General features: G+C 69.6%; 49 protein-coding genes (1 of these 49 running past the window's edge). 33 read left to right on the top strand and 16 right to left on the bottom strand.

Going from position 1 to position 57,671, the window contains the following annotated elements:
- Both ACFRMN_RS31905 and ACFRMN_RS31900 read left to right on the top strand, forming a co-directional pair.
- Positions 1-836: the 3' end of an acyl-CoA dehydrogenase family protein gene (locus ACFRMN_RS31905; protein ID WP_383026155.1), read on the top strand. It extends 1,138 nt beyond the left edge of the window; the window shows 836 of its 1,974 coding nt (coding positions 1,139-1,974); the start codon falls outside the window, past its left edge; its stop codon occupies positions 834-836.
- A 128-nt stretch (positions 837-964) separates the two neighbouring features.
- Positions 965-1,147, top strand: coding sequence for a hypothetical protein (locus tag ACFRMN_RS31900; protein ID WP_383026152.1), 183 nt, complete (start codon positions 965-967; stop codon positions 1,145-1,147).
- A 106-nt stretch (positions 1,148-1,253) separates the two neighbouring features.
- On the opposite strand, the gene ACFRMN_RS31895 is transcribed toward ACFRMN_RS31900, so the two are convergent.
- The gene (locus ACFRMN_RS31895) at positions 1,254-2,459 is read right to left on the bottom strand and encodes a glycoside hydrolase family 64 protein (protein ID WP_383026149.1); all 1,206 of its coding nucleotides are present in this window, start codon (positions 2,457-2,459) and stop codon (positions 1,254-1,256) included.
- 164 nt (positions 2,460-2,623) lie between these two features.
- Here ACFRMN_RS31895 and ACFRMN_RS31890 point away from each other — a divergent pair, with 164 nt between their 5' ends.
- The 7 genes from ACFRMN_RS31890 to ACFRMN_RS31860 all read left to right on the top strand — a co-directional run bounded on the left by ACFRMN_RS31890 (position 2,624) and on the right by ACFRMN_RS31860 (position 10,540).
- A complete protein-coding gene (locus ACFRMN_RS31890; protein ID WP_383026232.1) occupies positions 2,624-3,115 on the top strand; it encodes a nucleotidyltransferase domain-containing protein in 492 nt (163 codons plus the stop codon).
- Positions 3,116-3,259: 144 nt separating this feature from the next.
- Positions 3,260-4,525 (top strand): 1-deoxy-D-xylulose-5-phosphate reductoisomerase, encoded by a 1,266-nt coding sequence (gene dxr, locus ACFRMN_RS31885; RefSeq protein ID WP_383026147.1) that lies wholly within the window; start codon positions 3,260-3,262, stop codon positions 4,523-4,525.
- Complete coding sequence (locus tag ACFRMN_RS31880; RefSeq protein ID WP_383026144.1) at positions 4,522-5,823, top strand: M50 family metallopeptidase; 1,302 nt, start codon at positions 4,522-4,524, stop codon at positions 5,821-5,823. Before dxr ends, ACFRMN_RS31880 begins: the two co-directional genes overlap by 4 nt.
- Positions 5,824-5,986: 163 nt before the next feature.
- A complete protein-coding gene (gene ispG / locus ACFRMN_RS31875; RefSeq protein WP_383026141.1) occupies positions 5,987-7,141 on the top strand; it encodes a flavodoxin-dependent (E)-4-hydroxy-3-methylbut-2-enyl-diphosphate synthase in 1,155 nt (384 codons plus the stop codon).
- A 199-nt stretch (positions 7,142-7,340) separates the two neighbouring features.
- Positions 7,341-8,183 (top strand): GNAT family N-acetyltransferase, encoded by an 843-nt coding sequence (locus tag ACFRMN_RS31870; protein ID WP_383026229.1) that lies wholly within the window; start codon positions 7,341-7,343, stop codon positions 8,181-8,183.
- A gap of 16 nt (positions 8,184-8,199) precedes the next feature.
- Positions 8,200-8,781 (top strand): GNAT family N-acetyltransferase, encoded by a 582-nt coding sequence (locus ACFRMN_RS31865; protein WP_383026139.1) that lies wholly within the window; start codon positions 8,200-8,202, stop codon positions 8,779-8,781.
- A 67-nt stretch (positions 8,782-8,848) separates the two neighbouring features.
- Complete coding sequence (locus tag ACFRMN_RS31860; protein ID WP_383026136.1) at positions 8,849-10,540, top strand: proline--tRNA ligase; 1,692 nt, start codon at positions 8,849-8,851, stop codon at positions 10,538-10,540.
- 59 nt (positions 10,541-10,599) lie between these two features.
- On the opposite strand, the gene ACFRMN_RS31855 is transcribed toward ACFRMN_RS31860, so the two are convergent.
- The 3 genes from ACFRMN_RS31855 to ACFRMN_RS31845 are packed head-to-tail and all read right to left on the bottom strand — an operon-like array spanning position 10,600 to position 12,547.
- Positions 10,600-11,526 (bottom strand): aminoglycoside phosphotransferase family protein, encoded by a 927-nt coding sequence (locus ACFRMN_RS31855; RefSeq protein ID WP_383026133.1) that lies wholly within the window; start codon positions 11,524-11,526, stop codon positions 10,600-10,602.
- A 32-nt stretch (positions 11,527-11,558) separates the two neighbouring features.
- Positions 11,559-12,035: a ferritin-like domain-containing protein gene (locus ACFRMN_RS31850; RefSeq protein WP_383026130.1), complete on the bottom strand. Its 477-nt coding sequence runs from the start codon at positions 12,033-12,035 to the stop codon at positions 11,559-11,561.
- Positions 12,032-12,547, bottom strand: coding sequence for a hypothetical protein (locus tag ACFRMN_RS31845; protein WP_383026128.1), 516 nt, complete (start codon positions 12,545-12,547; stop codon positions 12,032-12,034). Before ACFRMN_RS31845 ends, ACFRMN_RS31850 begins: the two co-directional genes overlap by 4 nt.
- A 187-nt stretch (positions 12,548-12,734) precedes the next feature.
- Between ACFRMN_RS31845 and rimP the strand changes: the two genes are divergently transcribed.
- From rimP to ACFRMN_RS31805, 8 genes are all read left to right on the top strand, one after another.
- The gene (gene rimP, locus ACFRMN_RS31840; RefSeq protein ID WP_383026125.1) at positions 12,735-13,232 is read left to right on the top strand and encodes a ribosome maturation factor RimP; all 498 of its coding nucleotides are present in this window, start codon (positions 12,735-12,737) and stop codon (positions 13,230-13,232) included.
- 2 nt (positions 13,233-13,234) lie between these two features.
- The gene (nusA, locus tag ACFRMN_RS31835) at positions 13,235-14,290 is read left to right on the top strand and encodes a transcription termination factor NusA (protein ID WP_365976707.1); all 1,056 of its coding nucleotides are present in this window, start codon (positions 13,235-13,237) and stop codon (positions 14,288-14,290) included.
- A gap of 156 nt (positions 14,291-14,446) precedes the next feature.
- Positions 14,447-14,737 (top strand): YlxR family protein, encoded by a 291-nt coding sequence (locus tag ACFRMN_RS31830; RefSeq protein ID WP_383026226.1) that lies wholly within the window; start codon positions 14,447-14,449, stop codon positions 14,735-14,737.
- Positions 14,738-14,886: 149 nt separating this feature from the next.
- Entirely contained in the window at positions 14,887-18,012 is a 3,126-nt protein-coding gene (infB, locus tag ACFRMN_RS31825) for a translation initiation factor IF-2 (RefSeq protein ID WP_383026121.1), read from the top strand.
- Between the two features lie 139 nt (positions 18,013-18,151).
- Positions 18,152-18,445, top strand: coding sequence for a DUF503 domain-containing protein (locus tag ACFRMN_RS31820; protein ID WP_249954225.1), 294 nt, complete (start codon positions 18,152-18,154; stop codon positions 18,443-18,445).
- A 40-nt stretch (positions 18,446-18,485) separates the two neighbouring features.
- Complete coding sequence (gene rbfA, locus ACFRMN_RS31815; protein WP_383026118.1) at positions 18,486-18,950, top strand: 30S ribosome-binding factor RbfA; 465 nt, start codon at positions 18,486-18,488, stop codon at positions 18,948-18,950.
- Positions 18,947-19,846 (top strand): tRNA pseudouridine(55) synthase TruB, encoded by a 900-nt coding sequence (truB, locus tag ACFRMN_RS31810; protein ID WP_383026115.1) that lies wholly within the window; start codon positions 18,947-18,949, stop codon positions 19,844-19,846. Before rbfA ends, truB begins: the two co-directional genes overlap by 4 nt.
- A gap of 251 nt (positions 19,847-20,097) precedes the next feature.
- Entirely contained in the window at positions 20,098-21,048 is a 951-nt protein-coding gene (locus ACFRMN_RS31805; RefSeq protein ID WP_383026112.1) for a bifunctional riboflavin kinase/FAD synthetase, read from the top strand.
- Here the strand turns inward: ACFRMN_RS31805 and ACFRMN_RS31800 are convergent.
- The 9 genes from ACFRMN_RS31800 to eccE form a co-directional block, all read right to left on the bottom strand.
- On the bottom strand, positions 21,026-22,099 hold the full coding sequence (locus ACFRMN_RS31800; protein WP_383026109.1) for an oligopeptide/dipeptide ABC transporter ATP-binding protein: 1,074 nt from the start codon (positions 22,097-22,099) through the stop codon (positions 21,026-21,028). The genes ACFRMN_RS31805 and ACFRMN_RS31800 overlap by 23 nt on opposite strands.
- Positions 22,096-23,088 carry an ABC transporter ATP-binding protein gene (locus tag ACFRMN_RS31795; protein WP_383026106.1) on the bottom strand — a complete coding sequence of 331 codons (993 nt, stop codon included), beginning with the start codon at positions 23,086-23,088 and terminating at the stop codon, positions 22,096-22,098. Before ACFRMN_RS31795 ends, ACFRMN_RS31800 begins: the two co-directional genes overlap by 4 nt.
- The gene (locus ACFRMN_RS31790) at positions 23,085-24,029 is read right to left on the bottom strand and encodes an ABC transporter permease (RefSeq protein WP_383026103.1); all 945 of its coding nucleotides are present in this window, start codon (positions 24,027-24,029) and stop codon (positions 23,085-23,087) included. Before ACFRMN_RS31790 ends, ACFRMN_RS31795 begins: the two co-directional genes overlap by 4 nt.
- Positions 24,026-25,099, bottom strand: a complete 1,074-nt coding sequence (locus ACFRMN_RS31785) for an ABC transporter permease (protein WP_383026100.1) — start codon at positions 25,097-25,099, stop codon at positions 24,026-24,028. The genes ACFRMN_RS31790 and ACFRMN_RS31785 overlap by 4 nt, the downstream gene beginning before the upstream one ends.
- Positions 25,100-25,102: 3 nt before the next feature.
- On the bottom strand, positions 25,103-27,007 hold the full coding sequence (locus ACFRMN_RS31780; protein ID WP_383026098.1) for an ABC transporter substrate-binding protein: 1,905 nt from the start codon (positions 27,005-27,007) through the stop codon (positions 25,103-25,105).
- 197 nt (positions 27,008-27,204) lie between these two features.
- Complete coding sequence (locus ACFRMN_RS31775) at positions 27,205-30,267, bottom strand: SCO5717 family growth-regulating ATPase (RefSeq protein WP_383026095.1); 3,063 nt, start codon at positions 30,265-30,267, stop codon at positions 27,205-27,207.
- Positions 30,268-30,852: 585 nt separating this feature from the next.
- The gene (locus ACFRMN_RS31770; RefSeq protein ID WP_030351665.1) at positions 30,853-31,086 is read right to left on the bottom strand and encodes a DUF397 domain-containing protein; all 234 of its coding nucleotides are present in this window, start codon (positions 31,084-31,086) and stop codon (positions 30,853-30,855) included.
- A 149-nt stretch (positions 31,087-31,235) separates the two neighbouring features.
- The gene (locus tag ACFRMN_RS31765; RefSeq protein ID WP_383026092.1) at positions 31,236-31,955 is read right to left on the bottom strand and encodes a hypothetical protein; all 720 of its coding nucleotides are present in this window, start codon (positions 31,953-31,955) and stop codon (positions 31,236-31,238) included.
- The gene (gene eccE, locus ACFRMN_RS31760; RefSeq protein ID WP_383026089.1) at positions 31,952-33,298 is read right to left on the bottom strand and encodes a type VII secretion protein EccE; all 1,347 of its coding nucleotides are present in this window, start codon (positions 33,296-33,298) and stop codon (positions 31,952-31,954) included. Before eccE ends, ACFRMN_RS31765 begins: the two co-directional genes overlap by 4 nt.
- 182 nt (positions 33,299-33,480) lie before the next feature.
- Between eccE and eccB the strand changes: the two genes are divergently transcribed.
- From eccB to ACFRMN_RS31725, 7 genes are all read left to right on the top strand, one after another.
- Positions 33,481-35,010 (top strand): type VII secretion protein EccB, encoded by a 1,530-nt coding sequence (gene eccB / locus ACFRMN_RS31755; protein WP_383026086.1) that lies wholly within the window; start codon positions 33,481-33,483, stop codon positions 35,008-35,010.
- Positions 35,011-35,018: 8 nt separating this feature from the next.
- On the top strand, positions 35,019-36,272 hold the full coding sequence (gene mycP / locus ACFRMN_RS31750) for a type VII secretion-associated serine protease mycosin (protein ID WP_383026084.1): 1,254 nt from the start codon (positions 35,019-35,021) through the stop codon (positions 36,270-36,272).
- A gap of 181 nt (positions 36,273-36,453) precedes the next feature.
- Positions 36,454-36,996, top strand: a complete 543-nt coding sequence (locus ACFRMN_RS31745) for a hypothetical protein (protein ID WP_383026081.1) — start codon at positions 36,454-36,456, stop codon at positions 36,994-36,996.
- 7 nt (positions 36,997-37,003) lie between these two features.
- Positions 37,004-38,713: a hypothetical protein gene (locus ACFRMN_RS31740; RefSeq protein WP_383026079.1), complete on the top strand. Its 1,710-nt coding sequence runs from the start codon at positions 37,004-37,006 to the stop codon at positions 38,711-38,713.
- A gap of 25 nt (positions 38,714-38,738) precedes the next feature.
- Positions 38,739-40,049 carry a S8 family serine peptidase gene (locus tag ACFRMN_RS31735; protein ID WP_383026076.1) on the top strand — a complete coding sequence of 437 codons (1,311 nt, stop codon included), beginning with the start codon at positions 38,739-38,741 and terminating at the stop codon, positions 40,047-40,049.
- Between the two features lie 110 nt (positions 40,050-40,159).
- Complete coding sequence (locus ACFRMN_RS31730) at positions 40,160-40,519, top strand: WXG100 family type VII secretion target (RefSeq protein WP_383026073.1); 360 nt, start codon at positions 40,160-40,162, stop codon at positions 40,517-40,519.
- 64 nt (positions 40,520-40,583) lie between these two features.
- The gene (locus ACFRMN_RS31725; RefSeq protein WP_383026071.1) at positions 40,584-40,883 is read left to right on the top strand and encodes a WXG100 family type VII secretion target; all 300 of its coding nucleotides are present in this window, start codon (positions 40,584-40,586) and stop codon (positions 40,881-40,883) included.
- Between the two features lie 161 nt (positions 40,884-41,044).
- Here ACFRMN_RS31725 and eccCa read toward each other — a convergent pair whose 3' ends face one another.
- Positions 41,045-45,025, bottom strand: a complete 3,981-nt coding sequence (gene eccCa / locus ACFRMN_RS31720) for a type VII secretion protein EccCa (RefSeq protein WP_383026068.1) — start codon at positions 45,023-45,025, stop codon at positions 41,045-41,047.
- A gap of 330 nt (positions 45,026-45,355) precedes the next feature.
- Here eccCa and eccD point away from each other — a divergent pair, with 330 nt between their 5' ends.
- The 6 genes from eccD to ACFRMN_RS31690 all read left to right on the top strand — a co-directional run bounded on the left by eccD (position 45,356) and on the right by ACFRMN_RS31690 (position 52,501).
- A complete protein-coding gene (gene eccD, locus ACFRMN_RS31715; protein WP_383026224.1) occupies positions 45,356-46,864 on the top strand; it encodes a type VII secretion integral membrane protein EccD in 1,509 nt (502 codons plus the stop codon).
- A gap of 153 nt (positions 46,865-47,017) precedes the next feature.
- Entirely contained in the window at positions 47,018-47,308 is a 291-nt protein-coding gene (gene rpsO, locus ACFRMN_RS31710) for a 30S ribosomal protein S15 (RefSeq protein ID WP_030351649.1), read from the top strand.
- A 344-nt stretch (positions 47,309-47,652) separates the two neighbouring features.
- Positions 47,653-49,878, top strand: coding sequence for a polyribonucleotide nucleotidyltransferase (locus tag ACFRMN_RS31705; RefSeq protein ID WP_383026065.1), 2,226 nt, complete (start codon positions 47,653-47,655; stop codon positions 49,876-49,878).
- A complete protein-coding gene (locus ACFRMN_RS31700) occupies positions 49,875-51,251 on the top strand; it encodes a M16 family metallopeptidase (protein WP_383026062.1) in 1,377 nt (458 codons plus the stop codon). The genes ACFRMN_RS31705 and ACFRMN_RS31700 overlap by 4 nt, the downstream gene beginning before the upstream one ends.
- 40 nt (positions 51,252-51,291) lie before the next feature.
- Complete coding sequence (gene dapB / locus ACFRMN_RS31695; protein ID WP_383026059.1) at positions 51,292-52,044, top strand: 4-hydroxy-tetrahydrodipicolinate reductase; 753 nt, start codon at positions 51,292-51,294, stop codon at positions 52,042-52,044.
- 4 nt (positions 52,045-52,048) lie between these two features.
- Complete coding sequence (locus tag ACFRMN_RS31690; protein WP_383026056.1) at positions 52,049-52,501, top strand: hypothetical protein; 453 nt, start codon at positions 52,049-52,051, stop codon at positions 52,499-52,501.
- Between the two features lie 93 nt (positions 52,502-52,594).
- On the opposite strand, the gene ACFRMN_RS31685 is transcribed toward ACFRMN_RS31690, so the two are convergent.
- Positions 52,595-53,140 carry a hypothetical protein gene (locus tag ACFRMN_RS31685; RefSeq protein ID WP_383026053.1) on the bottom strand — a complete coding sequence of 182 codons (546 nt, stop codon included), beginning with the start codon at positions 53,138-53,140 and terminating at the stop codon, positions 52,595-52,597.
- 94 nt (positions 53,141-53,234) lie between these two features.
- A complete protein-coding gene (locus ACFRMN_RS31680; protein ID WP_383026050.1) occupies positions 53,235-53,474 on the bottom strand; it encodes a hypothetical protein in 240 nt (79 codons plus the stop codon).
- A gap of 203 nt (positions 53,475-53,677) precedes the next feature.
- Between ACFRMN_RS31680 and thyX the strand changes: the two genes are divergently transcribed.
- From thyX to ACFRMN_RS31665, 3 genes are all read left to right on the top strand, one after another.
- On the top strand, positions 53,678-54,415 hold the full coding sequence (gene thyX / locus ACFRMN_RS31675; RefSeq protein WP_383026048.1) for an FAD-dependent thymidylate synthase: 738 nt from the start codon (positions 53,678-53,680) through the stop codon (positions 54,413-54,415).
- Between the two features lie 198 nt (positions 54,416-54,613).
- A complete protein-coding gene (dapA, locus tag ACFRMN_RS31670) occupies positions 54,614-55,513 on the top strand; it encodes a 4-hydroxy-tetrahydrodipicolinate synthase (RefSeq protein ID WP_383026045.1) in 900 nt (299 codons plus the stop codon).
- A 173-nt stretch (positions 55,514-55,686) separates the two neighbouring features.
- The gene (locus ACFRMN_RS31665; RefSeq protein WP_383026042.1) at positions 55,687-57,372 is read left to right on the top strand and encodes a ribonuclease J; all 1,686 of its coding nucleotides are present in this window, start codon (positions 55,687-55,689) and stop codon (positions 57,370-57,372) included.
- Positions 57,373-57,671: the final 299 nt, after the last annotated feature.

Below are 57,671 nucleotides of genomic sequence, written 5' to 3'. Positions count from 1 at the left end.
CCCTGGCCAAGCTGTACGGCTCCGAGATGAGCTGTCTGATGGCCGACGAACTGGTCCAGATCCGGGGCGGCCGGGGCTTCGAGACCGCGGACTCCCTCGCCGCGCGCGGCGAGCGTGCCGTACCCGCCGAGCAGATGCTCCGCGATCTGCGGATCAACCGGATATTCGAGGGCTCCACGGAGATCATGCATCTGCTGATCGCGCGCGAGGCGGTCGACGCCCATCTGGCCGTCGCGGGCGACATCATCGATCCGGAGAAGTCGCTCTCGGACAAGGCGCGGGCCGGTGCGCAGGCGGGCCGGTTCTACGCCGGCTGGCTGCCGAAGCTGGTCGCGGGACCGGGCCAGCTGCCCGGCTCGTACGCGGAGTTCCATCCGGCGGGACACCCGGACCTGTCGGCGCATCTGCGCTACGTGGAGCGCAACGCGCGCAAGCTCGCACGCTCCACCTTCTACGCCATGTCGCGCTGGCAGGGCCGGATGGAGACCAAGCAGGGTTTCCTCGGCCGGATCGTGGACATCGGCGCCGAGCTGTTCGCGATGAGCGCGGCCTGTGTACGGGCCGAGCTGATGCGGACGAGCGGCGACCACGGCCGCGAGGCGTACCAGCTGGCGGATGTCTTCTGCCGGCAGGCCCGTATCCGGGTCGAGGAGCTGTTCACCCGGCTCTGGTCCAACACGGACGAGCTGGACCGCAAGGTCGTGACCGGTGTTCTGGCGGGTACGTACACCTGGCTGGAGGCCGGGATCATCGACCCGAGCGGCGAGGGCCCCTGGATCGCGGATGCGACTCCGGGACCGTCCCGGCGTGAGAACGTGCACCGGCCGATCCACTGAACCCGAGCCGAACATTTTCTCTATTTCGCCCGATTTGTGGGTAAAGTAGAGGGGAACCGCAGGGATACGTACCGAGGCTCCCGCCCGAGCCGGGCGGGCCCCTCGTCGGCCTCTGTGAGGAGGTTGCCATGGCCAGCGACGCCGACTTCTACGCACATGGCCGGCCGGAGAACCCACAGCTCCCGGAGGACCGGCCGCGCGGAGGCGGGCCGAAGGGGCCGCCCCCGGTCCACAGCACGGCCTGGAAGGTCATGGCCATCGTCATCGCGATCATCGTGATCATCCTGGCGGGGATCCTGCTGTTCCCGTGAGGGACACCGTTCCCGTGAGGGCCGCTCGGCCCGCCCATCGCCCCGCCCCATGACCGGAGTCAACCGACCGGTCATGGGACGGTCACGTGTGAGGTCAGTTGAACGGTCAGTTGAACGGGTCGAGCGTGATGTATGCCTGCTGCGGGTCACCGTCGTGCACCAGTGACTCGTGGGCGCCGACATCGTCGAAGGCGAAGGCGTACGCCTTGCCGTCGGCCATCTGCGCGTGGATCTTCCTGGCGTAGTGGTTGGTCACCGCGTCCTGGTAGAAGTTCGCCGGACTCGTGTCCGGCTGGTTGGGGTTGACCAGGAGCGTGGAGCGGTTGAATCCCGCGCAGAGCGTGCGCGAGATCGGGCCGCGTACGAGGTCGTTCGGCGCGTCCAGCAGCTTGTAGCAGCCGAAGATCGAGTCGGCGTCGGGCTTCTGGAAGGAAGTGACGACCGCGCCCGCGCTGTTGGTGAAGTTCATGGTGTTGCCCGAGACCCGGCCGAAGTACTTGGTGTTCGGCTGGTCCCCGAACGGTGTCACCGTCAGCGTGGAGGTGGTGTACCTGCTCCACACCCGGTTGATGTAGTCGTCCATCACTGAGGCGGGCAGGTTGCCGGCGCCGATGCCGTGACCGGGCGAGAGGGCGCGCAGGATCGTGCCGTCGGACCGGGTCTGGATCAGATTGGCCCAGCCGCCTGGCTGGCTCCTGAGGGAGTCGAAGAAACCCTGGTAGCCGCCGGCCTTGAGATGGCCGGTGGTCTTGGTGGTGCCGTTGGGAGCCTTGACGCCGACGGCGTAGGGGGCCGAGAACATATCGACCTGTGTGCTGTTGATCCACAGCCCGGCGTCATTGAGTGTGTATTCGGTCCAGTTGAACAGGATGTTCCGGTTCGGGTCGGACGGGTTCTGTACGGCGGGCTGCACCAGCCCGCCGGTCGTCAGCCTGAAGTCGAGCTTCTGACCGTACGAGAAGTAGACCCTGCCGGAGAACTTCGGCATCCGGATCGTCGTGGACTGCCCGTTGGCGGGTCCGGCGATCGACGCGTCGGGCGCCGGGGTGGGGGGATTGCCGCCGGCGGGCCAGGCGTGGAACGTACCGTTCGCGTCGGCCCAGCCCTGCTGGCCCGTCGTGAGCAGGGTGCCGAGGTTGTAGATGTAGACCGGGTCCGTGCGGCCGGAGCTGTTCGTGATGGTGAGCGGAATGGTCGTGGGAACCGCGGCCTCCGCGGCCTGCGCGGGGGCTGAGGGACCGGCGGCCGTGAACCCCGTGGCGAAGATCACCGCGGCGGCCAGTGCCGCGAGCAACTTTCTGGTACCAAGCACGCTCTACCTCCTGCTGTGTGGGGTTGAGAGCGCTCTCAGAATCGGGCCGCGGGTGGGGTGTGTCAATGCGCCCGGCTCAACTCCCTTCTCGTGCCCGGTGCGCCCCATGACCGTGAAATCGATTGGCGACGGCCGGAGTTGACGGCGTATCGTCCCGCCGCGTGATGACCGTCGACGACGTACTGTCCGTGCTCAGTCTGCTGCGCAAGGCCGACATGGACGTCTGGATCGCCGGGGGCTGGGGCATCGACGCCCTGCTCGGCACCCAGACCCGCCCCCACCGCGATCTGGACCTCCTGCACCGCGCCGACCAGGAACCCCGTGTCATCGAGGCGCTGTCCGGCGCGGGCTTCGCCGAGACCCTGGACTGGCGTCCGGTGCGTTTCGTCCTCGCCCGCCCGACGGGCGAGGAGATCGATCTCCACCCCCTCTCCTTCGCCCCGGACGGCTCGGCGCTCCAGTCGTCACTGGACCCGGAGCAGCCCTACGTGTACCCGGCGGAGTGCTTCACCACGGGCACCATCGGGGGTACGACGGTCGGCTGCGTCTCGGCCGGGCAACAGGTCCTCTTCCACCAGGGGTACGAGCCGGCCGACCGGGACCGCCACGACATGGCCAGGCTCCGCGAGAGGTTCGGCATCACGACGCACTACTGAACGCCGGGCCGGGGCCGGGGCCGAGTCCTGGGGCGGATGTGTCCTCGCCGGGGAAGCCGCGAAAAGGCCGTGAGGACCGGCGCACGGGATCACCTACAGGGGCGCACTGTCCTCCCCGCGCGGGGATGAGGCAAGAATGGGGGCATGAGCGACTGCCCAGCCCCTCTCGCCGATCCGCACATCACCTTCGATCCGATCGAAGGCCGCCGGGACATCGTCGTCCTCGGCTCCACCGGATCCATTGGCACCCAGGCCATCGACCTGGTCCTGCGCAATCCCGACCGCTTCCGTGTCACCGCGCTCTCCGCCGCCGGCGGTCGGGTGGAACTGCTCGCCGAGCAGGCGCGGCGGCTGCGGGTCCGTACCGTCGCGGTCGCGCGCGAGGAGGCCGTGCCCGCCCTCCGTGAGGCGCTGGCCGAGCGGTACGGCACGGGTGAACCGCTCCCCGAGATCCTTGCCGGACCCGACGCCGCCACCGAGCTGGCGGCGTCGGACTGCCACACCGTGCTCAACGGCATCACCGGCTCCATCGGACTCGCACCCACCCTCGCCGCCCTCACGGCGGGCCGCACACTGGCGCTCGCCAACAAGGAATCGCTGATCGTCGGCGGCCCGCTGGTGAAGGCCCTGGCCAGGCCCGGCCAGATCATCCCCGTCGACTCCGAGCACGCCGCGCTCTTCCAGGCGCTGGCCGCCGGCACCCGCGCCGAGGTGCGCAAGCTGGTGGTGACGGCGTCCGGCGGGCCCTTCCGGGGACGTACGAAGGCCGAGCTGGCGCATGTCACCCCCAAGGACGCCCTCGCGCACCCCACCTGGGCCATGGGTCCGGTGATCACGGTCAACTCCGCGACCCTCGTCAACAAGGGCCTCGAAGTGATCGAGGCCCATCTGCTGTACGACATTCCCTTCGAACGCATTGAGGTCGTCGTACACCCCCAGTCGTATGTCCACTCGATGGTGGAATTCAACGACGGTTCGACCCTGGCCCAGGCGACCCCGCCCGATATGCGCGGACCGATCGCCGTGGGTCTCGGCTGGCCGGGGCGGGTGCCGGACGCCGCGCCCGCCTTCGACTGGACCACGGCCTCGACCTGGCAGTTCTTCCCGCTCGACACCGAGGCGTTCCCGTCCGTGGGACTCGCCCGGCAGGTCGGGTCGCTGGGCGGCACGGCCCCCGCGGTGTTCAATGCCGCGAACGAGGAGTGCGTGGACGCGTTTCTGGCGGGACGGCTGCCGTTCAACGGCATCATGGATACGGTCACGGAGGTCGTCGCGGAGCACGGCACCCCCCGTACGGGAACCTCGCTCACGGTGGCGGACGTCCTCGAAGCGGAGACCTGGGCCCGCGCCCGGGCCCGTGAAACGGTAGCGACATTCAGTGAAGAACAGCCAGCGGAGGCTCGCGCATGACGATCCTGTTGACGGTCCTCGGCATTCTCATCTTTGTCGCGGGGCTGCTCTTCTCCATCGCCTGGCACGAACTGGGCCATCTCTCCACGGCCAAACTCTTCGGCATCCGCGTGCCCCAGTACATGGTCGGTTTCGGGCCGACCATCTGGTCGCGCAAGAGAGGCGATACGGAGTACGGGATCAAGGCGATCCCGATGGGCGGCTATATCCGGATGATCGGAATGTTCCCGCCGGGCCCCGACGGCAAGATCGAGGCACGCTCCACCTCGCCCTGGCGCGGGATGATAGAGGACGCGCGCTCCGCCGCTTTCGAGGAGCTGGAGCCGGGCGACGAGAAGCGCCTCTTCTACACGCGCAAGCCGTGGAAGCGCGTGATCGTGATGTTCGCGGGTCCGTTCATGAACCTCGTGCTGGCCGCCGTGATCTTCATCGGCGTCGCGATGAGCTTCGGCTTCCAGACCCAGACCACCCAGGTCGCCGGCGTACAGCAGTGTGTGATCTCGCAGAGCGAGGACCGCGACACGTGCGAGAAGAAGGACCCCGTCTCGCCCGCGCGCGCGGCCGGTCTCCAGAAGGGCGACAAGATCGTCGCCTTCAACGGGCAGCGCGTCGAGGACTGGGCGACGCTCTCCGGCCTCATCCGTAAGACGATCGGCCCCGCCACCATCACCGTCGACCGCGACGGCAGCGAGAAGGTCCTGCACGCCACGCTCGCCAAGAACATGGTCGCCGAGAAGGACTCCAACGGCGAGGTCGTCCCGGACAAGTACGTACCGGCCGGCTATCTCGGCTTCGCCGCCTCCACCGAGATCGTCCCGCTCTCCTTCCCCCAGTCCGTGGACCGGATGGGCACCATGATCGGGGACGGCGTCGAGTCGATCATCGCCCTGCCCTCCAAGATCCCCGACCTCTGGAGCGCGGCCTTCGGCGACGGCCCCCGCAAGGACGACTCACCGGTCGGCGTGGTCGGGGCGGCGCGCATCGGCGGCGAGGTGATGACGCTGGACATCCCGGCGCAGAACCAGATCGCGATGATGCTGTTCCTGCTCGCGGGCTTCAATCTGTCGCTCTTCCTCTTCAACATGCTGCCCCTGCTGCCCCTGGACGGCGGGCATATCGCGGGCGCGCTCTGGGAATCGCTGCGGCGCAGGCTCGCACGGCTGTTCAAGCGGCCCGACCCGGGCCCGTTCGATGTGGCGAAGCTGATGCCCGTCGCCTATGTCGTGGCGGGGATCTTCATCTGCTTCACCCTGCTCGTTCTGGTCGCCGACGTCTTCAACCCCGTCAAGATCAGCTGATAGCGACCGATTCGGAGCGGCCGGGCACCATTCGTGTCCGGCCGCTTACCTTTGGGTGGAGTTTTCGCGTGGATGTGCCCGGCCCGCACGCGGTGGCGTAATCTCGGGTGCTGGAGCCCGCCGATCTCGGGACCTCGATCCACACCTTGGGGTTGCACAGCAGATGACTGCAATTTCTCTCGGAATGCCGTCCGTTCCGACCAAGCTCGCCGACCGACGGATCAGCCGTCAGATCCAGGTGGGGTCGGTGGCGGTCGGCGGGGACGCACCGGTCTCGGTGCAGTCGATGACGACGACACGTACGTCGGACATCGGCGCGACGTTGCAGCAGATCGCCGAGCTGACGGCGTCCGGCTGCCAGATCGTACGGGTCGCCTGCCCGACCCAGGACGACGCGGACGCGCTGGCGACGATCGCGCGGAAGTCGCAGATCCCGGTGATCGCGGACATCCATTTCCAGCCGAAGTACGTGTTCGCGGCGATCGACGCGGGCTGTGCGGCGGTGCGGGTGAACCCGGGCAACATCAAGCAGTTCGACGACAAGGTCAAGGAGATCGCGAAGGCGGCCGGCGAGAGCGGCACCCCGATCCGGATCGGGGTGAACGCCGGTTCGCTGGACGCGCGTCTGCTGGCGAAGTACGGAAAGGCCACGCCGGAGGCGCTGGTCGAGTCGGCGCTCTGGGAGGCGTCGCTGTTCGAGGAGCACGGCTTCCGGGACATCAAGATCTCGGTGAAGCACAACGACCCGGTGATCATGGTCAACGCGTACCGGCAGCTGGCGGCGCAGTGCGACTACCCGCTGCACCTCGGCGTCACCGAGGCGGGACCGGCCTTCCAGGGCACCATCAAGTCCGCGGTGGCCTTCGGCGCCCTCCTCAGCGAAGGCATCGGCGACACGATCCGCGTCTCGCTCTCCGCCCCGCCGGCGGAGGAGGTCAAGGTCGGCATCCAGATCCTGGAGTCGCTGAACCTGCGCCAGCGCAGGCTGGAGATCGTCTCCTGCCCCTCCTGCGGCCGGGCCCAGGTCGATGTCTACAAGCTGGCCGACGAGGTGACGGCCGGTCTGGAGGGCATGGAGGTCCCGCTGCGCGTGGCCGTCATGGGATGTGTCGTGAACGGTCCCGGCGAGGCCCGTGAGGCCGACCTCGGAGTCGCGTCCGGCAACGGCAAGGGCCAGATCTTCGTCAAGGGCGAGGTCATCAAGACCGTCCCGGAATCGAAGATCGTGGAGACCCTGATCGACGAGGCCATGAAGATCGCGGAGCAGATGGAGAAGGACGGCGTCGCCTCGGGCGAGCCCGAGGTCTCCGTCCGCTGACCGCGGCACACGAGGGCCCCACCGGCCATGGACATATGTTCGCGACGAATCCCGCAGCCACCGCCCCCCGGGCATCGGCTGCGGGATTTGCCGCGCTCTGACCTGCGGCGATACCGGACCCCGCTCCGATGAGCGGCATACCGGGAAGGGGCCGGGTACAGTGCGGAGATCGGCAGACGTATGGTGAGGCCCCCTCGTGTTGACGCAGACCACCACCCGGGTCCTCGAACCCAGCGAACTCGACGCCGCGCTCGCCATTCTGGAGAGCGAGCCCGTCGAAAACGCCTTCGTGACGTCCCGCGTACAGGTCGCGGGGCTCGACCCCTGGCGCCTCGGTGGCGAGATGTGGGGCTGGTACGCGGACGGGCGGCTGCGCTCCCTCTGCTACTCCGGCGCCAATCTCGTACCCATCTGTGCCACCCCCGAGGCCGTGCGCGCCTTCGCCGACCGGGCTCGCAGGGCTGGCCGCCGCTGCTCCTCGATCGTCGGCCCCGCCGAACCCACCACCCAGCTGTGGCGGCTGCTCGAACCGAGCTGGGGCCCGGCCCGCGAGATCCGCGCCCACCAGCCGCTGATGGTCACCGAGCGGATTCCCGCCACCGTCGCGCCCGATCCGTTCGTACGCCGCATCCGCAAGGCCGAGCTCGAAGTGATCATGCCCGCCTGCGTGGCCATGTTCACCGAGGAGGTCGGTGTCTCGCCGCTCGCCGGTGACGGCGGACTGCTCTACCAGGCGCGCGTCGCCGAACTCGTCGGCGCGGGGCGGTCGTTCGCCCGTATCGACGACGGCAGGGTCATCTTCAAGGCCGAGATCGGCGCCGCCACCACCCGGGCCTGCCAGATCCAGGGCGTCTGGGTCGACCCCGAATTCCGCGGCCGCGGCCTGTCCGAAGCGGGCATGGCGGCGGTCGTACGGTACGCGCTGGCCGATGTCGCGCCCGTCGTGAGCCTGTACGTGAACGACTACAACACCCCTGCCAGAGCCGCGTACCGCCGGGTGGGTTTCCGTGAAGTGGGCGCCTTCATGAGCGTGCTGTTCTGAAAGTAGGGTTCGGCCCATGCTGAGCATTCCCGGGGGCAGCCCCCGCACCCCCGATGTACGGGTAGGGCCGGTCGATCTCGCCGCACGCGTCGACGAGGCGCTTGCCGTACAGGCCCTCGCCTTCGGGCTCAGCGACGACGAGATCGAGGTTCGCCGCCATATCGTGCTCCGCCATCTGCTGCTGCGCGGCTCCCGCGCCCTCGGCGCGACCACCGTGGCCGGCCGGCTCGTCGGCTTCGTATACGGCCTGCCGAACGACCGCGCCCACTGGTGGTCCACCGTGGTCGAGCCGTATCTGCGCACCACCGGCTCCGAGGACTGGCTCGTCGACTCCTTCGTGATCACCGAGCTGCATGTCCACCCGGAGTTCCAGGCCCGCGGTATCGGCCGGGCCCTGATCACCACGATCACCGACAGCGCCGGCGAACCCAAGTCGATCCTCTCCGCGATCGACATCGAGAGCCCGGCCCGCCGCCTCTACCGCGCGCTCGGCTACACCGACCTGGCACGCCAGGTCCACTTCCCCAGCGCCCCCAAGCCGTACGCCGTGATGGGCGCCCCGCTTCCGCTGCGCCGGGCGGGCGGCGCGGAGAACTGATTTCCGCCCGCGGGCGTGCCCCGGCTAACCTCCTGGCATCACCCGAGAGAACGCAGGAGTGCTCCCCATGTCCCAGGTCCAGCGCATGTCCCGTTTGATGGTCAAGACATTGCGCGACGACCCGGCGGACGCCGAGACGCTCAGCCACAAGCTGCTCGTCCGCGCGGGGTACGTCCGCCGTACCTCCGCCGGCATCTGGAGCTGGCTGCCGCTGGGCAAGAAGGTCCTCGACAACATCTCGCGCGTCGTCCGCGAGGAGATGGACGCCATCGGCGCGCAGGAGGTGCTGCTGCCCGCGCTGCTGCCCAGGGAGCCCTACGAGGCGAGCGGCCGGTGGGAGGAGTACGGCGATCTGCTGTTCCGCCTCAAGGACCGCAAGGGCGGCGACTATCTGCTCGGCCCCACGCACGAGGAGATCTTCACCCAGGTCGTCAAGGACCAGTGCACGTCCTACAAGGACCTGCCGGTGATGCTCTACCAGATCCAGACGAAGTACCGCGACGAGGCGAGGCCGCGCTCCGGTGTGCTGCGCGGGCGCGAGTTCCAGATGAAGGACTCTTACTCCTTCGACACCACCGACGAGGGCCTGGCCGAGTCCTACGCGCTGCACCGCGCCGCGTACCAGAAGATCTTCGCGCGCATCGGCCTCGACTTCCGGATCGTCTCCGCGGTCTCCGGCGCGATGGGCGGCTCCGCCTCCGAGGAGTTCCTGGCGCCCGCCGCGGCCGGCGAGGACACCTTCGTGGACTGCCCGGCCTGCGACTACGCGGCCAACACGGAGGCTGTCACCTTCACCGCGACCGTGCCCGCGGCGGCCGAGCCCGGCCCGGTCGAGGAGCTTGACACCCCGGACACCCCGACCATCGAAACGCTCGCCGCGCACCTCGGAGTGCCGGCCTCGGCGACGCTGAAGAACCTCCTCGTCAAGGTCGACGGCGAGATCACCGCGGTCGGCGTCCCCGGCGACCGCGAGGTGGACCTCGGCAAGCTCGGCGAACACCTCGCGCCCGCGGTGGTGGAGCTGGTGACGGCCGAGGACTTCGAGGACCGCCCCGAGCTCGTACGGGGCTATGTCGGCCCGCAGGGCCTCAAGATCCGCTATATCGCCGACCCGCGCGTCGCGGCCGGCACCGCCTGGATCACCGGAGCCAACAAGCCCGACACCCACGCGCGCGACGTGGTCTGCGGACGGGACTTCGAGGTCGACGACTACCTGGACGTCGTCGTGGTCGAGGAGGGCGATCCCTGCCCCGCTTGCGGCACCGGCCTCAAGCTCGACCGCGCGATCGAGATCGGCCATATCTTCCAGCTCGGCCGCAAGTACGCCGACACCTTCCAGCTCGATGTCCTCGGCCAGCAGGGCAAGCCGGTCCGCGTGACCATGGGCTCGTACGGCATCGGCGTCTCGCGCGCGGTGGCGGCCCTGGCCGAGCAGAGCGCCGACGAGCAGGGACTGTGCTGGCCCCGGGAGATCGCCCCCGCGGACGTCCATGTCGTCGCGGCGGGCAAGGCGCTCCAGACGGAACTGGCGCTGGACGTCTCCGAGCAGCTGTCGGCGGCCGGACTGCGGGTACTGGTGGACGAGCGCCCCGGGGTCTCGCCGGGCGTGAAGTTCACCGACGCCGAACTGATCGGTGTGCCCAAGATCCTGGTGGCGGGCCGTCGCGCGGCCGACGGCGTCCTGGAGCTGAAGGACCGCCGTACGGGCGAGCGCGAGGAACTGACCGTCGCGGAGGCGATCGCCCGCCTGACCGCCTGACCGAGGCCCAGCGCGGGACGGGCTCGCACGCCGAGCCCGTCCCGCGCGGAAGCCCGGGGCTACAGCCAGCCCGCGAACTCCAGCAGCAGTTCCCCGCTCTGCCGACGGCCCGCCCGAAGCGTACGCACCCCCGACTCCACCGCCCGGAACAGCGTCCACCCACGCACCCGTTCCCGGTCCAGATCCAGTGAATCGGCCAGCCTGTTGACACGCCGACGGGCCGAGGACGCCCCCGACGAGGCCGCCACCAGGTCCTCGACCCGGTCGCGCACCAGCCGGGCCAGATCGTAGGCGCGCTCACCGACCAGCGGTTCCGGGCCGACCGCGAGCCAGGGCGCGCGGTCGCCGGCGAGCACCTTGCCCTGACCGAAGGCGCCGTGCAGGAGCCGTACTTCGGCGGCGGAGGCGCAGAGTTCGTCGCGCGCCGTCAGCGCCGCCGACACCAGCGGCGCGAGCGTGTCGTCGGCGGTCGTCCGCAGCGCCGCCGCCTCCCGCGCGGTCCGCTCGGCCACCGTCTCGAAGCCGTGGCCCCCGGGCGGGTCGACCCACAGCCGGCGCACCGTACCCGCCGCTTCGAGCAGTGACTTCGCCTCCGGCAGGGAGCGCAGCGACACCTCTGGATGCAGCCGTTCCAGGAGCAGTGCGCCACCGTCGGTGTCCGGGTTTTCCGTGCCGCCGTCGTCCCCCGCGTCGAGCGGTTCCACCGCTCCCCAGCCCTTCCAGTGCGCCAGCGCCGCCCGCTCCAGCGAGGGAGCCGCGAACGGCGGGACGATCTTGAGCGTCGCGGGGGAGCCGTCGGACCGCCGTACGAGCAGCACCAGACCGCTCCGGCCGCCGGGCGCGATCACCCGCTCGACCTCAAGACCCCGCCGGGCGACCGCGGCATCGGCGATGCCGGGCAGTCGGCCGAGCCATTCGGCGGCGGTGGTCTCCCCGTACCTCTCGCCGAGCGTGCGCACCAGACGCCGCGGCGGTTCACAACCCATACGTGCGTGGTTCCCTTTCCGAGCTCACGGGCTCACGCGCGCTCGGCGAGCCCAGGAAAGGCTACGCCGGTCCCGCGCCAGCGCACCGCGCGCACGGCGGCCTCGCGCAGCGCGCCCGCCGCCTCCCGCCGCAGGGGGCCCTCCGCGGCCCGTACGAGATCGGAGTAGACGCCCGCGACCCGGTCCTCCAGATGGGCGGCCAGCCGTACGGCCGCGGCGGAGTCCGGTACGGGGAAGGGCAGGGTGTACGCGGGGGCAGCGGCGGCGGGTGTACCGCCCAGGTCCCGTACGGTCCGTGCGAGCGCGTCACGCCGGGCCCGGTGCGCCGCGTGCGCGCTGGTGGCCTCGCTCCGGCGTGCGCCGTCGACGCGACCGCCCACGACCCCGTACCCGTACACCGCGGCGTGCTCCGCGGCGAGCGCGGCCCGCGCGGCGTCCAGCGGACCGTCGCTCGTCGCGGTCGCCGTGCCCGCTGTCCGCGCTGTCCGTGTCGTCCGCGCCGCGCTCATGAGCGGGATCCTTCCGTCAGCAGATAGGCGTGGGCGGCGTTCGCCGCCGCGAGAGAGGCCAGCAGCCGGGCCAGCTCCGGGGGTGCTTCCATGAGCGTCGCGGTATGCGCGTCGCTGGTACGGCGCTCGGTCGCGGCCAGTGCCCTGAGGGCCGCCGCCGGTTCCGCCGGTACGGCCGGCGAGCCCGGAGCCGGGGCCGCGGCCGTGACGGACACGGACGGATCGGTTGACGGCGACGCGGCCGGGTCGGGGGACTCGGACGGTTCCGGGGCCAGCGCCGCCAACTGCCGTACGACCGCCGCCCGTAGCGGAGTCAGCCGCTCGCGCTGCCCGGGGTGCCGCTTCAGCACGGCGTCGTACTGACCCAGCAACTTCCGGTGGGCGCCGGCCGCGCGCACCCGCAGCGCGCGCTCGGCCTCGGCCGCCCGCGTGATTCCCGCCGGGCTGTCCGCGGCCGGCGAGTCCTGGGAACAGCCGGTCAGCAGACCGGCCGTCGTGGCGCCCGCGGCCATCAGAGCGTGCCTCCGTGTCGTCCCCGTGCGCCCCACGCGTCTCTCCTCGGGCTTCGCGATGATCACCGCAGGCGAGCGTACCCGCGGGTCACCCCCTGGTGGACGGCAACACCCCTTGGGACCGGATACCCTTTGATCTGACACGCGACGAACCCACAACAGCACACGCGGCCGAGGAGTCACCCGGATGAGCACCACCCAGAGCGAAAGGCTGCGCGGACTGCTGGAACCACTCGTCAGCGCGAAGGACCTGGATCTGGAAGAGATCGAGGTGTCCCGGGCGGGCAGGCGTCGTGTGCTGAGGATCGTGGTCGATTCCGACGAGGGCGTGGACCTCGACGAGTGTGCCGAGCTGAGCCGCTCCATCTCCGACAAGCTCGACGAGACGGACGCGATGGGCGAGGACGAGTACCAGCTCGAAGTGACCTCCCCCGGGGCGGAACGCCCGCTGACGGAACACCGCCACTACGTGCGCGCCGTGGGCCGGCTGGCCAGGTTCCAACTGCGCGACGACGGCGAGCTGGTGGCCCGCATCCTCACCGTCGACGCCGAGGGCATCGACCTCGAAGTGCCGGGCGTGAAGGGGCGCAAGTCCACCGCCCGCCGGATCGAGTTCGCCGGTATCGACAAGGCGCGCGTGGAGATCGAGTTCAGCCGCAAGGACAAGAAGGAAGAGGAGGCGTAGCCGTGGACATCGATGTGAAGCTCCTGAAGGGCTTGGCACAAGAGAAGGAGATTCCCTTCGACCTGCTGGTCGAGGCGATCGAATCGGCCCTCCTCATCGCCTACCACCGCACCGAGGGCAGCCACCGGCGAGCCCGGGTCGTCCTGAGCCGGGACACCGGTCATGTCACGGTCTGGGCCAAGGAGGACCCGGCGGATCTGGAGGAGGGGCAGGAGCCCAAGGAGTTCGACGACACCCCGTCGGACTTCGGCCGGATCGCCGCGACCACCGCCCGCCAGGTCATCCAGCAGCGGCTGCGGGACGCCGAGAACGATGTCACCTTCGGCGAGTACGCGCGCCGGGAGGGCGATATCGTCGCCGGTCTGGTCCAGCAGGGCAAGGACCCGAAGAACGTCCTGGTCAAGCTGGACGACAAGCTTGAGGCCATCCTTCCGGTGCAGGAACAGGTGCCGGGCGAGGAGTACACCCACGGTCTGCGGCTGCGTACGTATGTGGTCAGGGTGGCCAGGGGGGTGCGCGGGCCGTCGGTGACGCTGTCCCGTACCCACCCCAATCTGGTGAAGAAGCTCTTCGCGCTGGAGGTCCCGGAGATCGCGGACGGCTCCGTGGAGATCACGGCGATCGCCCGCGAGGCCGGCCACCGCACCAAGATCGCCGTACGGTCGACACGTTCCGGTCTCAATGCCAAGGGCGCCTGCATCGGCCCGATGGGCGCGCGTGTGCGTAATGTCATGGCCGAGCTGCTCGGCGAGAAGATCGACATCGTCGACTGGTCGGACGACCCGGCCGAGATGGTGGCGAACGCGTTGTCTCCGGCCCGGGTCAGCAAGGTCGAGGTGGTCGACCTGGGCGCCCGCTCCGCGCGGGTGACCGTGCCCGACTACCAGCTGTCGCTGGCGATCGGCAAGGAAGGGCAGAACGCCCGGCTCGCCGCCCGGCTGACCGGCTGGCGCATCGATATCCGGCCGGACACGGAGCCCACGGACGACGACCGCGATCGCGGCGACGACCGGGACCGCGGTCGCGACGACCGGGACCGCGGTCGCGACCGCGGCTGATCATCCGCTCGAATGATCAAGGAATGACCGGCGGCGGCGGCCCGTCGCGGTACGCCGCGACGGGGCCGTACCGGATATCGAGGTGATCATTCGGGCGGCAGGCGTTCGAACCTTGCCCCAAAGGGGTGAGGTCGGCGCGGGGAGGTAGACTTGAACGTGTCTGGCCGGACGATCGACCGTGCATGCCCTGAGCGAACCTGCGTGGGCTGCCGTGAGCGAGCGGCCAAGAACGATCTGTTGCGCATCGTGGTGGCCGGAGAACAATGTGTTCCCGATCAACGCGGTACGCTGCCCGGCCGGGGTGCGTATATGCACCCCGCCTTGATCTGTCTCGATCTGGCGGTCCGCCGCCGGGCGTTCCCCCGGGCCTTCCGGGTCCAGGGACCGCTCGACAGCGCGGAGCTGCGCCGGGTTGTCGAGGCGATCACAGTGCAGGCAGCACTGTAGGAAGAAGTACGGCACGGAGCCCCGTGCGGTTCAGGTACCTCGCGAGTTGGAAGTAGGTCGAGATTGCGATGAGCACTCGATGAGTACGCGATGAGTACGCCCATGAAGTAGCGACGGTCCGGCGGTAACCCGGACCTAAAAGGAGCGAAGTGGCTAAGGTCCGGGTATACGAACTCGCCAAGGAGTTCGGCGTGGAGAGCAAGGTCGTCATGGCCAAGCTCCAAGAACTCGGTGAATTCGTCCGTTCGGCGTCGTCGACGATCGAGGCGCCGGTTGTACGCAAATTGACTGACGCTTTGCAGGGGCCCGGCGGCAACGCCGGCAAGACCGCTGCCAAGCCCGGGGCGCCCCGCAAGGCGACCCCCGCCAGGCCCGCCGCGCCCTCTCCGGCGCAGGCGGCACGTCCCGCTGCCCCCAAGCCCGGTGTCCCGGCTCCCAAGCCGGCCGCCGCCGAGGCCCCCAGGAGCACCCCCTCCGCCGTGCCGACGCCCGGCCCGCGGCCGGCTCCGGCCCCGCGGCCGGCGGCTGCCGCGCCGAAGCCGGCGCCCGCCGCACCGGCGGCCCCGGAGTTCACCGCGCCCCCGTCGGCCCCGGCCGCCGGTCCCCGGCCCGGTGCCACCCCCGGCCCGCGTCCCTCCAACCGCCCGACGGGCGGCCAGGGCGACCAGCGCCAGGGTGAGCGGCAGAGCGATCAGCGTCAGGGTGACCAGCGCCAGGGCGGCCGCTCCGGCGGTGCGCGCCCCGGCCAGGCCCCGCGTCCCGGTGCCCGCCCCGCGGGCCCGCGTCCGGGCAACAACCCCTTCACCTCGGGTGGCTCCACCGGAATGGCGCGCCCGCAGGCGCCCCGTCCCGGCGGCGCCCCGCGTCCCGGTGGCCCCGGTGCCCCCGGTGCTCCGCGCCCCCAGGGCTCCGGTCAGGGCGGTCCCCGTCCGCAGGCCGGTCCCGGTGGCGGGACCGGACGTCCCACCCCCGGCGGCATGCCGCGTCCGCAGGCGCCCCGCGCCGCGGGTCCCGGCGGTGGCCCCGGTGGTAACCGTCCCAACCCGGGCATGATGCCGCAGCGTCCCGCTGCCGGTCCGCGTCCCGGCGGTGGCCCCGGCGGTGGCCGTGGTCCCGGTGGCGGCGGTCGTCCCGGCGGTGCCGGTGGCGGCGGCGGTCGTCCCGGTGGCGGCGGCTTCGCGGGCCGTCCCGGTGGCGGCGGCGGTGGCGGTTTCGCCGGTCGCCCGGGTGGCGGCGGCGGTGGCGGCGCTCCGGGTCGTCCCGGTGGCGGCGGCGGCTTCGGTGGTGGCGGCGGCGGTGGCCGTCCCGGCTTCGGCGGACGTCCGGGTGGTCCCGGCGGCCGTGGTGGCACACAGGGCGCGTTCGGCCGTCCCGGCGGGCCCGCCCGTCGTGGTCGTAAGTCGAAGCGGCAGAGGCGCCAGGAGTACGAGGCCATGCAGGCCCCGTCGGTAGGCGGCGTGATGCTGCCGCGTGGCCAGGGCCAGACGGTCCGGCTGTCGCGCGGTGCGTCGCTCACCGACTTCGCGGAGAAGATCAACGCCAACCCGGCGTCGCTCGTCGCCGTGATGATGAACCTCGGCGAGATGGTCACCGCCACGCAGTCCGTCTCCGACGAGACCCTTCAGGTCCTCGCCGGCGAGATGAACTACGTCGTCGAGATCGTCAGCCCCGAGGAGGAGGACCGCGAGCTCCTTGAGTCCTTCGACATCGAGTTCGGCGAGGACGAGGGCGGCGAGGAAGCCCTCGTGTCCCGTCCGCCGGTCGTGACCGTCATGGGTCACGTCGACCACGGTAAGACCAGGCTGCTGGACGCGATCCGCAAGACGAACGTCGTCGCGGGCGAGGCCGGCGGTATCACACAGCACATCGGCGCGTACCAGGTCGCCACGGACGTCAACGGTGAAGAGCGCAAGATCACCTTCATCGACACCCCGGGTCACGAGGCGTTCACCGCCATGCGTGCCCGTGGTGCCAAGTCCACCGACATCGCGATCCTGGTGGTCGCGGCCAACGACGGTGTGATGCCCCAGACGATCGAGGCGCTGAACCACGCCAAGGCGGCCGACGTGCCGATCGTGGTCGCGGTCAACAAGATCGACGTCGAGGGCGCCGACCCGACCAAGGTGCGCGGTCAGCTCACCGAGTTCGGTCTGGTGGCCGAGGAGTACGGCGGCGACACCATGTTCGTCGACATCTCCGCCAAGCAGGGCCTGCACATCGACAGCCTGCTGGAGGCCGTGGTCCTCACCGCGGACGCCTCGCTCGACCTCCGGGCCAACCCGGAACAGGACGCGCAGGGTATCGCCATCGAGGCCCACCTCGACCGCGGTCGCGGCGCCGTCGCCACCGTGCTCGTCCAGCGCGGCACGCTGCGCGTCGGTGACACGATGGTCGCCGGTGACGCGTACGGCCGGGTCCGGGCGATGCTCGACGACAACGGCAACAACGTCGAGGAAGCGGCGCCGTCGACGCCGGTCCTGGTCCTGGGTCTCACCAACGTCCCCGGCGCCGGCGACAACTTCCTCGTGGTCGACGAGGACCGCACCGCCCGGCAGATCGCCGAGAAGCGTGCCGCTCGTGAGCGGAACGCGGCCTTCGCCCGCAGGGGCGTCCGGTTCTCCCTGGAGAATCTGGACGAGGCCCTCAAGGCCGGTCTGGTGCAGGAACTCAACCTCATCATCAAGGGCGACGCGTCCGGTTCGGTGGAGGCTCTGGAGTCCTCGCTGCTCCAGCTCGACGTCGGCGACGAGGTCGACATCCGGGTCCTGCACCGCGGTGTGGGTGCGGTCACCGAGTCGGACATCGACCTGGCCATGGGCTCCGACGCCATCGTGATCGGCTTCAACGTGCGCGCCGCTGGGCGTGCCGCGCAGATGGCCGAGCGCGAAGGCGTGGACGTCCGGTACTACTCGGTCATCTACCAGGCGATCGAGGAGATCGAGTCCGCCCTCAAGGGCATGCTCAAGCCGGAGTACGAAGAGGTCGAGCTCGGTACGGCGGAGATCCGCGAGGTCTTCCGCTCGTCCAAGCTGGGCAACATCGCGGGTGTTCTCATCCGCTCCGGCGAGGTCAAGCGGAACACCAAGGCCCGGCTCGTCCGCGATGGCAAGGTCATCGCGGAGGACCTCAACATCCAGGGTCTGCGCCGCTTCAAGGACGACGTCACCGAGATCCGCGAAGGCTTCGAGGGTGGTATCAACCTCGGAAACTTCAACGACATCAAGATCGACGACGTCATCGCGACGTACGAGATGCGCGAGAAGCCGCGCGGCTGACGCACATCAACCGGTCCGGGGCCGGTCGACGGGACGCATATTCCGTCGATCGGCCCCGGCCGTTCCGTGTACGGTTCTTGTGCCCCTGCCAAGCGCTGGCAGGGCATCTGAACCCGTACCGGCGGGGATCCGGAAACGCATGTATGTGGGGACGCTGTCCTTCGATCTGCTCCTCGGCGACGTACGGTCGTTGAAGGAGAAACGCTCCGTCGTCCGGCCCATCGTCGCCGAGCTCCAGCGGAAATTCGCGGTGAGCGTGGCGGAGACCGGAGGCCAGGACCTCCATCGCAGGGCCGAGATCGGTCTCGCGGTGGTGTCCGGGGACTGGGCGCACCTCACGGATGTGCTGGACCGGTGCGAGCGCATGGTCGCCGGCCACCCCGAGGTGGAGCTGCTGTCGGTACGACGGCGGCTGCACGGCGATGAAGACTGACCAGTACACAAGAAAACCCAGAAGGAAGAGTGACGGACCGGTGACCGACAACGCGCGGGCCCGCAAGCTGGCCGATCGCATCCAGGTCGTGGTCGCGGAGACCCTGGACCGCCGTATCAAGGACCCGCGACTGGGCTTCGTGACCATCACGGACGCCCGCGTCACCGGCGACCTGCGGGAGGCCACGGTCTTCTACACGGTCTACGGCGACGACGAGGAGCGCGCGGCCTCCGCGGCCGCCCTGGAGAGCGCCAAGGGCGTCCTCCGCTCCGAGGTGGGCCGTCAGACCGGCGTCCGCTTCACGCCGACGCTGTCGTTCGTGCCCGACGCCCTGCCGGACAACGCCCGCACCATCGAGGACCTTCTCGACAAGGCGCGCGCCAAGGACGCGGAGGTACGGGAGGTGTCGACCGGCAAGACCTACGCGGCCGGGGCCGACCCGTACCGCAAGGACGACGACGACACCGATGCCACCGACGACACGGACGGCGCCGCCGCGGAATGACTCAGCAGAACACGACGCCCGACGGGCTTGTCATCGTGGACAAGCCGTCGGGCTTCACTTCGCATGACGTCGTCGCCAAGATGCGCGGGATCGCCAGAACCCGCCGCGTCGGCCACGCCGGCACCCTCGACCCCATGGCGACGGGCGTCCTCGTCCTCGGTGTGGAGCGGGCCACGAAGCTCCTCGGACATCTCGCGCTGACCGAGAAGGAATACCTCGGCACGATCCGGCTGGGGCAGAACACCGTCACCGACGACGCGGAAGGGGAGATCACCTCCTCCACCGACGCCTCCGCGGTGAAGCGCGAGGCCATCGACGCCGGAATCGCGGCGCTGACAGGACCCCTCATGCAGGTGCCGTCCAAGGTCAGCGCCATCAAGATCGACGGCAAGCGGTCGTACGCCCGCGTGCGCGGCGGCGAGGAGTTCGAGATCCCGGCCCGCCCGGTGACCGTCTCGTCCTTCCGGCTCTACGACGTCCGCGAGGCGGTCGCGGATGACGGCACTCCCGTCCTCGACCTGGTCGTCTCCGTCGTCTGCTCCTCCGGCACGTACATCCGCGCCCTCGCCCGCGACCTCGGCGCCGGCCTCGGGGTCGGCGGCCATCTCACCGCGCTGCGCAGGACCCGGGTGGGCCCCTACGCGCTGGACGCGGCGAAGACGCTCGACCAGCTCCAGGAGGAGCTGACCGTCATGCCCGTCGCCGAAGCCGCCGCCGCGGCGTTCGCGCGCTGGGACGTGGACGAGAGGCGGGCCAAGCTGCTGCTCAACGGCGTACGGCTGGACATGCCCTCGTACGCGACGAGCCCCGTGGCCGCGTTCGACCCCGAGGGGCGCTTCGTGGCGCTGGTCGAGGAGCAGCACGGCAAGGCCAAGAGCCTGGCGGTCTTCGGCTGAACCCCCCACCGTGGGGCGGACAGGCACGCCCGCCCGTCCCACGGTCCCCCTCCCACAGGTGCCTGTCCACCCCACGCCCGCCACTCACCCCGGGGGCCGGGCGCACGGAGTGCACCACCAGTGCACGGGGGGCGTGTTCCGCCCGCGCCGGGTTCTCCGGTGCCGGTGAGGGCCGTGGGCGCGGGGCATGGCAGTCTTAGAGCTGCGTAATCGGTAATGACGTACACAGTTTCGGGCGAGGAGCGGTCACAGTGCAGCGCTGGCGTGGCTTGGAGGACATCCCCCAGGACTGGGGGCGCGGCGTCGTCACCATCGGCTCCTACGACGGGGTGCACCGCGGTCACCAGCTGATCATCGGGCGGGCCGTGGAACGGGCACGCGAGCTGGGGGTGCGGTCGGTCGTCGTCACCTTCGACCCGCACCCCAGCGAGGTCGTACGCCCCGGCAGCCACCCGCCCCTGCTCGCGCCCCACCACCGGCGCGCCGAGCTGATGGCGGACCTGGGGGTGGACGCGCTGCTGATCCTGCCCTTCACCGTCGAGTTCTCCAAGCTGTCGCCCGCCGACTTCATCGTGAAGGTCCTGGTCGACAAGTTGCACGCCCGAGCGGTCATCGAGGGCCCGAACTTCCGCTTCGGCCACAAGGCCGCCGGCGATGTCGCCGTCCTCGCCGATCTGGGTGTGACATACGACTACGAGGTCGAGGTCGTCGACCTCTATGTCACCGGCGAGGCGGGCGGCGGCGAGCCCTTCTCGTCCACCCTCACCCGCAGACTGGTCGCCGAGGGCGACGTCGCGGGCGCGGCGGAGATCCTGGGCCGGCCGCACCGGGTGGAGGGCGTGGTCGTACGCGGTGCGCAGCGCGGACGCGAACTGGGCTTCCCGACGGCGAACGTGGAGACCCTGCCGCACACCGCGATCCCGGCGGACGGGGTGTACGCGGGATGGCTCACGGCGGACGGGGAACGGATGCCGGCGGCGATCTCGGTGGGCACGAACCCGCAGTTCGAGGGGACGGAACGGACGGTCGAGGCGTATGCGATCGACCGGGTGGGGCTGGATCTGTACGGGCTGCATGTGACCGTGGACTTCTTGTCGTATGTGCGGGGGCAGCGGAAGTTCGAGTCGATCGAGGCGCTGCTGGAAGCGATCAGGGACGACGTGAAGAGATCGCGGGCCCTCACCGAGTCGTACGACGCGTAGCGGTTTCCGCCGGGGGCGCCGGACGGCGCCCCGCGACCTGGCCGGCTCCCACCCAGTGGCACGCCACCTGCGTGGACGCCCCACCCATCAGCACCGGCAGCGCCTCCGTCCGGCACCTTCCCGCCACCCCCGCCCGCTCCGCCTCCCCCGACGCCAGCACCTGGCAGCGCGCGTGGAAGCGGCAGCCCGCCGGGATGCGGGACGGGTCCGGGGGCTCGCCCGTGAGGATGACCGGGGGGCCGTCCGCCTCGGGCAGGACGGACAACAGCGCCTGCGTGTAAGGGTGCTGAGGGCTCGTCAGTACGTCCTCGACCGGCCCTGTCTCCACGATCCGGCCCAGGTACATCACCGCCACCCGGTCCGCGATGTTCCACGCGAGACCCAGGTCGTGTGTCACGACCAGCGCGGAGAGGCCGAGTTCGTCACGCAGGGACAGCAGGAGCGCCAGGATCTCGCCCCGTACGGACGCGTCCAGGGACGCCACCGGCTCGTCCGCGACGATCAGTTCGGGCTTCAGGACCAGCGCGCCGGCGATGACGACGCGCTGGCGCTGGCCCCCGGACAGCTCGTGCGGGTAGCGCAGGAAGAAGCGCTCCGGTGGGCGCAGACCGGCGCGGGACAGCGCCTCGGCGACGGCCTCGCGTTCATCGCCACGGTAGCCGTGGATCCGCAGTCCCTCGGCCACCGCGTCGTACACCGTATGGCGCGGGTTGAGGGAACCGCTCGGATCCTGGAGCACCAGTTGGACCCGCTTGCGGTACGCCTTGAGGGCGCGGGAGCCGTACCCCAGTGGTTCCCCGGCGAAGCTGACCCCGCCGCCGGTGGGCGGCACCAGACCGAGGAGGGTGCGGGCCAGCGTGGTCTTGCCGCAGCCCGACTCGCCGACCAGCGCGACGATTTCCCCGGGGCCGATGTCGAGATCGACACCGTCGACGGCGCGGGCGGGAGGCGCGCCGCGTCGGCCCGGGAAGGTGACGTTCAGTGCGGCGGCCGAGAGCAGGGGGACGGCGGGCATGGGTGGCTCCTGAGGGGTGGTCGCGGACACCGTCATGGACGTACCTCCGCGGGTGCGGTCGAGCCCACCCGTACGCAGGCCGCCCGGCGGCCCGGACCCGCGGCCCGCAGCTCCTGGTCGTCGCTCGCGCAGGAGTCCAGCGCGACCGGGCAGCGCGGATGGAACGTACAGCCGGACGGCAGCGCCGACGGGTCCGGCGGGTCGCCGGGCAGCCCGCGCGGGGCGCGCCGGGACGCGGGGTCGCCGATGCGCGGGAAGGCGGCGGAGAGCGCCCGGCCGTAGGGATGCTCGGCGGCGTCGTACACCGTGCGCGCCGGACCCTCCTCGACGATCCGGCCCGCGTACATCACGGCGAGCCGGTCGCAGGTGTCCGAGAGGACCGCCAGGTCATGGCTGATCATCAGCAGGCTGATGCCCTGGTCCGCGACGAGCTGTTCGATCAGCCGCAGGATCTGCGCCTGGATCATCACATCGAGCGCGGTGGTCGGCTCGTCCGCGACGATCAGCCGGGGATCGCAGGCGAGTGCCATCGCGATCATCACGCGCTGGCGCTGTCCGCCGGAGAGTTCGTGCGGATAGGCGTCCGCACGGGCGGCCGGCAGACCGACCTGTTCCAGCAGTTCGCCGGCGCGCGAGCGGGCCGCGGCGGGGGTCGCGCGCCGGTGCAGCAGCACTGGTTCGGCGATCTGGTCCCCGATCCGGTGCACCGCGTTGAGCGAGTGCATCGCGCCCTGGAAGACGATCGACGCCCCCGCCCACCGAACGGCGCGCAGCCGCCCCCACTTCATGGTGAGGACGTCCTCGCCATCGAGCAGGATCTCTCCGGACAGCCGCGCGGAGGCGGGCAGCAGCCGGAGCAGCGCGAGTGCGAGGGTGGACTTGCCGCACCCCGACTCACCGGCGATGCCCAGCTTGCGGCCGGACTCGACGGTGAGGTCGACGCCCCGTACGGCGGGCACGGCGGAGGGACCGGAGCCGTATGTGACATGGAGGTCCTTGATCTCCAGCAGTGTCGTGCCGGTCAACGGGACACCCCCAGCTTCGGGTTGAGTACGGCTTCGATCGCCCGGCCGCAGAGTGTGAACGTGAGCGCGACGAACGCGATCGCGATACCGGGCGGTGCCAGATACCACCAGTGCCCCGAGGAGACCGCGCCCGCCTCGCGCGCGTCCTGGAGCATGCCGCCCCAGGAGATGATGAGGGGATCGCCGAGGCCGAGGAAGGCGAGCGTCGCCTCGGTCAGGATGGCGTTGGAGATGCCGAGGGTGGTCTGGGCGAGCACCAGCGGCATGACGTTGGGCAGCACATGGCGCGTCATGATGTGGCCGTGGCCGCCGCCGAGCGCACGGGCACGTTCGATGTACGGACGGGACTCGACGGCGATGGTCTGGGCCCGTACCAGCCGCGCCGTCGTCGGCCAGCTGGTGACACCGATCGCCAGGATCACCGTCCAGATGGACCGGGACATGACGGTCGCGAGGACGATCGCCAGCACGAGCGCCGGCATCACCAGGAACCAGTCCGTGATGCGCATGACCACCGTCGCGAACCAGCCGCCGTAGTGCCCGGCGATGACCCCGACGAGTGTGCCGATGGCCACCGACAGCGCGGCGGCCAGCAGCCCCACGGTCAGCGAGATCCGGGCGCCCCAGATCAGCAGGCCGAGCAGCGAGCGCCCGAACTGGTCCGTGCCGAGCGGGAATTCTCCGCTCGGCTTCTCCAGGGCCGTACCGGGCGCGTTCGTCACGCTCCGCACATCGCCGCCGACGAGCAGCGGCGCGAAGAGGGCGATCAGCGCGATGAACGCGAGCCCGGCGAGCCCGAGCAGTCCGGCGCGGTGGGTACGGTACTCCGTCCAGAAGCGCGCCACCGAGCGGCGACGACGGGCCCAGGCGAGCGAGGAGGCCGACGGCGACGAGGGGCCCGCGGACGGTGCGGAGGCCGGCGGGGTCTTCTCCAGGGTCATCGGCCCACCCGGGGATCGAGGAGCGGATAGAGCAGGTCGGCGAGGAGGTTCATCAGGATCATCGCCCCCGCGAAGACGACGAACAGCCCCTGGACGAGGGGCAGATCGGGCACGCTCAGCGCCTGGTAGAACAGTCCGCCGAGACCGGGCCAGGAGAAGACCGTCTCGACGAGGATCGAACCGGCCGCGACATGGCCCAGATTGATGAAGACCATGGTGACGGTGGGCAGCAGGGCGTTCGGCACCGCGTGCCTGCGTCGTACGAGATCGTCCCGCAGACCCTTGGCCCGTGCCGTCGTCAGATAGTCGCTGCCCATCTCGTCCAGCAGGGAGGACCGCATGACGAGCAGCGTCTGCGCGTATCCGACCGCGACCAGTGTGGCCACCGGCAGCACCATGTGGTGGGCCACATCGAGGACGTAACCGAAGCCGGACGAGTCACCCGACTCCATGCCACCGGTCGGGAATATGCCGGGGATCGGGCCGATGCCCACCGAGAAGACGATGATCAGCAACAGTCCCAGCCAGAAGGACGGAACGGACCACAGCGTCAGCGCCACACCGGTGTTGAGGCGGTCGCTCAGGCCCCCGTTGCGCCAGGCGGAGCGGGTGCCGAGCCAGAGGCCGAGCGCCGAGTAGATCACCACGGCGACACCCGTGAGCAGCAGTGTCGCGGGCAGCTTCTCGGCGATCAGCTCACCGACCGGCGCGTGGAACTGGTACGAGGTGCCCAGATCGCCGGTCAGCGCCCGGCCGCAGTAATCGGTGAACTGCTGCCACAGCGGCAGATCGAGCCCGAACTGCTTGCGCAATGTGGCCAGTTGCTCGGCGGATGTCGGTGCGCCATGGGTCATGGCCTTGACCGGGTCGCCGGGGATGATCCGGAAGAGGAAGAAGCTGGTGACGAGGACGGCGAGCAGCGAGACGACGGCGCCGCCCAGCTTGCCCGCCACATAGAGCGGATACGCGGTCCTGGTGCCCGAGGTGGTGGGGGCGGAGCCGGACGGCCCGGTCTTCACCGGGCCGTCGACGGTGTCCCGCACCACACCGGGGGTGCTTGCGGTGCTCATCGGTTATTCACGGTCTTCCGCGGTGGAACGGCGACGCATCGCGACGAGGAGACCGAGGGCGGCGGCGACCACGACAGCCGCCCCGATCCCGATCACCACACCGGTCGAGGAAGAGCCGCCGGAACCGCCACCGTCATCGGCCGGCACCGCGGACCACCAACTCCAGTAGCCGTCCTGGCCCCAGAGATTGCCGGCGGCCTCCGGCATCGTCGTGATCGACTTGATCTGGTCGGTACGGTACGCCTCGACCGCGTTCGGATAGGCCATGACATTCATATACCCGGTGTCGTACAGCCGCGATTCCATCTGCTTGACCAGTTCCGCGCGCTTGGCGGGGTCGTACTCCGCCGACTGCTGGGCGTACAGGTCGTCGTACCGCTTGTCGCAGATGAAGTTGTCCGTGGCGCCGCTGTCCTTGGGCGTGGCGGGGAGCGCACCGCACGTGTGAATGGAGAGGACGTAGTCGGGATCGGGGTTGACCGACCAGCCGTCGAACGCCAGGTCGTAGTCGCCAGCGAGCCAGGGGTCGGAGACATTGTCGAGACATTCGACCTTCAGCCCGATGCCGAGCTGTCCCCACCACTCCTGGAGATATTTGCCGATGGCCTTGTCGTTCGGGTCCGTGGCATGGCAGAGGATCCGGAAGTCCAGCGGCTTGCCGTCCTTGCCGACGCGCTTGCCCGCGCCGTTCTTCCGGTAGCCGGCCGCGTCCAGGGTCCGGGCAGCGGCGGCGGGGTCGTACGCGATCGTCTGGTCCGCCGAGGGCTCCCAGAAGTACGCGTCGAAGCGCGGCGGGATATAGCCCTTGCCCTCGACGGCGTGCCCCTGGAAGACCTTGTCGATCACCGTCTTGCGGTCGACCGCCTGGAACAGCGCCTCGCGGACCGCCGGGTCCAGCAGGGCGGGATGCCCGTTGCCGAACTTCTCGCCGTCCTTGGAGCGGGCACCGGGGTTGGTGGCGAGCGCGTAGAAACGGCGCCCCGGCGCGTCATTGACCTTGATGTTGTCGGCGCTCTTCAGCGCCGCCGCCTGCGCGGGGGTGAGGTTCGCGGTGAAGGACACCTCACCCTTCTGGAGCGCCGCGACGGCGGCGTCCCCGTCCTTGTAGTACTTGAGGACCAGCTCGTCGAACTTGGGCGCACCGCGCCAGAAGTCCTTGTTCGGCTTGAGCTTGAGGTACTGGTCGACCTTGAAGTCCGTAATGACGAACGGCCCGTTGCCGACGATCGGGAACTGCTTGTCGTTGTTGAACTTGGAGAAGTCGCCGACCTTCTCCCAGATGTGCTTGGGCACGATCGGCACATCGAGCGCCGTCATGGTGGCCTGAGGCTTGTTCAGCTCGACGACCAGCGTCTCCGGGTCGGGCGCGGTGACCTTCTTGAAGTTGGAGATGAAGCTGCCATTGGCGGTGGCCGCGTTCTCGTCCGTCATCATCTTGTTGAACGTCCACGCGGCGTCCTCGGCGGTCGCCCGCACGCCGTCGGACCACTTCGAGTCCTCGCGGATGGTGAAGGTCCACGTCAGCTTGTCCGCCGAGGGCTCCCAGGCGGTGGCGAAGCCGGGGACCGTGTGCGCGTCCTTGGGGTCGTAGTTGGTCAGATACTCGTAGGTCAGCCGGTGGATGCTGGTACTGACCAATGACTGCGCCAGGAACGGGCTGAGGGAGTCGACACTCTGGCTGACCGCGACGGTGAGGACCTTCTTGCCGTCGGCGGCCTGGGCCTGCTGGGGCGCCGGGAGCAGCGGGTTGAGGGGGATCACGGTCCCGGCGACGAGCGCGGCGGAGGCGGCACCGGAGGCCAGGAGCAGACGAAGACGGGGGCGTTGCCGTACGGACTGCCGGACCGGCGGCCGGGCGGTTTGCCGGGCGGGCTGCCGTGGCGTGCGCGGGAAGACTCTTTCGACCATGGGACGGTGACCTCGTGTTATCACTCGCACGGAGAAGCCGGGTTGACGCTGATTCGCCATCTGGTGAAGCGAAGGTTTATCAGCGGCTGTCCGGCTGAGTCAACGGCCGCCCACACCCCGTGTGGTCTGCGGGAATAGGGCGAGGGGCCGCACCCTGAAGACGGTGCGGCCCCTCATTGGTATCTACCTCTGTTGCCCTACTGCTGAGGCGCTGGCGGTGCCTGTGGGGGCTGCTGCTGCGGCCGGCCGCCGGGCGGGACAGGCCCCCGCAAGTCCGCCTGGCCGGGCTGGTCGGGGTGCACCGGCTGTTGCGCGGCGGGCGAGGGCTGCTGCTGCCAGCCCTGCTGAACGCCGGGTCCCGGATACGGCCCCGCCTGCTGCTGGGGCGGGTAGGGGTATGGCGGCTGCTGATGCGGATGGTGCGGCTGTGGCTGCTGCGGGGGGTAGTGCTGCGGATACTGCTGGGGCGCGTACGGCTGGCCCTGCACCGGCTGACCGTAAGGGGGCTGACCCTGCGTCGGCTGCTGGCCGGGGCCCGGCATCGGCGGGGCGAGGTGCGGCGGCGGCTGCCCGTCCGCGGTCCACAGCCCCTGTGCCTGCTGGGCCCGTACGAAGTCCTCGGCGACCATCGCGGAGAGATTGAAGTACGCCTCACGCGTCTTGGGGCGCATCATGTCGAGGTCGACCTCGGCACCGGCCGCCAGATGCTCGTCGAAGGGCACCACGATCACCCCGCGACAGCGGGTCTCGAAGTGCTGCACGATGTCATCGACCTTGATCATCTTGCCGGTCTCACGGACCCCGGAGATCACTGTGAGCGAGCGCTGTACCAGTTCGGCGTAGCCGTGCGCGGACAGCCAGTCGAGCGTGGTCGACGCGCTGCTCGCGCCGTCGACGGACGGGGTCGAGATGATGATCAGCTGGTCGGCCAGGTCCAGCACCCCGCGCATGGCGCTGTAGAGCAGACCGGTGCCCGAGTCCGTGAGGATGATCGGGTACTGCTTGCCCAGGACCTCGATCGCGCGCCGGTAGTCCTCGTCGTTGAACGCCGTGGAGACGGCCGGGTCCACGTCGTTGGCGATGATCTCCAGGCCGGAGGACGCCTGCGAGGTGAACCTGCGGATGTCCATATAGCTGTGCAGATGCGGGATCGCCTGGACCAGGTCGCGGATGGTCGCGCCCGTCTCACGCCGTACGCGGCGGCCGAGCGTGCCGGCGTCCGGGTTGGCGTCGATCGCCAGGATCTTGTCCTGCCGCTCGGTGGCCAGGGTGGAGCCCAGCGCGGTGGTCGTCGTGGTCTTGCCGACACCGCCCTTGAGGCTGATGACCGCGATCCGGTAGCAGGAGAGCACCGGCGTACGGATCAGTTCGAGCTTGCGCAGCCGCTCCGCCTCCGCGGCCTTCCCGCCGATCTTGAAACGCGAACCACCGGACGGATTGCGGCTGCTCCTTGCCTTCGGCTTGTTGTTGCGCAGGAGCCGGTCGGAGGAGAGCTCCACGGCGGCCGTGTAGCCGAGCGGAGCGCCGGGCACGGACCGCTCGCGGTGGTCGTGCGAGACGGCGGAGGGCCAGGCGGCGCCGGTACGGGGGTCCACCGGCGGGGCCCCGGGCGCGGACTGCTGCGGTTGTGACTGTTGCGGCTGAGTCTGATGGGCCTGATGGGGCTGAGGGGTGTGTGGGGCTTGCTGTGCCTGCTGGGCAGGGAGGTTCGGGTTGGCCGGTACGGGCAGATGGGGCGCCTGCGGAGGCAGCGGCGCGGGAGCGCCGGCGCCCGGCTGAGCGGGGTGTGACTGCTGAGCGGGGTGTGCCGGCTGACCGGGGTGTGACTGTTGGCCGGGGAGACCAGGGTGCCCCGGCTGTCCTGGCCGGCCCGGCTGGCCTTGTTGGGGGAATCCGTAGCCGCCCTGCGCTCCCGGCAGGCCCTGCTGCGGGAAGCCGTAACCGCCCTGCGGGGCCGGCTGGTACGGGCCCGGCTGCCCCTGCTGGTGCGGGAAGCCGTAACCGGCCGGCGGGACGGGGGCGTCGGGGCCGGGTACGGCGGGTGGCAACGCGGCGGGGGCGGGGTGTCCTGGCTGACCGGGGTGACCGGGCTGACCGGGGTATGCCTGCTGTGTGGGCTGCGGCTGCTGGCCGGGCTGGGCCTGGTGGGGGAAGCCGTACCCGCTCTGCGGCGGCTGTCCGGGCCAGGCGTCCGGAGACTGCGCGGGACCCTGGGGCTGGGGATGGGGCTGGGGCTCGGGCTGCGGTTGCGCGTGCGGCTGTGCCTGGGCTTGGGCCGGGGCCTGTACGGGCCACTGCGGCGCGGCCGTCGGCGCGGCGGGCTGGTACGCGGGCGGCAGCGGAGGCAGTCCGGGGCTCTGGGCGGCGGCCTGCTGGGGGGCCCAGGGCTGGGCCGGCGCGGGGGCCGGGGGAGCGTCCTGGGACTCGCTGGTGGGTGCGGCGGCCTGGGGAACGGCGTCCGTGATCGCGTCCACGGGCGCGGAAGCGGCCGGTGCGTCGGCGTCAGCGGTCTCGCCGCCGTCGCGCTCGCACTCGTCGCGCTCGTCGCCCGCACGCTCGCGGGAGCCCTCGGCCTCTTCCTCTTCCGGAACCTCGGGCGCCGCCGGAGCTTCGGCCTCCGCGACCGGGTCGGCCACGGGCTTCGGTACGTCCGGCGCTTCGGCTCCCCCCGTACCGTCGGCGACCACCACGGGCGCGGGTGCGGGCTCGGCGTCGGGCCCGGCCTCGCTCACGCCCTCGGCGCTGTCCGGTCCCTCGGGCGCACCGGATTCGAGGCTCTCCGCGGCCCTGTTCTCCGCGGCTTCCCGCTCGGCGATCTCCCGCTTGAGAGACGCCGGGGAGAACCGCATGGTCGACCCGCTCTCGATATCACCGCCGCCGAACGGCTCCGGCGCGTCGGGAGCGGGCTCCGGCGCCGGCGCCGGAGCCATCTCGGGCGGTGGCATCTGTACGGGCGCCTGCGTCGGGGGCGTCGGCGGCTGTGCCGGTGCCCAGTTGGGTTCGAAGCCACTGCCCGTGGGCAGCCCCGGTACGGCGACGGGCGCACCGTCGGGCGGTGGGGGAGGGTTCGTGAACGACGCGGGTGGCGGCGTACTCGCCGCGCCACCACCGGACGCGTCCCCCGGCGCGTTCTGCGTGTACCAGGCCGGCGGGGTGTAGTCGATGGTGAACTCACCCGTCATCTCGGGCTCCGCGTCGGACTGATCGTCCGCGGCAGGCCGGTTCCAGCCCCCGCGGATCTCGTCCCGATCGCCCTTCACTTTGCCTCCTGGTGTGGTCGAGCACCCTTGTGCCGTGGTGGGTTGGGGCGACCGAATCTGTACGTCCGGTCCGCCCGGCTCTTCCCCTTACGACGCGGTCGGCCTGTCCACAAGTTCAACGCTGCCGCGCCCACACCCACCCTAATCGTCAACGGCGCCGACACGTCAGGCCGGACCGGTCCGTCGACGGCCGTCCCGTACAACACGTACCGCCCTTCAGTTGCCCACAAGTGAACATCTCAGAGCGGAAAGTGAACGGGGCAAGCGGTCAAATCCGTACATCTCTATACGAGATACTGGCGAAATCCACACCGGCCGGGTGCACCGGCTGCCCATGGCCCGGTCCCGGCCGTCCGGTGCGCGCTGCCCAACAATCCGGTCTCGGTGTCGATTCCCCGCGCTCCGGTGACACATGAACCGGGAACCGGAATCCGGAACAAGAACGCGGAAAAAGAACGCGAAACGCCCGTCCGGCATATGCAGGGGGCGCGCTCCGTTCGAAGCGCGCCCCCTACGTGTATACGTCTTGTGCCCCGGCCGCCCCCTGCGGCTGCCGCGGCCTCAGCCGTAGCCGTCTCACCGGCCTCAGCGCAGATCGAACTCGCCATCACGCGCGCCGAGTACGAACGCCCGCCACTCCGCCTCGGTGTAGCGCAGCACGGTGTCCGGATCGATGGACGACCGCATCGCGACGGCTCCTTCGGGCAGATAGGCGATCTCGACCCGTTCCTCGTCCGCGCTCGTGCCGGGGGCGCCGATCCACTCGACACCCGAGATGTCGAGGGCGTACAGCTCTTCCTTCTCCTGTGCGCTCCCCATCAGTCAAGCTTCCCTTCGGTAACGGCCGACGTCACTTCGGACATCTTAGGACAGCCCCTTCAAGCCGACGGGGCGCTCCGGTAAGTTCGACGCCTGTTCGCGCGGTGCGCACACGGGGTGAAGATCCGGTGTCGAATCCGGTCGCGGAATCAGTCCATCCGGCGCGCGACACCGAGCAGTCCGGTCTCGGCGTCCGTGGCGCCCGTCATCACCCAGTGGCGCTCACGCCCGGCGCACCAGAGCGTCACACCGTCCGCCAGTGTGGGCAGGGCATCGCACTCGACACGGGACAACCCCAGAATCCTGCCGATCTGCTCCGCCTCCTGCGGCGACACCCGCTGGACACCCACCAGCGTGGCCGCCCGCATCAACCGGGGCGCGACCGGGCTCACATACGGCAGGAGCGTCAGCACCGACTGCCACGGCGAGGACACCACACGCCCTCGCGGCGGCCGCATTCCGCAGTCCCGGATCACCACGACCGGGCTGCCCACCGTCGCTCCCATCGGCGGGACACGACCGACCTCGTGGAGCGTGATGCAGTCAAGTCCCGCGCCCGCGGCCTGCGCCAGCCGCGTCCACGCCGGGGCGCGCCCGGTCTCGACCGCCACCCGCGCGCCCGTGCCCGCCGCGCGCAGCGCCAGCACCTGAGCCGTCCACAACCCGCCGATCAGCAGCACGTCGTACGGCGTCGAGCGGTGGAACCCCACCAACTGGGGGCGGCCCTCGGCGTCGTCACCGATCACCACACCGTCGTCCCCCACAGGCAGGGACAGCGCGCCCAGATCCTCGACGGGCAGTGCGTGTCCGGCGTGGCGGGGGCCGCGCAGCCCCCGCAGTCCACGCGCCGTCCCACTTCCGGCGGTCATCGCGCACCTCCCAGGGGCAGCGTCGCGAGCACGCCCGGCAGTTGTTCGCGGTCCAGCCGTACGAGACCGACCTTCGCCGCCCGCGCCGCCTGCTCCAACGACCGCCGTACCCGCACCAGTCCGGTGTCCGTGCCGCCGGTGATCCGCACATGACCGGACATGGTCATCGAGCCGCGGTGCGAACCGGACCGCAGGGTGAGGCTGAAGGTCGTCGCGTACGCCGGCGCCGCGGTGAGCAGCGCCGCCAGCTTGGGGAGCGGAGTCGCCGCCCGCCCCAACTCGGGCCAGCGCGCCACCGCGTACGTGGTGTGCCAGCGGTTGTCGCACCGCCACACGCGCGGCGTCTCGGCCGTACGCCGACGGGGCGCGGCTTCCGGCCGGCCCGCGCGGGCGGACAGCGCGGGACTCGCGCACGCCGATGTCGCCATGGTGGAGTTCAGCTCGTCCTGGTCAAGCACCACCGCGTGGAATCCCGCTCCGGTGATCCGGCTCGCCACATGATCCGCCACCCGCACCAGGCAGCGCTGAGCGCCCTCGATTCCGCCGCCGCGCGCCTCGACGGCCTCCCTGCACAGCTCCGGATCCAGCTTCACCGCCACCCAGGTGAGCCGCAGCGCGGGCGCTCCGGTCCGGTCCTGGAGCGGGGCGTACGAGAGCCGGGCCACCGACTGCTCGGGAAGATGCGGCGCCGGCGCGGCCCGCACCTGCTGAACCAACTGCACCGACTCCAGCACGATGTCGTCGACCTCAAGGGCATCGCCCAGGAGGGAGAGCGGGAGCGCCCGCGCGCCGAACACCGGGCGCAGCGCGTCACTGCTCGCCTCGACCCGTACCACCGCCGTCAGGAACGTGCCGTCACCGAGCATGCCGACCGTACGGCGGTCCCGGTCGACATAGGTGAACGGACGGAATCCCGGCACGCTCTCCGCGACCGGGACCAGCGACGGGTCGACCTCCCAGGCGCAGGGCTCCGCGGCCCGCCTGCGGGAGCGGAGGGCGAAGGCCGTGGACACCCAGTCCTGTATGGCGTGACCGCGGCGGCGAATCACGGCGAACAACACAAGCGCGGCGGCGACGACGAGAGTGGGCACCATCCAGAGCCCGCCGAGCGCTCCTCCGATCAGCGCCAGCGCGACCGCGGCCTCGATCAGCACCAGTTGACGCAGCTGAAGGGGGCCGACGCGGCTGATGCGCGACAGGGCGCGCGGAGTGGTGGCCGCGGGGACAGCCGACGCGGGCGTCACCGGCCGTGCGTTGCTGCGTTGCCGTCGGGAATTACTCCGGGACTGGTCAGGGGGTTGTCCAGTGGTCCGCCCATTGCGCTCGCGCGTCGCCGTACCCATCGCCGCGTTGCCCCCTCGTGTCCGTAATTACCAAATTTCCTACGGGCGTTGACCGGCCGACCACCTACCTGAGCAGTGCGACGGAAGCGCCAGCATGCATAGTAGGGGGCTGGTACGACAGCAGGCCCGCTCGGCGAGTGTGGGAGCCTGGTCGCCCGGTGGGGGAGAGGGACAGCGGACAGATGGCATCACGACGGGACGAACTCAACGCCTACACCTTCGCGAAGCGAAGGCTGATCGCGCAGTTCGTACAGCCGAGCCCGACCGGCTCGGAGGAGGGCGCGCCCCGACCGCTGCGCGCGGTGGTGCCCGGTGCCATCGTCGGTGTGGTGGTGCTCGCGGTGTTCGGCGCCTGGGGGATGTTCAAGCCGGTAGCGCCCAAGGACTGGGACACGCCCGAAGAGAACGTCATCATCGCCAGCAAGTCCACCACTCGCTATGTGGTGCTGAAGACCGGCGACAGGACCCAGCTCCACCCCGTCCTGAACATGTCCTCCGCCAAGCTCCTCCTCGCCCCGGACAAGGGCAAGGTCATCAACGTCGACGAGTCGGTGCTCGACAACGGCAAGATCCCGCACGGCGCCACCCTCGGCATTCCCTACGCCCCCGACCGGCTGCCCGATGTGAAAGAGGCCGGGGCCGCGAAGCGCTGGGCGGTCTGCGAGCGGCCCGGCGAGGGAGGCAGGGCCATCCAGAAGGCCTCCTTCATCTTCGCTGAACGCGAGCAGGAGAGGACCGAGGGCGCGGGCCGTCTGCGAGGCGGTGAGCTGCTGTACGTGGAGGACGGGGCGACCAAGACCCGCTACGTCGTGGACGCCGAAGGCAAGGCGTACGAGGTGGAGAAGGACGAGCTGCTGCTGCGCCAGCTGGTGGGCCGGAACACCAAGCCGCAGCGGGTGTCCACCGCCTGGCTCGACACCCTGCACAAGGGCGACAGGATCACCTTCCCGGAAATCGACGGAACCCCCGGAGCCGACGCCGACGCCCCCGGTGAACTGGAGTCCGCGGTCAACAAGGTGGGCATGGTCCTCACCGCCACCGACGGCACCAAGAACCAGCATTATCTGGTCCTGCGGGACCGGGTCGCCCCCGTCTCGGACTTCACCGCCAAGCTGCTGCTCAGCAGCAGGGATCTGATCGACGTCGGCCAGGCGGGAAAGGCGAAGTCCGTCAGCCCGGCCGCCATTGAGCCGGGCAAGGCGTTCGGACAGGACCGGGACTGGCCGGAGAACGCCCCGGAGTCCGTCAACTCGGCGAGCACCGCCGAGGACAGCCGTAACACGGTGTGCAGCGTGCTGCGCGAGGTGGACGAGGACAACGGCACCACCACCCTCAGCACGTGGGCGGGCACCGACTTTCCCGCGACGCTGCCGACCGGGTCGAGCAGCGGCTATGTCACCCCGGGATCCGGCCAGCTCTTCCGCCAGTTCAAGGGGTCGACGACCGACTCGGGCTTCGTCTTCCTGGTCACCGACACCGGACTGCGTTATGCCATGCAGTCGAACGGGGACAGCGCGACGGACGACTCCGGCATCGGCTCGTCCGGTTCGGCGGAGCAGAAGCAGGCAGCGCAACAGGAAGCACAGCAGGCCCAGAACCGGCTCGGGTACAAGGACGTCGATCCGGCGCCGATCCCCGCCGCGTGGTCGGCGTTCCTGCCGACGGGACCGCGTCTGTCGACGGGGGCCGCCCGTCAGCCGCAGGGCTCGTGAGGGTGAACATGCCACACACTTACCGACGCCTCTTCGCGGTCTCGGCCGCCACGGCGGTCACGCTGATCGGCCTGCCCCTGTCGCCCGCCGCCGCGGACTCGACCACTCAGTGCACCTTCCCCTCGAAGAAGTACGCGGGTCGACCCTGGGCGCTGCAACGTCTCCTGCTGGACGAACTGTGGTCGCAGTCCACCGGCAAAGGGGTACGCGTCGCGGTCATCGACACCGGTGTCGACATCAAGAACCCGCAGCTGAAGGACGCGGTGGACACCAAGAGCGGCAGAAACATGATGGACCCGGATCTCAAGGACGACAACGGCGACAAGATCGAACGCGGCAAGGAGGACGGCACCACCGACACGGTGGGACACGGCACCAAGATCGCGGGCATCATCGCGGCCCGTCCCACGCAGGGCACCGGTTTCGTCGGTCTCGCGCCTGAGGCGACGATCATCCCCATCCAGCAGAACGACGCCGAGGGGAACGGCACCACCAAGACCCTCGCGGCGGCCATCGACTACGCGGTCAACGAAGCGGACGCCGACGTCATCAACATCTCCCAGGACACGGCCGACGCGGTGAAGCCCACACCCCTGCTGGAGCAGGCGGTGAACGACGCCCTCAACAAGGACGTGGTGGTCGTCGCCTCAGCGGGCAACGACGGCCTGGGAGGCAACGTCAAAGAGACCTACCCGGCGTCGTACGGCGGAGTGCTGGCCGTGGCCTCCTCCGACCGCAACAACGAGCGCGCCGCCTTCTCCCAGTCCGGCGAGTTCGTCGGCATAGCGGCCCCCGGCGTCGACATGGTCTCCACGGTCCCGGGCGGCGGCCACTGCGCCGACAACGGCACCAGCTTCTCCGCCCCGTATGTCGCGGGCGTCGCCGCTCTGATCAAGAGCAAGCACGAGGACTGGACGCAGGCGCAGATTGTCGCGCAGATCCAGCAGACCGCCGAACGGTCGATCGCCGGCCGTGACAGGCTGGTGGGCTGGGGAGTCGTCGACCCGCTGCGAGCCCTGACGGAGGACGACAAGCCCATCGAGAAGCCGGTCGCCCACGAGGGCATCGACAAGGCGGAAGCCCCCACGCCGGCCCAACTCCACCTGGGTGAGACGGCGGAGGAGCGCAACGCCCGTCTCGCGACCTATGTGGTCGTGGGCGGCGGTGTCCTGGTCGCGGCGATCGCGGGCGGCGCGGTGGCACTTCGCGACGCGCGGCGGCGAACAAACCGGATGAGCGGAGCGACGGGCAGTGACGCGTGAGGCGCGCCGCTGACAGCGCGTCAACTATCGGCGAACATGCCTGAAAGAGCGCGTGAAAGAGCTGCGGAGCCGATTGCAACCGCAGGGGACGAGAGGATCGTCGTAAGAGGAAGTCACGTCATGGATAAGACACTTGGGGCTGTCAGAAGCAGTCGATAGAGTGGCTTTCATGTGATCAGTGATGTTCACGTCACCGCGATCGCGATGTGCGGGGGGTGAGCAAACGGGGAGGTACGGCATCGTGTCAGATGATGCGGGTAGTGGTGGCGCGGGCGGAACCGGCGCGAGGAGTGACCTGGAGAAGGGCGTCGGCGCCCTGAAGCGCTTCCAGACGAGGGTGAACGCGCTGCTGACGGAGCTTGAGAACGGTGCGGCCGGCAACAAGAAAGTGGCCGCACACCGGATTTCGAGGAGTTCCTTCAGCGGTGGCAACCTGCCGTTCGCGGAGGCGGACGGGTTCTTCACTCAGTACAACCGTGTCCATGCGGAGATCGTCAAGCTCTCCAAGTCCCTCGGCGACCAGATCGAGATGCTGAGCATCGGAGTGCACGCGGCGGAGGTCGGCTTCAACAACGTGGAGGACGAGCTGCGGCAGCGCTTCCACACGATCCGGACTCGTATTGACGACGAGCACGAGAAGCAGGACCGGACTCACGGTGACAGGGGCAGTGAGCCTGGGAAGTCGCGTAGCGAATCCGAGACCGTCACGAAGGACATGGGGTGAATAGCTGATGAGTGGAGAAAAGCAGCCAGAACTGACCCCTGAGCAGCAGCAGGAGCAGGACTCGGCCCTGATCCAGGGCAAGTTCACCGCGACGGACGCCTTCGAGCAGGTCGCGGCGATGATGGAGGGCTTCGGGTTCGGGTTCGGGGGCAGCGGTCCTGGCGGGTTCTTCGGGAAGACGAGCTTCGAGGGCGCCCAGCTCAACGCGATGCTCGACCTGGTCAAGGCTTCGAACCCGGACGCTCTTGAAGACGCGGGCGACGCTCTGGTGAAGGCCACGACCGCCCTCAACAAGGCCGCGGAGGAACTGCGCGGATACGTTGACTCGGTCGAGTGGAAAGGCGAGTCCGGCAACGAGTTCCGAAGGTTCGGTGGAGAGCTCGCCAACCACGCCTCGGCGCTGGCTACGTTCGCCAACGCGGCCGGTACGCAGATGCAGGTCGCGAGCACCGGCCTGACCTCGGTGCGCAACTCCGTGCCTCCGCGTGACGGCCGGGCGGTCCAGAAGAAGGTCGAGGACTTTTCTCTGCCGGAGCGCACGGACGACAACCCGGAGTACGCCAAGGCCGTGCAGGTGGAGAAGGACCGTCAGGAGGCCATCAACCAGATGAACCGCCTGGCCTCGTTCTACGCGGTCTCCGAGGAGTCTTTGGCTGGGCAGGAGCCGCCGAGGTTCCCCGGGACACTGAAGACGGACGTGCCGCGGCCACGAGGGAAGGTTTTGGGTTCGGACCCGGGTACCACGGGGAGGGGTGCCGAATCGTCGGACGCAACCGTGCAGCAGTCACTATTGAGCCACGCGGATCCCGGGACCGGAAGCAGTGTGCCTCGGGCTGAGACCATCGGTGCCGTCACGCCCGTTCCGGCTCCGGACACGTCGATGCGTATCGACAGCGTCATGGCGCCTCCGAACCCCACCACGGGTCCCAGCGCCACACCTGTTCCCTCTCCCACCGGGACGCCAAGCCCCGGCGGTGGTCCCGTCCCCCCGATGGCGCCCGGATTGGTCAATACCTCGCGGAGCGATACGTCGCGAGCGTCGGGTCCGACCAGAGCACCCAGAGCGGGCGGGCCGCCTGCCGGGAGGGCGACACAGACAGGTGCCACAGGAGACCGCTCTCCTGCCGCCGGACGTCCGGCACCGGCCGCACGGCCGGGAGTGACGGGCGGTGGTCCCCCGGCGGGGCGCCCCGGCGTCCCTGGCCAGACCACAGCCGGTAGACCGGGCACGACCGGCCAGCCCGCCGCGGGACGAGCGGGTACGAGCGGGGGGACGGGCCCACGAGCAGGCCGTACGAGCGGCATCGTGGGCGGTACGCCTCAGCAGCGCTCCACCTCAGGTTCCTCGGGCTCACGTGTTCCGCGTGGAACCGTCATCGGTAGCGGTGGGACGTCGACAGGGCGCCCTCCCGGGGGGCGAGTCGGTCAGCCGGGGGTCATCGGTGCGAATCCGAACGGAGCGCCCCGACCGGGAGGCCGAGGCACGGCCAGTTCGAACGGCGTCGTAGGCACCCCGCGCGGAGGCGTTCCCGGTTCACGGCCCGGCGCAGGCGGTTTCACCCAGGGCGGCACCGGTCTGGTGCGTGGTCCCGGCCGGAATCAGCCCAAGGACGAGGAGCAGGAGCGCACTGGATCAGAGCGTCCTGACTATCTGACGGAAGACGAAGAGACGTGGGCGGCTCGACGGCGTGGTGCCGTGCCGCCGGTCATCGAATAGGCACACGGAAGGTGCGGAAGTCAGGATGACGGCAGGAATGAGCCGGGCCCGGAAGCACGGAGCGCCTTATGTAATGCGGCGTGGGCTGCTCCGCGCGCTGGCTGTGGCCGGCGCGTGCACCTTGGGCATCGTCGGCATGGCTCCGGCCGCTGTTGCTGCCGATGATGTGAAGTCGAAGCAGTGGTACCTGGATGCCATGAACGCCGAGGAGATCTGGAAGTCCGCCACTGGTGAAGGCATAAAAGTTGCCGTCATCGACACCGGCGTCAACCCGTCCACGCCTTCGCTGAAGGGACAGGTACTCAAGGGATTCGATGCCACGGGAACCGACGGCGAAGCCACGGACGACTATGACGGTCATGGGACGACGATGGCCGAACTGATCGCGGGGACGGGGAAGGGCGGAGGGATTCGAGGCTTGGCCCCCGACGCGAAGATCATCCCGATGCGTATCACCGACACAGAGATGCAGAACAACCAGTCGGTGAATGCTCATGATGCGGAAGACGCCATCCGGGCTGCGGCGGACAGCGATGCGCAGATCATCAACATGTCGTTCGCGAGTGACTTCTCCGCTCCCGAGGAGAGGGAGGCGGTGAAGTACGCTGAAAGCAAGGGGAAGTTGTTCTTCGCGGGGGTGGGAAATAACGCCAAGAAGGGGAATAAGAAGCAGTTTCCCGCGAGCTATCCGCAAGTAGTCGGTGTCGCGGCGACCGACTCCGAAGGCCGTGTAGCGGATTACTCCCAGCATGGAGAGTCTGTCGACATCGCTGCCCCCGGTAGCAGCATTCCGAGTTGGTGCGACGAGAAATTCACGAGCTACTGTTTTGGCAACGGGGGAACCAGCGCGGCCACCGCGATCGCCTCCGCCTCCGCGGCCCTGATCTGGTCCGCCAATCCCGACTGGACGGCGAACCAGGTCCTCCGCGTCATGTTCGAGTCCGCCGGCCGTGGCGAGGACTGGAAGCCTGGCACGGTCAGCAACTACGTCGGTCACGGCGTCGTACGCCCCGGCGCCCACATCAACCGTGGTCTGGGCAAGCCCGGCGACCCGAACCTCAACCCCCTGACCAACGAGCGGACGCCCGGCTCTCCCGGCGCGCCCGGCTCGTCCGAGTCTTCCGCCTCCTCCGCGCCCTCCGGGTCTGCTTCGGCGTCGGCCTCGGGGGCTTCGGAGGCCCCGGACGATGGGGACGGGGACAAGTCCGTCGCCGCGGGCACCAGCAAGAGCACCGAGGAAGGCAGCCGGTTGGGCCTCATCCTCGGCGGGGCCGCGGTCGTCGTGGTCCTCGCGGGCGGCGTGTTCTTCTTCCTCCGCAGGCGCCGCACCGCCTGACCGTATGTCCCGCATCTACCGCACACCGCCCCGGCGGCCACCAGCCGCCGAGGCCCACGCACGGCCCGGGAAGAAACACACCCACCGGGATCTCCGAGAAAGGAAGACCAATGGCAGTCCAGAAGGTCAATGGCGTTGCCCTCAAGTCGCTGCAAGGCGAGCTCACCAACAGCTTTGACGACGTCAAGGGTCAGCTGCACGTGCTGCAGGCGACGATCGACAGCCTCGAAGGCGCCTGGCGTGGTATCGGCGCCGGCGCGTTCAACGCGAAGCAGACGCAGATCAACAACAACATGGTGGGCATCGGCAAGCTGCTGCTCAAGTTCCAGGAAGCGATCGAGGCCGCTCGTACGATTTCCGGTAACACCGAAGACGAGGTCGAGGCGGCCCTGAAGGGCATCGACGTGGCCGAGGGCTACTCGGGCGACACCGGCGCGGAAGCCCGGACCTCGAACCTCAGCAAGTTCTGATACCTGATGGCCGTCCCGCGAGTTCGGCCATCGCACCACACCCAGGCAGTAGTTGGAGGACACCATGGCACATGACGACGGCACGATGATCGTCACTTACGCTTCCCTTGAGGCGGCGGCCGGCGACATCAAGAAGCAGGCGGACAAGCTCGACCAGAGCCTCAAGGCCATCCAGGCGAAGATCCGCTCGGTGTCCGAGCTCTGGGAAGGCGAGGCCCGGGAGGCGTACAACGTCGCCCAGGCCGACTGGGACCGGAGGGCCACCGAGATCCACACCAGCCTCTTGAAGATCTCGTCGGCAGTCCGCGAGGCAGCCCCCGCCTACCAGAGCGGCGACAAGAGGGCCGCCGCGAACTTCCAGTAACCAGAAGTCATCTCAGGCCAGGGTGGGCACGCACGGGAGGTGCCCACCCTGGCCTGTTTGCGTGCGGCCGTCTCACGCTGAAGGGCCGCCTCACGCTGAAGTTCAGACGCCGAGCTCGGCCGTCGGCGTCTTGGAGGACGGCCGCGAGGGCCCCGCCCCGGTCACCGCCCGTCCTGCGAGGGCATAAGGCCGGTCTGCACCAGCGGATTTCCGCGGCGCCGCGAGACGAAGATTCCCCGTCCCACCGGCATGGGGCGCATCCTGACGTTGCCGAGCACGTCGCCTTCCTGCGGGTCGCCGGAGAGCAGTACGCCCTGTGCGCCCAGTTCCGTCATCCGCTGCATGAACGGCTCGTACGCGGCCCTGCTCGCGCCCGCCGCGTTACGGGCGATGATGAAGCGGACGCCCACGTCGCGCGCGAAGGGGAGCAGCTCCGTCAGCTTCGCCAGGGGGTTGCCGCTCGACGTGGAGACCAGGTCGTAGTCGTCGACGACCACGTACACGTCCGGGCCGCGCCACCAGCTGCGGTCCCGCAACTGCTGCGCCGTGACATCCGCCGACGGTGTGCGGCGCCGCATCAGATCGAAGAGGGCGTCCACATGGTGCTCCATGTTGTTGGACATGGGGACGTACTCCGCCAGATGCGTGGCGGGGGTGGCGTCCAGCAGGGCGCGCCGGTTGTCGATCACGAAGAGCTTGCACGAGTCGCCGTCGTACCGCTCGGTCAGCTGCTTGATGAGCAGTCGCAGGATGTTGGTCTTGCCGGCCTCGCTCTCGCCGAACACCAGGAAGAACGGGTCCTGTTCGAAATTGACGAAGACCGGTTCCAGGTTGTTCTCGTCGATGGCGAAGGCGACCCCGCGCTCCGGGTGGGCGGAGCCCGTCGGGAGGTCCGCCATCGGCAGTTCGCGCGGCAGCAGCCGTACCGCCGGGGCGCCCGGCGCGGTCCAGTGCCGGGAGACCTCCTGGGTCATCGCGGCCGTGGCCTCGGACAGATCGCTGTCGGAGTTGATCCCGTCGATCCTCGGGACCGCCGCCATGAAGTGCAGCTTCTCCGGCGTCAGCCCGCGCCCCGGCACCCCCGTGGGGACATTGACCGCGGACTTGCGGTCCAGCTCGGAGTCCATGGTGTCACCGAGGCGCAGCTCCAGGCGGTTCATCAGATGGTCCTTGAGATTCGCCCGGACCTCCATCGAGCGCGAGGCCGTGAGAATCACATGGATGCCGTAGCCGAGCCCGCGCGCCGCGATGTCCAGGACGGCCTGCTCCAGACCCTCGTAGTCCGAACGGAAGTTGCCCCAGCCGTCGATGACCAGGAACACGTCACCCCACGGCTGGTCCGTCGGCGAGATGTCGCCGCGCGCCCGCAGCCTGCGGTACGTGGCGATGGAGTCGATGCCCGCGCCGCGGAAGTACTCCTCGCGCCGCGACAGGATCCCGTACACCTCGGCGACCGCACGCCGCACCCGCTCCGGGTCGAGGCGCGACGCGACCCCGCCGACATGCGGCAGGCCCGCGATCGACGACAAACCGCCACCACCGAAGTCGAGACCGTAGAACTGGACCTCCTGCGGCGTATGGGTCAGTGCGAACGCCGAGATGATCGTCCGCAGCAGCGTCGACTTGCCCGACTGGGGACCACCGACGATCTGCATATGGCCCGCGGCCCCGGAGAAGTCCCGGTAGAGCGTGTCGCGGCGCTGCTCGTACGGCTTGTCGACCACACCGAGCGGTACGACGAGACGGCCCGCGCCCTCGAACCCGGGCTGCGTCAGCCCGCGTCCCTCCACCCCCGCGAGTCCCGGAAGCAGCTCGTCCAGCGCCGGCGGGTTGTCCAGCGGGGGCAGCCACACCTGGTGGGCCTCCGCGCCCCGGCCTTCCAGCCGCCGCACGATCACATCGAGAACGGAGTCGGCCAGCGCGTCGTCCTCACCCGAACGCGCCTCGGGCACGTCGGGCCGGGTGGTGCTCGGCGCGACGTACCGTACGGGTACCGGAGCCGCCGTGAACGCCACGGGCCTGCGGTCCACCGGGAGCGGCCCACCGGGGGCCGCCGACCGCTGCTGGTTCGTGCGGTACACCCCGGAGACATAGGCGGCCTTGAACCGCACCATCTCGTCCGTACCGAACTTCAGATACCCGGAGCCGGGCACATTGGGCAGCTGATAGGCGTCGGGCACGCCCAGCGCCGCGCGGGACTCGGCCGCGGAGAACGTCCGCAGACCGATCCGGTACGACAGATAGGTCTCCAGACCGCGCAGCCGCCCCTCCTCCAACCGCTGCGAGGCCAGCAGCAGATGGACGCCAAGCGACCGCCCGATGCGCCCGATCTGCACGAACATCTCGATGAAGTCCGGCATGGCGGTGAGGAGTTCGCTGAACTCGTCGATGACCAGCACGAGCGAGGGGATGGGCTGGAGCGGCGCGCCCGCGGCCCGTGCCTTCTCGTAGTCATGGATGTTGGCGTAGTTGCCCGCGTCGCGCAGCATCTCCTGCCGGCGGTTGAGCTCACCGCGGATGGAGTCACCCATACGGTCGACCAGCGTCAGGTCGTCCGCGAGGTTGGTGATCACCGCGGCGACATGCGGCATCTGCGACATCCCGGCGAAGGTCGCGCCGCCCTTGAAGTCCGCGAGGACGAAGTTGAGGGTCTCCGACGAGTGTGTGACGGCCAGGCCGAGTACGAGCGTACGCAGCAGCTCGGACTTGCCGGAACCGGTCGCGCCGACGCACAGGCCGTGCGGACCCATACCCTCCTGCGCGGCCTCCTTCAGGTCCAGCATCACGGGGGTGCCGTCCTCGCCGACACCGATCGGGACCCGCAGCCGCTCCGCCTGCGAGCGCGGCCGCCAGGTGCGGGTGACGTCGACGGAGGCCGCGTCGCCCAGATTCAGCAGATCGGTGAAGTCGAGGTTGGCGAGCAGCGGTTCGTCGTCGTCCCCGCCCGAGGCCACCGTGAGCGGCGCCAGCTGGCGGGCGAGCGCTTCGGCGGCCTCGGCGCTCAGCTGGTCGGGCGCGCCGTCGTACACCAGGCCGTGCCCCGACTCCAGTTGCAGCGAGTCGGGGTGCACGACCACGGACAGCCCGCCGCGCGCGCCGGTGACCTCGCCCGGGACGACCTCGATGACCGTCACGCCCTGAAGGCCCTCCGCCGCGGCGAGCGCCGACATGGCGGGTACCGACTGGCCGTCGAGTACGACGACGATGTGCGGCTGGTCGAGCAGCGGCTGGCCGCCGGGCTGGAAGCGCGGACGGCCCTCCAGACGGCCCGCGAGCAGCTCTTCCAGCTCCCGCGCGTCAGTGGTGATCAGACGCCTGCTGCCCGCGCCGTCCGTGCTGCCCGGGACCTGCACATGCGGAAGCCACTTCGCCCACTCCCACCGGGGTGCCGCCTCCCGTCCGGCGGCGACGGCGATGACCAGGTCGTCGGGGGAGTGCAGCGAGGCCAGCGAGCAGACGACGGAGCGGGCCGTGGAGCGTACGCACTCCGGCTCGCCGCTGACCGTCAGATGGTAGAAGGCACGCAGCGAGACGGCCATCGGCAGCCCGCCCAGCGTGCTGTGCGCCGTCAGGAACTGCTGCATCGCCCCCGCGGTCAGCGGCTCCAGATCGTCCACCGGCGCCGTCTCGGGCGCGATGAGCGGGGTCGCGAGCTGCTGGTTGCCCAGACCGATGCGTACCTGCCCGAAGTCGACGTCGCCCACCCGCCGTTCCCACACCCGGCTGCCCTCGGCGACCAGCGCCCACAGCTGCTCCGGCGACGGATGGAGGTAGTACTGCGCGTCACGCTGGAGGCGCGCGGTGCGCAGTACCGCGCGCCGGGTCTGCGCCAGGTACTTGAGATAGTCGCGCCGCATGTCGGCGAGCTGGCCCTGGGTGCCCCGCCGGTAACGGACCAGCATCGCGATGGCCATGGCGACCGTCGACGCGATCATCACCATGCCCATGATCCGCATGATCGGATTCGGGGTCATGAAGAAGAAGACGACCGAACCGCCCATGCCCAGCATCGGCAGCAGCTGCATCAGCGCGCCCTCCTGCTGACCACGTGGCAGCTCGGGCGGAGGTTGCACTTGCACCTGGTCGCCGGGTACTTCGGCGGGCAGGACCCGTGGTGGGCGCTTGACGACGATCTGGCTCACAGCTCACCAATTCCCTTGCCGGACGGAATGTTTCCTATCGGCGCCCCCGTGGCGACGGGTTCCATCCGCGGTCAGGGATCCTACTTGCGTAGCGGACGGAGGCTTGGCGGTAGGGTGGCGCGACGCGTTTGCGCACCCGTGAACTACTGCAAAAAACAGGGTGATTCGGGTCGTAGTGCGAGGCCCGGCAGCAGTACGCGGCCCACGTTCCACACGATCCACGCACACGATCCACGCATCGGATCCACGCACAGGTTCCGCGCATCGGATCCACGCATGCGGTTCACGCACACGATCCATCAGAACCACAAGGGGGAGCAGCAGGTGAGTATGACGGCCCAGACGGCCCAAGCGGCGGCCACCGGAACCGGTCACCCCGGTCCCACGGCTCCGGCCGGCGGCGGAACCGGCTTCTGCCGGATCACCGTCGTCGCGCCGGACGGCCGCGTCGATGTGGCACTGCCCGAGGACATCCCCGTCGCCGACCTCTACCCGGAGATCCTCAGGCTGTCGGGACAGAGCCCCGCGGAGGGCGCCCCCGTCGGGTACCACCTGGTACGCCGGGACGGCACCGTACTCGACAGCGCGCGCTCCCTGGCGGCCCAGCGCATCCTCGACGGCGAACTGCTCTCGATGCGGCCCTTCGCCGAGTCCCTGCCGCCGGCGGTCTTCGACGATGTCTCCGACGCCGTCGCCTCCGCCGTCGCCCGCGACAGCACGCTCTGGACCGACGGTCTGATGCGTGGCGCCGGGCTCTTCGGCGGCTCGGTCCTGCTGGTCCTGCTCTCCTTCGTGCTGTGGACCGCCGACCCCCGGCACGACATGCACGGCCTGCCCGGCATCCTCGCCGCCGTCGCGGCCGTCCTGCTGCTCGCGCTCGCCGGCGTACGCGCGCGGGTCTACGACGACCGGGGCTCGTCCATCGCCCTGGGCATCGGATCACTGGCGAACGCCGGCGTGGCCGGTTCCGGACTGCTGTCGCTCGCACAGGGCCAGGGCACCGGCAGGCTGCAGTTCCTGCTCGCCTGCGCGGCCGTGCTCGTCGCCGCGGTGATCCTGATGATCGTCACCCCGAGCGGGGACGGTGCCTTCGTCGCGTTCGTGTTCGCCGCCACCGTCGGCCTGCTGGTGACCTTCACCGCGATCATGACCGACATGACCCCGGTCGAGACCGCCGCGGTCTGCGCCCCGCTCGCGGTCGGGGCCCTGGCGTTCCTCCCGGGCCTCTCCACCCGCTTCGCCCGGCTCCCCATCGGCTTCGAGCCGCCCCGTTCGTCCGTCGGTGACTACGGCGCCGACCCCGTACCCCAGGGCCCGGTCGACGCCGAGCGCATCGCGGCCCAGGCCCGGCGGGGTCATGAACTGCTGATCGGACTGGTCGGCGGCTGTGCGCTGGTGGCCGTGGGAGGCGCCGCCGTACTCGGCTTCTCCGGCAATGTGTGGGGGCAGCTGCTCGCGCTCGCCACCGGCGTCGCCATGCTGATGCGCGCCCATCTCTTCCGCTACACCGCCCAGGTCGGCTGCGCCCTGGCAGCGGGCCTCGGCGCCCTGGCACTGCTGGTCCTGGGGCTCTGCCTCAACCCGCCCTCGGATCTGATGCGCGAGGCCCTGCGAGGTGACGGCACGGCGCTCGACATCCGTACGGTCTGGCTCACCACCGCCGTCGCGGCCGTCGCCGCCCTGATCACCGCGATCGGCCTGATCGTGCCGAGCAAGGGGGTGACCCCCTTCTGGGGCCGCTTCCTGGAGATCGCGGAGGCCTTCGTCCTGCTGACGCTCGTACCGCTCTGTCTGGCGGTCTTCGACGTCTACCACTCCATCCGGGCGCTGACCTCCTGAACGGACTGGTACGCTACGTAGCGGCCGTTTGTGTACGCGTTCCGGGACCGTCCGGAACAGCGCCCAACGGATTCCGCCTCCCGAGTAACGGAAGCTCCCCAGAGTATTCGACCTGGGGCACTCGGTGGCCACGAAGACCCACGAGGAGTACGCGTGTCGCTCGACGCCGCTACGAAGAAGCAGATCATGACCGAGTTCGGCACCAAGGAAGGTGACACCGGCTCCCCCGAGGTCCAGGTCGCCATGCTGTCGCGCCGGATCTCGGACCTGACCGAGCACCTCAAGACCCACAAGCACGACCACCACTCCCGTCGTGGTCTGCTGATCCTGGTCGGTCAGCGCCGCCGGCTGCTGCAGTACCTGGCCAAGAAGGACATCCAGCGCTTCCGTACGCTGGTCGACCGCCTGGGCATCCGCCGCGGTGCGGCCGGCGGTGCCAAGTAAGACACCGTGAAGGGAGCGGTTCCCACTTCCAGGGGGCCGCTCCTTTCGCGTACGTGCGTACGTACGGGTGGGGTGACCGCCCCCGTACCGGGCCCACGAGCGCCCCGCCCGGGACAACCGGAATGTCATCCTGCGGCGAAGCTCAGTAATCTGGTCGCACGAGCACAACTGAAGAGGAGGAGCGAACTCCACCGCCGCCGGTCCTCGGTAGTGGCTCCCGGATGGTGCGCGGCCCATGCCGCGGCCCCGGGTGCTTCGATCGAAGACCGGCCCGCACCAAGGAGCGCTTCTCCGTCACGTCCCCTGCCACACGGGCACCGGACGAACACGAGGAGAAAGCACTAGTGGAGAACGAGACCCACTACGCCGAGGCCGTTATCGACAACGGAACCTTCGGCACCCGCACCATCCGCTTCGAGACGGGACGGCTCGCCAAGCAGGCCGCCGGTTCCGCCGTGGCCTACCTGGACGACGACACCATGGTGCTGTCGGCCACCACCGCTTCCAAGAAGCCCAAGGACCAGCTCGACTTCTTCCCCCTGACGGTGGACGTCGAGGAGCGGATGTACGCGGCCGGCAAGATCCCCGGCTCCTTCTTCCGCCGGGAAGGCCGGCCGTCCGAGGACGCGATCCTCACCTGCCGCCTGATCGACCGCCCGCTGCGCCCCTCCTTCAGGAAGGGCCTGCGCAACGAGATCCAGATCGTCGAGACGATCATGGCGCTCAACCCCGACCACCTGTACGACGTGGTCGCCATCAACGCCGCCTCCTGCTCCACGCAGCTGGCCGGCCTGCCCTTCTCCGGCCCGATCGGCGGCACGCGTGTCGCGCTGATCAAGGGCCAGTGGGTCGCCTTCCCGACCCACACCGAGCTGGAGGACGCCGTCTTCGACATGGTCGTCGCCGGCCGTGTCCTGGACGACGGCGATGTCGCGATCATGATGGTCGAGGCCGAGGCCACCGAGAAGACCGTCCAGCTCGTCAAGGACGGCGCCGAGGCTCCCACCGAGGAGATCGTCGCCGCCGGTCTGGAAGCCGCCAAGCCGTTCATCAAGGCGCTGTGCAAGGCCCAGTCCGACCTCGCCGCCAAGGCCGCCAAGCCCACCGGTGAGTTCCCGGTCTTCCTCGACTACCAGGACGACGTCCTGGAGGCGCTGACCGCCGCCGTCAAGAGCGAGCTCTCCCAGGCGCTCACCATCGCCGGCAAGCAGGACCGCGAGGCCGAGCTGGACCGCGTCAAGGAGCTCGCCGCCGAGAAGCTGCTCCCGCAGTTCGAGGGGCGCGAGAAGGAGATCTCCGGCGCCTACCGCGCGCTGACCAAGTCCCTGGTGCGCGAGCGCGTCATCAAGGACAAGGTCCGTATCGACGGCCGCGGCGTCACGGACATCCGTACGCTCGCCGCCGAGGTCGAGGCCATCCCGCGCGTGCACGGCTCGGCGCTCTTCGAGCGTGGCGAGACCCAGATCCTGGGCGTCACCACCCTCAACATGCTCCGCATGGAGCAGCAGCTGGACACCCTCTCGCCGGTGACCCGCAAGCGCTACATGCACAACTACAACTTCCCGCCCTACTCCGTCGGTGAGACCGGCCGCGTCGGCTCCCCGAAGCGCCGCGAGATCGGCCATGGCGCGCTCGCCGAGCGCGCCATCGTGCCGGTGCTGCCGACGCGCGAGGAGTTCCCGTACGCGATCCGCCAGGTCTCCGAGGCGCTGGGCTCCAACGGCTCGACGTCCATGGGCTCGGTCTGCGCCTCCACCATGTCGCTGCTGAACGCCGGTGTGCCGCTCAAGGCCCCCGTCGCCGGTATCGCCATGGGCCTGATCTCGCAGGAGATCGACGGCAAGACGCACTACGTCGCCCTCACCGACATCCTCGGTGCGGAGGACGCCTACGGCGACATGGACTTCAAGGTCGCCGGTACGAAGACCTTCGTCACCGCGCTCCAGCTCGACACCAAGCTCGACGGCATCCCCGCCTCGGTCCTGGCAGCCGCGCTGAAGCAGGCCCGCGACGCCCGCCTCCACATCCTCGATGTGATGAACGAGGCCATCGACGTCCCGGACGAGATGTCCCCGAACGCCCCGCGGATCATCACCGTCAAGATCCCGGTGGACAAGATCGGTGAGGTCATCGGCCCCAAGGGCAAGATGATCAACCAGATCCAGGAGGACACCGGCGCCGACATCACGATCGAGGACGACGGCACGATCTACATCGGTGCCGCCGACGGACCGGCCGCCGAGGCCGCCCGCGCCACGATCAACGGCATCGCCAACCCGACCATGCCGGAGGTCGGCGAGCGCTACCTGGGCACGGTCGTCAAGACCACCACCTTCGGTGCGTTCGTGTCGCTGCTCCCGGGCAAGGACGGTCTGCTGCACATCTCGCAGATCCGCAAGCTCGCCGGCGGCAAGCGCGTGGAGAACGTCGAGGACGTCCTCGGTGTGGGCCAGAAGGTCCAGGTCGAGATCGCCGAGATCGACCAGCGCGGCAAGCTCTCCCTGATCCCCGTCATCGAGGGTGAAGAGGCCGGAGAGTCCGAAGAGGCGAAGGACGAAGCCGCGAAGTGACAGCCAGCTCCAGGACGACGGCCCGCACCTCCTCGGAGGCGCGGGCCGTCGCCCGTACCCAAACCCTGCTCAAGGGCGAGAACGGCATCGGTACGGTCCGCCGTACGACCCTCCCCGGCGGCCTGCGCGTCGTCACCGAAACCCTCCCGTCGGTACGCTCCGCGACCTTCGGGATCTGGGTGCAGGTCGGCTCCCGCGACGAGACCCCCGCGCTCAACGGCGCCACGCACTATCTGGAACACCTCCTCTTCAAGGGCACGAGCCGGCGCAGCGCCCTCGACATCTCCTCCGCCATCGACGCGGTCGGCGGCGAGATGAACGCCTTCACGGCGAAGGAGTACACCTGCTACTACGCGCGGGTCCTCGACACCGATCTGCCGCTGGCCATCGATGTCGTCTGCGACATGCTCACCGGCTCGCTCATCGAGGCGGCCGACGTCGACGCCGAGCGCGGGGTGATCCTCGAAGAGATCGCCATGACCGAGGACGACCCGGGCGACTGCGTACACGACCTGTTCGCGAAGACCATGTTCGGCGACTCCCCCCTCGGCCGGCCGGTGCTCGGCACCGTCGACACCATCAACGACCTCGACCGCGACCGGATCGCGCGCTTCTACAAGAAGCACTACGACCCGACGCGTCTCATCGTCGCGGCCGCGGGCAACATCGACCACGCCACGGTGGTACGACAGGTCCGCAAGGCGTTCGAGAAGGCGGGTGCCCTGTCCCGTACGGACGCCGCGCCCCTGGCGCCCCGTGACGGCAGCCGCTCCGTGCGCACCGCGGGCCGGGTCGACCTGCTGAACCGCAAGACCGAGCAGGCCCATGTCGTGCTCGGTATGCCGGGCCTGGCGCGCACCGACGAGCGCCGCTGGGCGCTCGGCGTCCTGAACACCGCCCTCGGCGGCGGGATGAGCTCACGGCTCTTCCAGGAGGTACGGGAGAAGCGCGGGCTCGCCTACAGCGTCTACTCGTACACCTCGGGGTTCGCCGACTGCGGGCTCTTCGGGGTCTACGCGGGCTGCCGGCCCAGCCAGGTCCACGACGTCCTGAAGATCTGCCGCGACGAGCTCGACCGGGCCGCCGAGGAAGGGCTCAGCGACGAGGAGATCGGCCGCGCCATCGGCCAGCTCTCCGGCTCCACCGTTCTCGGTCTGGAGGACACCGGGGCGCTGATGAACCGGATCGGCAAGAGCGAGCTGTGCTGGGGCGCCCAGATGTCCGTGGACGACATGCTGGGGCGGATATCCGCGGTCACCCCCGACGACGTACGCGCGGTCGCCCGCGACGTACTGGGACACCGCCCCTCGCTGTCCGTCATCGGACCCCTCAAGGACAAGCAGGCGGACCGTCTCGACGACGTGGTCTCCTGACCGACCGGGCCGCACCCCCGACGCTGAAGGAAGCAGAGCAATGAGCAAGCTGCGCGTGGCCGTTCTCGGAGCCAGGGGCCGTATCGGCGCCGAGGCGGTACGGGCCGTCGAGGCCGCCGACGACCTGGATCTGGTCGCGGCCCTCGGCCGGGGCGACAAGCTGGAGACCCTGGTGGAGAACGGCGCCCAGGTCGTGGTGGAACTCACCACCCCGGCCTCGGTGATGGGCAACCTCGACTTCTGTGTACGTCATGGAATCCACGCGGTCGTCGGTACCACGGGCTGGACCGACGAGCGGCTCGCGCAGCTGAACACCTCGCTGGCCGCCTCCCCGGAGACGGGCGTGCTGATCGCGCCGAACTTCTCCATCGGCGCGGTCCTGACCATGAAGTTCTCCGAGACCGCGGCCCGCTACTTCGAGTCGGTCGAGATCGTTGAGCTGCACCACCCGAACAAGGTCGACGCGCCCTCCGGCACCGCCGTCCGTACGGCTCAGCTGATCGCCGCCGCCCGTACGGCGGCGGGCAGCCCCCCGCAGCCCGACGCCACGGTCACGGCGCTGGACGGCGCGCGCGGCGCCGATGTCGACGGGGTGCCGGTGCACTCCGTACGGCTCCGCGGTCTCCTCGCCCATCAGGAGGTCATCCTCGGTGGCGAGGGCGAGACCCTTACCGTCCGGCACGACTCCCTGCACCACAGCAGCTTCATGCCGGGCATCCTGCTCGGTGTGCGGCGTGTGGTCTCCGCCCCCGGCCTCACCTTCGGCCTCGAACACTTCCTCGACCTGAGCTGATCCCATGCGCGCGAAGATCACCTACTGCGTCACGGCCGCCGTTCTGGTCGTCTACTTCGTCCTCGTCGGCAGCCGGGGAGTGCTGCTGATCGAGCAGGGCACGGCGCTCACGATCACCTTCGGTGTCGCCGTGCTGGTCCTGCCACTCATCGGTATCTGGTTCCTCTGGAAGAACACCCAGTTCGTCGCCCGGGCCAACCGGCTCGCGGCGGAGCTGGACGCCGAGGGCGGTCTGCCGGTCGACACACTGATCCGTACGGCCGGGGGCCGGATCGACCGGGACTCCGCGGACGCCGTCTTCGCCGAGCGCCGTGCCGAGACCGAGGACTCGCCCGACGACTGGCGCTGCTGGTTCCGGCTCGCGATCGCCTACCACGACGCCCGGGACACCCCCCGCGCCCGCAAGGCCATGCAGCGGGCCATCGCGCTCCGTGACGGCAGACCCGTACGGGTCTGACCCTCGGCGAGCGCGCAGGGCAGAGCGCAGAGCGGGGCCCGGCCTGTTCTGGCCGGACCCCGCTCGAACCGCTCTCCTGCCCGTACGACGGCGTCAGACGCCCCGGTACTCGTCGCCCCAGGCCTCCACGGTGTCGGCGGCCCGGTCGAACGCCTCACCACGCGACAGGAAGTCCGCGTTGTGGTCGGTGAGCAGCTGAATCGGCTCACCCTGCCGGCGTACGACGACGAGCGCCTGGCCCTGTACGGTGCGCGGCAGCCCGAGCCAGCGCACCGGCTGCTGGACGGTGCGTACGGCCGTGACCCGGTTCCAGGGCACGGTCCTCGTCAGCAGCAGGCCCACCCGGCGTACGCCGTGCCGGCTGACCCACGCGCCCATGCGGAGCAGGCGCAGCGCGGCGATGATCACCACCGCCGAGACCACCAAACACACCGTCGCACCGGACAGCGCGCCCGCGAACGCGATGATCATCGCCGCGAGCAGAACGAACGAGGCGAGCAGCAGAAGCAGCGCCGCCGCCACCACGCGCCAGGGGCCTGGGCGGTACGGACGCCGCCAATGATCATGATCGTCGAAGGGCAGCGCGACATCATCGGTCGCGTCAAAAGCCCGGTCGGCCGTCAAGAAGGGCAGGGGCACGACTGATCCTCACTCACAAGCACGCTCGATTGCTGTGCCCGGTGAGGCTACCGATCACCCGCACACCCGGACCACCCCAGGGGGTCCGGACGAGTCAGCGGCCCTGTGACGCCTCGGACTGCTGCGTATGCCCGGACGACTGATTCGTCTCCAGGGACGGCATCCCGAAGAGCAGCGCGCCGGTGAATCCGGCGGCGACGGTAAGCCCGATCAGCGTACGGCTGACGAGCTCGGACGTACTGACCCGGTGTTTGGGCGGGGGCGTGACGTTACTGCGGAAGCTGTCGGCCTTGGCGACGAATGCGAACGGGACGGCTTCTCGCCGGCGGAACATGGAGGGGGTCTCCTTGCGATCTCGTGATGGAACGCGGCTGGTGTGTCAGCTGCTACTCAGTGAGACGAACAATCGCGTCATTCGGTGCCCGAATTCCCCGAATTGACCAACGAACGCGGTGGAAGGTCGTCCCGTCCATCGCTGTCAGTGGCGAGCCGTAGAGTGGGCGCCGCCCGTGCGATGCGAATGGAAGGACCCCGCCGGTGAGCGACACCCCCACCGAGACCAAACCGAGCTTCCGCAGCGATGTCACCGTCGAGCTGGTCAAGCACGCCGCCGGAGACTCCGATGTGCTGTGGGCCGCGCGCGTCTCCACCGCCGGCGAGCAGTCCCTGGAAGAGCTCTCGAAGGACCCCGAGCGGTCGAAGGGACTCATCAATTTCCTGATGCGGGACCGCCACGGCAGCCCCTTCGAGCACAACTCGATGACCTTCTTCATCAGCGCCCCGATCTTCGTCTTCCGCGAGTTCATGCGGCACCGCGTGGGCTGGTCGTACAACGAGGAGTCCGGCCGCTACCGCGAGCTCCAGCCGGTCTTCTACGTGCCCGACGAGTCCCGCAAGCTCGTCCAGGAGGGCCGTCCGGGGAAGTACGTGTTCGTCGACGGCACCCGCGAGCAGCGGGAGCTGACCGGCCGCGTCATGGAGGACTCCTACGTACGGGCGTACGAGGCGTACCAGGAGATGCTGGCGGCGGGGGTGGCCCGCGAGGTGGCCCGCGCCGTGCTGCCCGTCGGGCTCTTCTCGTCGATGTACGCCACGTGCAACGCGCGCTCGCTGATGCACTTCCTCGGCCTGCGCACCCAGCACGAACAGGCGAAGACCCCGTCCTTCCCGCAGCGGGAGATCGAGATGGTCGGAGAGCGGATGGAGCTGGACTGGGCGAAGCTCATGCCGCTCACCCACGCGGCTTTCAACGCCAACGGCCGGGTCGCTCCCTGAGGCGCTGCGTGCCTGCCCAGGGCACAGATGTACGGTCGGCCGAGTGAAGTGTCCGGATTGCGGCGTTTCGGGAAGTTCATCTAGGCTGATCAAACGGACCCGGCACTGCTTGAACCCCCGAGCAGGCAGTGCCGGGCTCCTCTTGTCCCGTCCCCCCAAAGGGACACGGTGAGCTGAGCAGCGAGTAGCGTGTTACCCATGGCTCCGATCTCCACTCCGCAGACCCCCTTCGGGCGGGTCCTCACCGCCATGGTCACGCCCTTCACGGCGGACGGCGCAATCGACCTCGACGGTGCCCAGCGGCTCGCCCTCCATCTCGTGGACGCGGGCAACGACGGCCTGGTCCTGAACGGCACCACCGGTGAGTCACCGACCACCAGTGACGCGGAGAAAGAGCAGCTGGTACGGGCCGTCCTGGAGGCCGTCGGAGACCGGGCCCACATCGTCGCCGGCGTCGGCACCAACGACACCCGGCACAGCCTGGAGCTGGCCCGCACGGCCGAACGCGCAGGAGCGCACGGACTGCTCGCGGTGACCCCGTACTACAACAAGCCACCGCAGGAGGGCCTTTTCCGGCACTTCTCCGCCATCGCGGACGCGACAGGGCTGCCGGTCATGCTCTACGACATCCCGGGCCGCAGCGGTGTCCCCATCGACACCGAGACGATCGTCCGGCTCGCCCAGCACCCGCGCATCGTCGCCAACAAGGACGCCAAGGGCGACCTCGGCCGCGCCAGCTGGGCCATCGCCCAGTCCGGCCTCGCCTGGTACTCCGGCGACGACATGCTCAACCTCCCGCTGCTCTCGGTCGGCGCGGTCGGCTTCGTCTCCGTGGTCGGCCATGTGGTCACGCCGGAGCTGCGCGAACTCCTCGACGCCCACCTCACCGGTGACGTCCAGAAGGCCACCGAGATCCACCAGAAGCTGCTCCCGGTCTTCACCGGCATGTTCCGCACCCAGGGCGTCATCACCACCAAGGCCGCGCTCACCCTGCAGAAGCTGCCGGCCGGACCGCTGCGCCTCCCGCTCGTCGAGCTGTCGGACCATGAAACCGCTCAGCTCAAGATCGATCTGGCGGCCGGCGGGGTACAGCTCTAATCACAGACTTCACAACTGAATACGCGAAGACATAGTCCAGTCCATCGAGACAAACCGACACATCGGTTCACACGGACATCAGTCCATGGTCCATACAGACAACAGCAAGTGCACGAATGTCATGCGCGCCACGTGCCCCTGCGGCACGTGGCGCGCGTGGTGAGGAGAGTCTTTTGAGTCATCCGCATCCTGAACTCGGCGCGCCGCCGAAGCTGCCCAAGAACGGCCTGCGTGTCACCCCGCTCGGAGGTCTGGGCGAGATCGGCCGCAACATGACGGTCTTCGAGTACAACGGCCGTCTGCTCATCGTCGACTGCGGCGTCCTCTTCCCCGAGGAGGAGCAGCCCGGTATCGACCTGATCCTGCCGGACTTCACCACCATCCGGGACCGCCTCGACGACATCGACGGGGTCGTGCTCACCCACGGCCACGAAGACCACATCGGCGGCGTCCCGTTCCTGCTCCGGCTGAAGCCGGACATCCCGCTGATCGGCTCCAAGCTGACCCTCGCGCTGATCGAGGCGAAGCTCCAGGAGCATCGGATCCGTCCGTACACCCTTGAGGTCACCGAGGGCCACCGCGAGCGCATCGGCCCGTTCGACTGCGAGTTCGTCGCGGTCAACCACTCCATCCCGGACGCCCTGGCCGTCGCCATCCGCACACCCGCGGGTATGGCGGTGCACACCGGCGACTTCAAGATGGACCAGCTCCCGCTGGACCGCAGACTCACCGACCTGCCCACCTTCGCCAAGCTCGGCGAGGAGGGCATCGACCTCCTGCTCTCGGACTCCACCAACGCGGAGGTCCCGGGCTTCGTCCCGCCCGAGCGCGACATCTCGAACGTCCTGCGACAGGTCTTCGGGAGCGCGCAGAAGCGGATCATCGTGGCGAGTTTCGCCAGCCACGTCCACCGCATCCAGCAAATCCTCGACGCCGCCGACGAGTACGGGCGCAGGGTCGCTTTCGTCGGCCGCTCGATGGTCCGCAACATGGGCATCGCCCGCGACCTGGGCTATCTCAGGGTCCCGGCCGGTCTGGTCGTCGACGTCAAGACACTTGACGACCTCCCCGACCACGAGGTCGTCCTCGTCTGCACCGGCTCCCAGGGCGAGCCGATGGCCGCGCTCTCGCGCATGGCCAACCGCGATCACCAGATCCGGATCGTCCAGGGCGACACGGTCATCCTGGCGTCGTCCCTCATCCCGGGCAACGAGAACGCGGTCTACCGCGTCATCAACGGCCTGACCCGGTGGGGCGCGAACGTCATCCACAAGGGCAACGCCAAGGTCCATGTCTCGGGCCATGCCTCGGCCGGCGAGCTCCTGTACTTCTACAACATCTGCAAGCCCAAGAACCTGATGCCGGTCCACGGCGAATGGCGCCATCTGCGTGCTAACGCCGAACTGGGCGCGCTGACCGGGGTCCCCAAGGACCACATCGTCATCGCGGAGGACGGCGTGGTGGTCGACCTGGTCGACGGCAGGGCCAGGATCGTGGGCAAGGTCCAGGCCGGCTACGTGTATGTGGACGGTCTGTCGGTCGGCGATGTCACCGAGACCTCCCTCAAGGACCGCCGCATCCTCGGCGACGAGGGCATCATCTCGGTCTTCGTGGTGGTCGACTCCACCACGGGCAAGGTCGTCGGCGGCCCGCACTTCCAGGCCCGCGGTTCGGGCATCGAGGACACCGCGTTCTCCGCCGTACTGCCCAAGGTCGAGGAGGCCATCGGCAAGGCGGCAGCGGACGGCGTCGCCGAGCCTCACCAACTCCAGCAGCTCGTGCGCCGCACGGTGGGCAAGTGGGTCTCGGACACGTACCGCAGACGCCCGATGATCCTGCCTGTGGTGGTCGAGGTCTGACGTATCTGACGCATCGTCCGATGCGTCACCTGGAGCGGGGGGCCTCGATTTGCTTCGAGGCCCCCCGCTCCAGTACGTTTACGGCTCCACCTCAGCGGGAACCCGGGTTAATCACATGCCAGGGGCCTTCCGAAGCGGGTGGGAATCCGACTCGAATCACTCTGATAAAGTCGGAATCGCTGGAAAGGGAAACGCGAAAGCGGAAATCTGGAAGGCGGCCCCGCTCCGACGGGGAATCGGACACGAAAGAGTCTGATAGAGTCGGAAACGCAAGACCGAAGGGAAAAGCCCGGAGGAAA

It is taken from the genome of Streptomyces sp. NPDC056835 (genome assembly GCF_042789485.1).
Classification (GTDB): domain Bacteria; phylum Actinomycetota; class Actinomycetes; order Streptomycetales; family Streptomycetaceae; genus Streptomyces.
The sequence above is the reverse complement of the archived record's forward strand: the minus strand, read 5'-3'. Positions and strand labels throughout refer to the sequence as shown.

Excerpts from the sequence above, each read along its gene's own strand:
- ACFRMN_RS31800 (WP_383026109.1), bottom strand. The coding sequence starts at position 22,099 with ATGACGGTGTCCGCGACCACCCCTCAGGAGCCACCCATGCCCGCCGTC.
- ACFRMN_RS31855 (WP_383026133.1), bottom strand. The coding sequence starts at position 11,526 with ATGGGTTGTGAACCGCCGCGGCGTCTGGTGCGCACGCTCGGCGAGAGG.
- dxr (WP_383026147.1), top strand. The coding sequence starts at position 3,260 with ATGAGCGACTGCCCAGCCCCTCTCGCCGATCCGCACATCACCTTCGAT.
- ispG (WP_383026141.1), top strand. The coding sequence starts at position 5,987 with ATGACTGCAATTTCTCTCGGAATGCCGTCCGTTCCGACCAAGCTCGCC.
- eccB (WP_383026086.1), top strand. The coding sequence starts at position 33,481 with ATGGCATCACGACGGGACGAACTCAACGCCTACACCTTCGCGAAGCGA.
- ACFRMN_RS31890 (WP_383026232.1), top strand. The coding sequence starts at position 2,624 with ATGACCGTCGACGACGTACTGTCCGTGCTCAGTCTGCTGCGCAAGGCC.
- ACFRMN_RS31740 (WP_383026079.1), top strand. The coding sequence starts at position 37,004 with ATGAGTGGAGAAAAGCAGCCAGAACTGACCCCTGAGCAGCAGCAGGAG.
- dapA (WP_383026045.1), top strand. The coding sequence starts at position 54,614 with ATGGCTCCGATCTCCACTCCGCAGACCCCCTTCGGGCGGGTCCTCACC.
- ACFRMN_RS31780 (WP_383026098.1), bottom strand. The coding sequence starts at position 27,007 with ATGGTCGAAAGAGTCTTCCCGCGCACGCCACGGCAGCCCGCCCGGCAA.
- eccE (WP_383026089.1), bottom strand. The coding sequence starts at position 33,298 with ATGGGTACGGCGACGCGCGAGCGCAATGGGCGGACCACTGGACAACCC.
- mycP (WP_383026084.1), top strand. The coding sequence starts at position 35,019 with ATGCCACACACTTACCGACGCCTCTTCGCGGTCTCGGCCGCCACGGCG.
- truB (WP_383026115.1), top strand. The coding sequence starts at position 18,947 with ATGACTCAGCAGAACACGACGCCCGACGGGCTTGTCATCGTGGACAAG.
- eccD (WP_383026224.1), top strand. The coding sequence starts at position 45,356 with ATGACGGCCCAGACGGCCCAAGCGGCGGCCACCGGAACCGGTCACCCC.
- ACFRMN_RS31860 (WP_383026136.1), top strand. The coding sequence starts at position 8,849 with ATGTCCCAGGTCCAGCGCATGTCCCGTTTGATGGTCAAGACATTGCGC.
- ACFRMN_RS31820 (WP_249954225.1), top strand. The coding sequence starts at position 18,152 with ATGTATGTGGGGACGCTGTCCTTCGATCTGCTCCTCGGCGACGTACGG.
- ACFRMN_RS31880 (WP_383026144.1), top strand. The coding sequence starts at position 4,522 with ATGACGATCCTGTTGACGGTCCTCGGCATTCTCATCTTTGTCGCGGGG.
- ACFRMN_RS31725 (WP_383026071.1), top strand. The coding sequence starts at position 40,584 with ATGGCACATGACGACGGCACGATGATCGTCACTTACGCTTCCCTTGAG.
- ACFRMN_RS31845 (WP_383026128.1), bottom strand. The coding sequence starts at position 12,547 with ATGGCCGCGGGCGCCACGACGGCCGGTCTGCTGACCGGCTGTTCCCAG.
- rimP (WP_383026125.1), top strand. The coding sequence starts at position 12,735 with ATGAGCACCACCCAGAGCGAAAGGCTGCGCGGACTGCTGGAACCACTC.
- ACFRMN_RS31850 (WP_383026130.1), bottom strand. The coding sequence starts at position 12,035 with ATGAGCGCGGCGCGGACGACACGGACAGCGCGGACAGCGGGCACGGCG.
- ACFRMN_RS31735 (WP_383026076.1), top strand. The coding sequence starts at position 38,739 with ATGACGGCAGGAATGAGCCGGGCCCGGAAGCACGGAGCGCCTTATGTA.
- ACFRMN_RS31730 (WP_383026073.1), top strand. The coding sequence starts at position 40,160 with ATGGCAGTCCAGAAGGTCAATGGCGTTGCCCTCAAGTCGCTGCAAGGC.
- ACFRMN_RS31900 (WP_383026152.1), top strand. The coding sequence starts at position 965 with ATGGCCAGCGACGCCGACTTCTACGCACATGGCCGGCCGGAGAACCCA.
- ACFRMN_RS31785 (WP_383026100.1), bottom strand. The coding sequence starts at position 25,099 with ATGAGCACCGCAAGCACCCCCGGTGTGGTGCGGGACACCGTCGACGGC.
- ACFRMN_RS31865 (WP_383026139.1), top strand. The coding sequence starts at position 8,200 with ATGCTGAGCATTCCCGGGGGCAGCCCCCGCACCCCCGATGTACGGGTA.
- ACFRMN_RS31790 (WP_383026103.1), bottom strand. The coding sequence starts at position 24,029 with ATGACCCTGGAGAAGACCCCGCCGGCCTCCGCACCGTCCGCGGGCCCC.
- ACFRMN_RS31765 (WP_383026092.1), bottom strand. The coding sequence starts at position 31,955 with ATGACCGCCGGAAGTGGGACGGCGCGTGGACTGCGGGGGCTGCGCGGC.
- ACFRMN_RS31680 (WP_383026050.1), bottom strand. The coding sequence starts at position 53,474 with ATGTTCCGCCGGCGAGAAGCCGTCCCGTTCGCATTCGTCGCCAAGGCC.
- ACFRMN_RS31770 (WP_030351665.1), bottom strand. The coding sequence starts at position 31,086 with ATGGGGAGCGCACAGGAGAAGGAAGAGCTGTACGCCCTCGACATCTCG.
- ACFRMN_RS31690 (WP_383026056.1), top strand. The coding sequence starts at position 52,049 with ATGCGCGCGAAGATCACCTACTGCGTCACGGCCGCCGTTCTGGTCGTC.
- ACFRMN_RS31745 (WP_383026081.1), top strand. The coding sequence starts at position 36,454 with ATGTTCACGTCACCGCGATCGCGATGTGCGGGGGGTGAGCAAACGGGG.
- dapB (WP_383026059.1), top strand. The coding sequence starts at position 51,292 with ATGAGCAAGCTGCGCGTGGCCGTTCTCGGAGCCAGGGGCCGTATCGGC.